Source organism: Kitasatospora sp. NPDC089797, assembly GCF_040684795.1.
Taxonomy (GTDB): domain Bacteria; phylum Actinomycetota; class Actinomycetes; order Streptomycetales; family Streptomycetaceae; genus Kitasatospora.
Genome location: NZ_JBFBGS010000012.1, coordinates 1 through 57,671, shown reverse-complemented (window position 1 = coordinate 57,671; position 57,671 = coordinate 1). Strand labels below are relative to the sequence as shown.

Annotated in this window: 29 protein-coding genes and 2 rRNA genes (1 of these 31 running past the window's edge); 7 read left to right on the top strand and 24 right to left on the bottom strand. The window is 75.3% G+C overall.

Annotation, left to right across the window (positions count from 1 at the left end; genetic code table 11):
- Positions 1 to 63, top strand: the 3' end of a protein-coding gene (locus tag AB0O91_RS11790) for a hypothetical protein (RefSeq protein ID WP_363430532.1). 1,005 nt of this gene lie to the left of the window's left edge; only the last 63 of its 1,068 coding nucleotides appear in the window; the start codon falls outside the window, past its left edge; it ends in the stop codon at positions 61 to 63.
- 92 nt (positions 64 to 155) lie between these two features.
- Here the strand turns inward: AB0O91_RS11790 and AB0O91_RS11785 are convergent, their stop codons facing one another.
- From AB0O91_RS11785 to AB0O91_RS11770, 4 genes are all read right to left on the bottom strand, one after another.
- Positions 156 to 1,241: a peptidoglycan-binding protein gene (locus tag AB0O91_RS11785; protein WP_363430530.1), complete on the bottom strand. Its 1,086-nt coding sequence runs from the start codon at positions 1,239 to 1,241 to the stop codon at positions 156 to 158.
- Positions 1,242 to 1,928: 687 nt separating this feature from the next.
- Positions 1,929 to 3,809, bottom strand: coding sequence for a hypothetical protein (locus tag AB0O91_RS11780; RefSeq protein ID WP_363430527.1), 1,881 nt, complete (start codon positions 3,807 to 3,809; stop codon positions 1,929 to 1,931).
- A 265-nt stretch (positions 3,810 to 4,074) separates the two neighbouring features.
- On the bottom strand, positions 4,075 to 4,905 hold the full coding sequence (locus AB0O91_RS11775; protein ID WP_363430524.1) for a class I SAM-dependent methyltransferase: 831 nt from the start codon (positions 4,903 to 4,905) through the stop codon (positions 4,075 to 4,077).
- A gap of 117 nt (positions 4,906 to 5,022) precedes the next feature.
- Positions 5,023 to 7,437, bottom strand: a complete 2,415-nt coding sequence (locus AB0O91_RS11770; protein ID WP_363430521.1) for a BTAD domain-containing putative transcriptional regulator — start codon at positions 7,435 to 7,437, stop codon at positions 5,023 to 5,025.
- 343 nt (positions 7,438 to 7,780) lie between these two features.
- Between AB0O91_RS11770 and AB0O91_RS11765 the strand changes: the two genes are divergently transcribed.
- The gene (locus AB0O91_RS11765; RefSeq protein ID WP_363430519.1) at positions 7,781 to 10,837 is read left to right on the top strand and encodes an AfsR/SARP family transcriptional regulator; all 3,057 of its coding nucleotides are present in this window, start codon (positions 7,781 to 7,783) and stop codon (positions 10,835 to 10,837) included.
- On the opposite strand, the gene AB0O91_RS11760 is transcribed toward AB0O91_RS11765, so the two are convergent.
- From AB0O91_RS11760 to AB0O91_RS11740, 5 genes are all read right to left on the bottom strand, one after another.
- On the bottom strand, positions 10,777 to 11,364 hold the full coding sequence (locus AB0O91_RS11760) for a sigma-70 family RNA polymerase sigma factor (RefSeq protein WP_363430516.1): 588 nt from the start codon (positions 11,362 to 11,364) through the stop codon (positions 10,777 to 10,779). The two genes, AB0O91_RS11765 and AB0O91_RS11760, sit on opposite strands and share 61 nt — an antisense overlap.
- 248 nt (positions 11,365 to 11,612) lie before the next feature.
- Positions 11,613 to 12,014: a hypothetical protein gene (locus tag AB0O91_RS11755; protein ID WP_363430513.1), complete on the bottom strand. Its 402-nt coding sequence runs from the start codon at positions 12,012 to 12,014 to the stop codon at positions 11,613 to 11,615.
- A gap of 89 nt (positions 12,015 to 12,103) precedes the next feature.
- Positions 12,104 to 13,411 carry a S8 family serine peptidase gene (locus AB0O91_RS11750; protein WP_363430510.1) on the bottom strand — a complete coding sequence of 436 codons (1,308 nt, stop codon included), beginning with the start codon at positions 13,409 to 13,411 and terminating at the stop codon, positions 12,104 to 12,106.
- Positions 13,408 to 16,785 carry a right-handed parallel beta-helix repeat-containing protein gene (locus tag AB0O91_RS11745; protein WP_363430507.1) on the bottom strand — a complete coding sequence of 1,126 codons (3,378 nt, stop codon included), beginning with the start codon at positions 16,783 to 16,785 and terminating at the stop codon, positions 13,408 to 13,410. The genes AB0O91_RS11750 and AB0O91_RS11745 overlap by 4 nt, the downstream gene beginning before the upstream one ends.
- Before the next feature lie 46 nt (positions 16,786 to 16,831).
- On the bottom strand, positions 16,832 to 18,364 hold the full coding sequence (locus AB0O91_RS11740) for a hypothetical protein (RefSeq protein WP_363430504.1): 1,533 nt from the start codon (positions 18,362 to 18,364) through the stop codon (positions 16,832 to 16,834).
- 229 nt (positions 18,365 to 18,593) lie between these two features.
- Between AB0O91_RS11740 and AB0O91_RS11735 the strand changes: the two genes are divergently transcribed.
- Complete coding sequence (locus AB0O91_RS11735; RefSeq protein WP_363430502.1) at positions 18,594 to 20,573, top strand: hypothetical protein; 1,980 nt, start codon at positions 18,594 to 18,596, stop codon at positions 20,571 to 20,573.
- A gap of 72 nt (positions 20,574 to 20,645) precedes the next feature.
- Here the strand turns inward: AB0O91_RS11735 and AB0O91_RS11730 are convergent, their stop codons facing one another.
- The 10 genes from AB0O91_RS11730 to eccD all read right to left on the bottom strand — a co-directional run bounded on the left by AB0O91_RS11730 (position 20,646) and on the right by eccD (position 44,284).
- Positions 20,646 to 21,083, bottom strand: a complete 438-nt coding sequence (locus tag AB0O91_RS11730; RefSeq protein ID WP_363430500.1) for a hypothetical protein — start codon at positions 21,081 to 21,083, stop codon at positions 20,646 to 20,648.
- Positions 21,080 to 36,769: a toxin glutamine deamidase domain-containing protein gene (locus AB0O91_RS11725; RefSeq protein ID WP_363430498.1), complete on the bottom strand. Its 15,690-nt coding sequence runs from the start codon at positions 36,767 to 36,769 to the stop codon at positions 21,080 to 21,082. Before AB0O91_RS11725 ends, AB0O91_RS11730 begins: the two co-directional genes overlap by 4 nt.
- Before the next feature lie 11 nt (positions 36,770 to 36,780).
- Positions 36,781 to 37,098, bottom strand: coding sequence for a hypothetical protein (locus AB0O91_RS11720; protein ID WP_363430496.1), 318 nt, complete (start codon positions 37,096 to 37,098; stop codon positions 36,781 to 36,783).
- Entirely contained in the window at positions 37,091 to 37,573 is a 483-nt protein-coding gene (locus AB0O91_RS11715; RefSeq protein ID WP_363430494.1) for a YbaB/EbfC family nucleoid-associated protein, read from the bottom strand. The genes AB0O91_RS11720 and AB0O91_RS11715 overlap by 8 nt, the downstream gene beginning before the upstream one ends.
- A 40-nt stretch (positions 37,574 to 37,613) precedes the next feature.
- Positions 37,614 to 39,797: a hypothetical protein gene (locus AB0O91_RS11710; RefSeq protein WP_363430492.1), complete on the bottom strand. Its 2,184-nt coding sequence runs from the start codon at positions 39,795 to 39,797 to the stop codon at positions 37,614 to 37,616.
- Positions 39,798 to 39,991: 194 nt separating this feature from the next.
- Positions 39,992 to 40,501, bottom strand: coding sequence for a hypothetical protein (locus tag AB0O91_RS11705; protein ID WP_363430490.1), 510 nt, complete (start codon positions 40,499 to 40,501; stop codon positions 39,992 to 39,994).
- 16 nt (positions 40,502 to 40,517) lie between these two features.
- Positions 40,518 to 40,817 (bottom strand): hypothetical protein, encoded by a 300-nt coding sequence (locus tag AB0O91_RS11700; RefSeq protein WP_363430488.1) that lies wholly within the window; start codon positions 40,815 to 40,817, stop codon positions 40,518 to 40,520.
- Positions 40,818 to 40,913: 96 nt separating this feature from the next.
- The gene (locus AB0O91_RS11695; protein WP_363430486.1) at positions 40,914 to 41,246 is read right to left on the bottom strand and encodes a WXG100 family type VII secretion target; all 333 of its coding nucleotides are present in this window, start codon (positions 41,244 to 41,246) and stop codon (positions 40,914 to 40,916) included.
- 106 nt (positions 41,247 to 41,352) lie between these two features.
- Entirely contained in the window at positions 41,353 to 42,825 is a 1,473-nt protein-coding gene (gene eccB, locus AB0O91_RS11690) for a type VII secretion protein EccB (protein ID WP_363430484.1), read from the bottom strand.
- Between the two features lie 91 nt (positions 42,826 to 42,916).
- On the bottom strand, positions 42,917 to 44,284 hold the full coding sequence (eccD, locus tag AB0O91_RS11685; protein WP_363430482.1) for a type VII secretion integral membrane protein EccD: 1,368 nt from the start codon (positions 44,282 to 44,284) through the stop codon (positions 42,917 to 42,919).
- 219 nt (positions 44,285 to 44,503) lie between these two features.
- Here eccD and eccCa point away from each other — a divergent pair, with 219 nt between their 5' ends.
- From eccCa to AB0O91_RS11670, 3 genes are all read left to right on the top strand, one after another.
- A complete protein-coding gene (gene eccCa, locus AB0O91_RS11680; protein WP_363430801.1) occupies positions 44,504 to 48,487 on the top strand; it encodes a type VII secretion protein EccCa in 3,984 nt (1,327 codons plus the stop codon).
- 210 nt (positions 48,488 to 48,697) lie between these two features.
- A complete protein-coding gene (locus AB0O91_RS11675) occupies positions 48,698 to 51,640 on the top strand; it encodes a hypothetical protein (protein ID WP_363430480.1) in 2,943 nt (980 codons plus the stop codon).
- An 85-nt stretch (positions 51,641 to 51,725) separates the two neighbouring features.
- Positions 51,726 to 52,622: a chitosanase gene (locus AB0O91_RS11670; protein WP_363430478.1), complete on the top strand. Its 897-nt coding sequence runs from the start codon at positions 51,726 to 51,728 to the stop codon at positions 52,620 to 52,622.
- 66 nt (positions 52,623 to 52,688) lie between these two features.
- On the opposite strand, the gene AB0O91_RS11665 is transcribed toward AB0O91_RS11670, so the two are convergent.
- A complete protein-coding gene (locus AB0O91_RS11665; protein ID WP_363430476.1) occupies positions 52,689 to 53,231 on the bottom strand; it encodes a hypothetical protein in 543 nt (180 codons plus the stop codon).
- 34 nt (positions 53,232 to 53,265) lie between these two features.
- Positions 53,266 to 53,958 (bottom strand): LPXTG cell wall anchor domain-containing protein, encoded by a 693-nt coding sequence (locus AB0O91_RS11660; protein ID WP_363430474.1) that lies wholly within the window; start codon positions 53,956 to 53,958, stop codon positions 53,266 to 53,268.
- Between the two features lie 291 nt (positions 53,959 to 54,249).
- Here AB0O91_RS11660 and AB0O91_RS11655 point away from each other — a divergent pair, with 291 nt between their 5' ends.
- Positions 54,250 to 54,906, top strand: coding sequence for a hypothetical protein (locus tag AB0O91_RS11655; RefSeq protein ID WP_363430472.1), 657 nt, complete (start codon positions 54,250 to 54,252; stop codon positions 54,904 to 54,906).
- 134 nt (positions 54,907 to 55,040) lie between these two features.
- Here the strand turns inward: AB0O91_RS11655 and AB0O91_RS11650 are convergent, their stop codons facing one another.
- The 3 genes from AB0O91_RS11650 to AB0O91_RS11640 form a co-directional block, all read right to left on the bottom strand.
- Complete coding sequence (locus AB0O91_RS11650; protein ID WP_363430470.1) at positions 55,041 to 57,155, bottom strand: phosphocholine-specific phospholipase C; 2,115 nt, start codon at positions 57,153 to 57,155, stop codon at positions 55,041 to 55,043.
- A 235-nt stretch (positions 57,156 to 57,390) separates the two neighbouring features.
- Positions 57,391 to 57,507, bottom strand: a 5S ribosomal RNA gene (gene rrf / locus AB0O91_RS11645).
- A gap of 71 nt (positions 57,508 to 57,578) precedes the next feature.
- Positions 57,579 to 57,671 (bottom strand): 23S ribosomal RNA (locus tag AB0O91_RS11640); the annotation flags it as partial.

The following is a 57,671-nucleotide window of genomic DNA, read 5'->3' as shown; positions in this document are numbered from 1 at the left end:
TCCGGTCAGCCCACCCACGCCCACCTCGCCGCGGCGGCGGTCCGGGTCACCTGCCAGGGTTGAACGGGGGCCGCGTTCCCGAGCCTCCCGGCCCCGGGGCGCGCCCGGACCGGAGGCGGTCCCGCCGTGCTGCGGGCGCCTCCGGTCGGGGCGGGTCAGGCGGTGACGTGGTACCAGTAGCCGCCGGTGCGCAGGGTGACGTAGTGCACGTCGGTGCCGGTCTCCTTGGCCTCGTACATCATGTCGGCGCCGGTGGCGGGGTCGGTGCCGGCGTAGAGGACGACGTGGGTGGTGTTGTGGGCGTCGGTGCCGAAGTACTCGACGTCGCCGGGGCGGCGCTGGGCCTCGGTGATCGGGGTGAGGTGCTTGTCCAGGGTCTGCTCGGTGGTGTCGCCGCCGTTGGCGAGGTCGAGGCCGGCGCCGAACCAGAAGGCCGCCCGGACCAGGCCGGAGCAGTCCAGGCCGGCGGTGGTGTCGGCCGGGCAGGGCTGGATGGAGCCGGTGTAGCCGTCGCAGGTGCCCAGCGACGGGCCGGGGCCCTCGCCGCGCAGCGAGTGGCCGCCGCCCCACACGTACGGCACGCCCAGGTAGGACTTGGCCGCGTTCAGCACCTTCGTCACGTCGACGGGGCCGCTGGGCAGCGGGGCGGGGGTGCTGCCGTAGAGGGCGGTCTTGACGTCCGTGCCGACGATCCCGTCGATGGTCAGGCCCTGCGCGGCCTGGAAGTTGCGCACGGCGGTGTCGGTGGCCGGCCCGAACCGGCCGTCCACGACGAGGCGGCCCGCGTTGAAGGTGTTCAGCATCGTCTGCAGGGTGGAGACGCACTGGCCACTGGCGCCGGTCTGCAGGGTGCCGCACTGGGTGCGCAGGTCCACGGTGCCGGAGGCGGCGGTGGCGGCCGCGTCGAGGGCCGTCTTGGTGGCCGGGCCGGCGATGCCGTCCGCGGTGAGCTGGTGCGCGCTCTGGAAGGCGCGCACGGCGCTGTCGGTGGCGGGGCCGAACTGCCCGTCCACGGTGAGGGCCGCGCCGGTCAGGTTCAGCTCCGCCTGGAGCTGGGTGACGCAGCCGTCGGCCTCACCCTGCTGGAGGTTGGCCGGGCAGGCGGCGGAGGTGAGCGGTATCGGGGCCGGGACGGTCGCGGCGGAGGCGGCCGTGGCGGTGTAGGCGCCGACGCCGGTCAGTGCGGCGGCCAGGGCCAGACCCAGCGACAGCCGGCGCCGGGCGGGGAGGAGGGTGGTCACAGGAGGCTCTCCAGATCCGTGAGGATGCGTCAGCAGCACTGTGCCCCACCGCGCCTCCCCGACGGGAGGGCCCGGCCGTCCCATCCGCCGCGGCCTCCCGTCTCAGGGCTCCTGCCTGCACGGTGAGACGGCCGGCCGCCCGGGTGTGAGACCCCGGCCGCCCGGCACACCCCCTGCCCCGGCCCCGGGTCCGCGCTCCGGCCCGGGGCGGAACTCCTCCGCAGCGACCGCAGGTTCCAGCTCTGGGCCTGCACCAAGAGCCACGACCGACTGCTGTTCCGCAGCACCCCGCACCCCGACGATCCGGGCGGCACCACGATCGACCTGCTGTTCACGCCTGCCGAGGTGCTGCGGATCCGGGACGGCTACGACGGCCTGGTCGTCCGCTGACCGGGCCCGGGGGCGGACTCGACCTGGCCTCGGTGCCGGACCTGACCTCCGCCCTGGGCGGCGATCCCGCCGGTCCGGTCCGTCGGGAACGCCACCGCCGGGTCCACGTCGTGCTGACCCGGGTGGAGCGGGACGGCCGGACGGCCGTGTCGGGCGCCGGAGTGTTCCTCACCGAGGCGGACGCGGAGTGTGCCCGGGCCGCGCTCGCCCCTCGGGTCGCGGACTGCTGGGTCGAAGCCCTCCCGATCGCCGTGTGGTCCCCGGCCGTCCCGGGGACGGCCGGGGACGGCGGCGGTGTCACCGGACCCGCTCGGCCTCCCGGCGCCGGCGGGTGCCGACCATGCCGAAGCCCCCGCCGAGCAGCAGCAGGGCGCCCGCGCCCTCCATGAGCACCCCGGTGGCGTCGCCGCCGCCGGTGTGCGCCAGGGCCTGGCCGGTCCGGGTGTCCGGGTCGGCGGTGGCCGCCGGGCCGGCGGCGACGGCGGCCCCGGTCCGGGCCGGCGGCTGGGTCACGGGCGCGGCCGGGGCGGGGATCACCGTGGTGGTCTCGTCGGTCGGCTCCGGGTCGTCGGCCGTGCCGGCGGCGTTGGGCTCGGGGGTCGGGCTCGCGGTCGGGACCTGGCTCGGGGACTGCGCCGGGGTCTGGCCCGGGTTCTGACTCGGGGTCTGGCTCGGGGTCTGACCCGGGACCTGGCTCGGGGTCTGGCTCGGCTGGGCGGTTCCGGAACCGGTGCCGGTCGGGCCGGGCGCCGGTGCCGCGGGCGAGGTGCAGTCCGCGGTGGGCGTCGCCCCGCTCTTCGGACCGCCCGGAGCGGAGGCGGTGCGCGTCGTGGTGGCGCCCTGCCCGGTGGGAGCCGCGGACGTCGTGGCGGGCCCGGGCGTGCCGTGCCCGGTCCGGCTCGGCGTCGGGCTCGCCGTCGGGCTCGCCGAGGGGCGGTCGGAGGCGTCGGCCGTCGGGGCGGCCGACCCGCCGGGCGTGGGCGACTCGCCGGGCGTGGCCGGGATCCTGGTCGCGGCGCGCCGGGCCTGGAGGCGGGTGGCCGCCGGGGAGGGCGAGGCGCCGGGCGCGGGCGACTCGCCGTCGTCGGCCGGCTGCGCGGTGGTGCTGACACCGGTCGAGGGCTTCGGGCCCGGGCAGGTGGAGCCGCCGACCGGCCCCGAGGGCGCGGAGTCGACGTGGTAGCCGGCCACGATCTTCGTGAACGCGTACGGGTCCTGCGGGATCCCGTCGCAGACCGAGGCGCTCTCCTTGGTGAACGCCCCGCTGCAGGAGCGGTCCCGGTTGACGGCCCAGTAGGTGAAGCGGGCGAGGTGGTGGGCGGCGGCGAAGTCCCGCATGGCGCTGAAGTCCGCCGGGCTCACCACCTCGTCCTTGCTGTCGGAGTGCCCGTTCATGGACGACAGTCCGGTGTGCCGCCACGCGGTGTCGGCGTCGTAGCCGTAGGCCCGGACGAGGGTCTGCTGGAGGCCGCCGAGGGCGGAGACCGTGGCGTCCACCATGGTGCCGGGGTGGCTGTCGAAGTCGAACGGCATCACCGTCCAACCGTCCACCTCCACCCGGGCCTTGGCCGCCCGGGCGATCAGGTCGGCACCGGACGCGTCCGGGCCGTCGAGCTCCGCGCTGAAGGTGACGTACACCCGCAGGCCCGGGTTCTTCGCCTTGACCACGCCGAGCGCCTCGGCCACCCGCTGCCGGGCGTCGGCGCTCGCCAGCTCGGTGGCTTCCATGTCGATGTCGATCGCCTTCAGCTGGTAGGCGTCGATCACCTTCTGGTAGGCGGCGGCGAGTTGGGTGGAGTCCGTGCACTTCTCCCCGAGCTTGGCGCCGTCCCAGCCGCCGAAAGAGGCGACCACCTCGCCACCGGCCGCGCGGATCGCGCGGATCTTCGCCTCGTCGTCCCCGCCGGTCAGCGGCCGTTGGCCGTCCCAGCGCGGGTCGCAGCCCTGCCCGGCGAGCAGGAAGGCCAGCGTGAACTGCTTGAGCCCGGTCGCCTTCATCACCGCGACCGGGTCCGGGGCGTCACCCCACCCCAGGTACTCGTACGCGGCGTTGAGGCCGACCGGGTCGGCGGAGGCGGCCGGGGCGTCGTTCTGCGCGACGATCAGGACGCCGCCGGCCGCGATCGCGGTGGCTGCGGCGGCGATCCGACGGCGGCGGCTGAGCCGGTGTTTGGGCATGACGGGGCTCTCCTGGGCTGGGGCGGGGACCGGGACCGGCTGCTCGGGGTCCGGTGCGGGACGCCCCCGCGACCGCCGGTCGGCGCCCGGCTCGTCCCGGGCCCGCCGCCGCCCACGGGGATTTCTCGCCGGGGGATACGGCGCACCACCCCCGCCCGGTTCACCGCCCCGGCGACGCGCCCGCCCGCCGGGCCCGACGGTCGCCCTTCCGGCCCGGCGGGGCGGCTGCCCCGCCTGCCGCTGACGAGCGGTACCGGGGCAGCCGCTATCGCTGGGACGGATCGTCTGCGGCCGAAGCACGGGCGGCGATGACGGCCTCGGTGCGGACACGCTCGTCGAACGGCCCGCCGTCGGGGGCGAAGGCGTTCAGGGCCCGGCGGAGGTCCTGTTCGAAGGCTGCCCGGCCGGGGCCGAGCGCGGCCGGGCTGGTGAAGCTGTAGGAGAGCTGAAGACCGATGACCTCGTCCACGCTGCGGCTGACGGTCCGGTCCCAGTGGACCTCCTCGATCCGGGAGAACGGCGAGCGGAGCAGGACCTCCCGGTGACGCACGTCGGGGTACCCGGCCGGCCCGGATCCCCGCAGGCGTTCCGGGTCCAGATGATGGCGGCGGACCCCCTCGACCACGCGCAGCCAGGGCGGCGGTTCGAGGTCGTCGTGCCGGGCGCCGCAGGTCGCCAGCACCACCGCGCCTCCGGGCTCGATCAGGGTGTCCAGGTCGCGTAGCAGCCGTTCCCGGTCCGTCCAGTGGAACGAGGCTCCCATCACCGTCAGCAGCACCGGTCCCACGTCCAGCGCGAGCAGGGTGTCGGAGCTTCCGCGTCGCCAGTCGACACCGGTCACCCCTGCCCGGGCGGCGAGCCGGCGGCCCTCGGCGAGCATCGCGGGCTCCGGATCGACGGCGATCACCTCGCGCAGGAGGGGAGCCAGCGGCAGCGTGAGAGCCCCGCTGCCCGCCCCCAGGTCCAGCACGCGCTGGGAGCCGTCCAGGGAGAAACGTCGGCCGAGCAGGGCGAACAGGCGGGAATCGTACGCGGGCCGGTACCTGGCGTAGTACGGCACCGTCGAGGCGAACAACCCACCGGGCGAAGGCTTCACGGCTCCATTGAAGACCACCCACCGGCGCGGGCCGGTCCGGCCGGTCACGTGAGCGGCGCTGTCCCGTGCCTGGGCAGGGGTGGGAGTTCCGACGAGCCTCATCGACGGTCCCGACGGTCAGCCGCCCGGCGAGGCCGCCTCCTCCGCCCGTGGGCCGGGCAGCCGGGGGCGCGGCACCCGGGCGTCCACCGCCCGGGCGCCACCGGGCGGGTCCGCCCACCGCACCACGGGGATGCCCCGCAGCAGGTCGGCGAGCAGCCGGTCCATCAGGTCGGCCTCTCCGCACTCCGGCCCGTCGTGCCCCGGCCCGCCGTGCTCCGAACCCTCGCGCGGCCCGGCGCCGTGGGGAGCGTCGTCGTGGGGAGCGTCGTCGTCGTGGGCGTGGCCACGGGCCGGTCCGGCCCCGCCGTCGCCGCCGTCCCCGCCGGCCGGGCCGCGGCAGGCTTCGGCGAGGGTGCGGCTCAGCCGGTCGAGCAGGCCCTCCGGCCCGCCGGCCGGGCCGGGCCGGCCGGGGTCGGCCCGCTCGGTCACCTGCCGGGCCAGGCCGGTGACCAGTCCGCGGGCCAGCTCCAGGGCCTGCTCGGCGGTCTCGAACGCCCGGGCCGAGACGCACCGGGCCGGGACGGCGGCGGTGAGGCGCTCCAGGGCCGCGGTGGCCGCGTCGACGGCGTGGTCGAGCAGCCGGCGGGTGGCCTCGGCGCGGTCCTGGTCGGGGAGTTCGGCGGCCAGCTCGGCGGCGTAGAGGCCGGCCAGCCGGTCACCGCGGAAGCGGCCGGGTGAGGACTCCTGGACGAGGTGGGCCGCGTCGAGCTCGGCGAGCAGCTCGCGGGCGCGGGCCCGGGGGACGTCGGCGAGGGCGGCGGCGGCCGCGCCGTCCAGGGTCCCGCCGGGGTGCAGCCCGGAGAGGGTGAAGAGCCGGCGGGCCTCCTCGGGCAGGGCGCTGACGGTCCGGCCGAGGGCGGCCGCGATGCCGAGGGTGCCGCCGGTGGCGAGCGCGGAGAGTCCGGTGCTCCGGTCGGACATCTCGTCCACCAGGTCGCCGAGGCTCCAGGCCGGCCGGGAGGCGAGCCGGGCGCCCGCGACCCGCAGCGCGAGCGGCAGCCGGTCGCAGAGGGCGGCGAGCCGGCGGGCGGCGGCGGGCTCGGCCGCGATCCGCCCGGGTCCGGCGATCCGGCCGAGCAGTTCGACGGCCTCGCCCTCGGAGAGGCCGCCGACCGGCAGCGGGATGGCGGCCTCGTGGACGACCAGGTCGGTCAGCCGGGAGCGGCTGGTGATCACGACGACCGGCTCGGGGGCGCCGGGCAGCAGCGGTTCGACCTGTTCGGCGGAGCGTGCGCCGTCCAGGACCAGCAGCAGCTGCCGACCTTCGGTCAGCCGGCGGAGCAGGGCGCCCGCCCGGACCTGGTCCTCGGGCACCTCGGCGGCCGGCACGCCCAGGCGGGTGAGCAGCAGGGCAAGGGCCGCGGTGGCGGTGAGGGGGTCCTCCTCGCCGAAGCCGCGCAGGTCGAGGTGGATCCGGCCGTCGGGGAAGCGTTCGCCCCGGGCGTGCGCCCAGTGCAGGACGAGGCTGCTCTTGCCGGCCCCGGCGACCCCGGTGACGAGCACGGGCCGGCCGTCGGCGCGGCAGGCGGCCTCGTCCAGGCGGCGCAGTTCGGCGGCGCGCCCGACCAGGGCGGTGCCCGGCCGGGGCAGGGCGTCGCCGGGACCGGCGGCCCGCTCGGCCCTGGCGCCGGGGCCGCTTCCGGCGCCGAACCCGAACCCGGCACCGGCACCGGCACCGACCCGGACGCCGTCGGCGGTGCCGTCCGCCGCCCCCGGCGGGTCGGCGGCCTGGCCGGCCCGGCGCAGCAGCTGGCCCGGCGTCAGGCCGTGGGCGGCCAGCCGGGCCTGGGCCCGCTCCTGGGCGGCGCGGGCGTCGGCCTCCCGCCCGGCCTGGCGCAGGCAGCGGACCAGCAGGGCGGCGGTGGGTTCGCGCAGCGGGTCGGCGCTGACGGCCGTCCGGAGGTCGTCGAGGGCCTCCGTGCCGCGGCCGAGGGTGAGCAGTCGTTCGGCGAGCCGCTCGACGGCGTGGGCACGGGCGGTGTCGAGCCGTCGGCCGGTTGTCGCGGTGAGGGTCGCGGAGCCGGAGTCGGTCAGGGCGGGCCCGTCCCACAGGTCGAGGGCCTCGCGCAGCAGGGCGGCGGCGCGGTCGGCGTCGGCGGTCTCCTCGGCGGCGGCGGCGAGCTGTTCGAAGCGCTTGGCATCGACCGTCTCCGGTGCGCCGACCAGGACGTAGCCCTGGGCCCGGGTGACCAGGGCCAGGCCCTCGCCGAGGCTGCGCCGGACGGCGGAGACGTGCCCCTGGAGGGCCGCCCGGGCGGTGGGCGGCGGGGCGCCCTCCCAGACCGTGTCGAGCAGCCGCTCGACCGGTACGTGGCCGTTGAGCTCGCTGGCGAGCAGGGCGAGCACGGCTCTGCGGCGCGCGCCCGCCAGGGCGACGGGGCGCCCCTGCTCGCAGCGGAGTTCGACTCGGCCCAGCAGCCGGACGCGCACACTCACTCCCGAGGGCCGGAGGACTTGACGGAACGCGCCGAGAATACGAAGCGTTCCGATCTTCGTCCAAGCCCCCGGATGGAATGGTAAGGAAACACAACTACCAAGTGCCACAAGGGATTCAAGGCCCCCGGACGCCCCGGTGGCAACACCCAAGGTTCGTACGGAGTTCACTTTCCGCTTACCATGTGCACGGCATCTCCGCCGCTTCGACCGGGTGCGTACGCGTTCGATCGACGCGCGTAGACCCACCGGTCGGACCAGGTGGTTGAATAACCCGGCCCGGCAGTTCCGCCGGAGGCCGCCGGCACGGTTCGCCGGGAGCCGCAGACAGGGGGAGCGCATGCGCATTCGGCTGCTCGGGCCCACCGAGCTGAAGGCCTCGGACGGCCGCACGGTGCCGATCACCGGGGCCAAGCGCCGCGCGGTGCTGGCCCTCCTGGCCCTGGAGCTCGGCCGCTGCGTGCGCATCGAGCGGTTCTACGACCTGATGTGGGCGGACGAACCCCCGGTCCAGGCCAAGGCCGCACTCCAGGGGCACATCGCCGCGCTGCGCAAGCTGCTGCCCGGCACCGGGCTCACCCTGCACACCCAGGCCCCCGGCTACCTCCTCGACGGCGACCGCGAAGCCGTCGACCTGCACCGGCTCACCGCCCTCACCACCCGCGCCGCCGCCGAGCCCGACGACACCACCGCGGCCGCCCTGCTCGGCGAGGCACTCGACCTCTGGGAGGGGCCCGCCCTCGCCGACCTGCCCGACACCGAGCAGCGCCGCACCCTCGCCAACCGGCTGGACAGCAGCCGCGAACAGGCCCTGCACGACCGGGCGGAACGGCTGCTGCGCACCGGCCGCGGCGCCGCCGCACTGCCCGCCCTCGAACAGCACCTCCACACCGGCTGGCTCCAGGAGCCGACCGTCGCCCTGCTGGTGCGCTGCCTGCACCAGGCCGGGCGCCCGGCCGAGGCGCTGCGGCTCTACCACGGCACCCGCGCCGCACTCGCGGCCGAACTGGGCCTGCACCCGGGCCCGGCGCTGCAGGCCGCCCTCACCACCGTGCTCGCCGACGAACGGGCCGCGGCGACCGACGGCACCCCGGCGGCCGCCGCACCCGGCCGGACCGCACCCCGACCGACCGCGCCCCACCCCAGCGCGTCCCACCCCGGCGCTGCCGACCCGACCGCACCCCGGCCGACCGCGTCCCGCCGGACCTCGCCCGCGGAACCGACCCGGCCGGACCCGCCGACGCCCGGGCCACTGCCGCTCCCCCGGCCCGCCGCCCCCGCGCAGTTCCCCACCCCCGCCGCCACCCCCAGCGCCGCCCCCGCGCCGCGCCCCGCCGCCGGGCCGCTGCCCCGCCGCACCGCCGGCTTCGTCGGCCGGGAAGCCGAACTGCACTGGCTCGACCACGCCTGCGGCCGCGAACGCCCCGACCACGCGCTGGCCGTCGTGGTCGGCGCGGCCGGCGCCGGCAAGACCGCCACCGTGGTCCGCTGGGCGCACACCGCCGCCCCCGGCTTCCGGGACGGCACCCTCCACTGCGACCTGCGCGGCTTCGACCCGGCCCGGCCCAGCGCCCCGGCCGAAGTGCTCGGCGGCTTCCTGCGCGCCCTCGGACTGGCCGAGGCCGAGATCCCCGAGGACCACGCCCGGCGCGGGGCGCTCTACCGCGCCCTCACCGCCGAGCGCGAGCTGCTGGTGCTGCTCGACAACGCCCGCAGCGCCGAGGACGTCGCCGAACTGCTGCCCGCCGGGCCGCGCTGCGCCACCGTGGTGACCAGCCGGCACACCCTGGAGGACCTGATCGTCACCGAGGGCGCCGCCCTGCTGCGCCTGGAGGCGCTGCCCGCGGCGGACGCCCTGGCGCTGCTCGCCCAGGTGCTCGGCGAGGACCGGCTGGCCGCCGAACCCGCCGCCGCCCGGCGGCTGGCCGGGCTCTGCGACCACCTCCCGCTCGCCCTGCGGATCGCCGCCGCCCGGCTGGCCGCCCAGCCCTCCTGGAGCGTCGCCGACCTGGTCGCCGAGGCGGAGGACGACCGCACCCGGCTGCCCGCGCTGGACGCCCAGGGCGGCGTGAGCGTGCGCTCCGCCCTCAACCTGACCCTGCGCCGGCTGCGGCCGACGGCCGCCCGGCTGGTCCCGCTGCTGGCGGTCCACCCCGGTCCGGAGATCGACGTACCGGCCGCGGCCGCGCTGCTCGGCGCGCCGCCCGCGGAGGTCCGCGCCGCGCTCGGCACCCTGGCCGCCCACCACCTGCTCACCGAGACCGCCCCGGGCCGCTACGGCCGGCACGACCTGATCCGGCTCTACAGCCGGGAGTTGCTCGACGGCGAGCCGCCCGCCCACCGGCACGCGGCGCTCACCCGCCTGCTGGACTACTACCTGACCGCCGCCACGGTGGGCGCCGGCCGGCTCCAGCCGCACCTGACCGAGTTCGAGCAGCCGGTGGCGTTCCGCCCGCCCGTACTGCCCGAACTCCCGGACGTCCGCGCCGCGTTGGACTGGTTCCGGACCGAGGAGCCGACCGTCCGGGCGCTGGTCGCGGCCGGCACCGAGGCCGGCGAGCACGACCGCGCCTGGCAGCTCGCCTTCCTCGCCAACTGCCTGTACTTCGGCGCCGGCCGGCTCACCGACCGGCTCGACTGCCTGCGGCACGGCCTGACCGCCGCCGTCCGCACCGGCGACCCGGTCCCGATCGCCCTGGTGGAGGCGGCCACCGCACGGGCGCTCAGCGGCAAGCGGCACCCGGTCGAGGCCCTCGCCCTGGCCCGCCGCGCCGCCGACCGGACCGCCGGGCACGACGGACCGGCCCAGGTCTACACCATGGCGGTCCTGGCGGTCGCCCTCGCCGACCACGGCGAACTCGCCGAGGGCCTGCGGCTCTCCGACGCCACCCTCCGACGGCTGGACGCCCTGGGGCTGCACGACCACGGCGCAGCCGTGCTGAGCAACGCCGCCACGCTGGCCGCCCAGGCCGGCGACGGCGCGACCGCGCTGCGGCACGCCCGGGAGGCCCGTCGGCTGCTCGCCGCGCACCCCCACGCCACCTTCCACCTGTTCGCGCTCGCCGACGAGGCGTACGCCCTCCAACTCCTCGGCCGGGCCGCCGAGTCCGAGCAGGGCTGGCTGGAGGCGGCGGAACGCTGCCGGGCCAGCGGGGCGCGGCACCTGGAGGCCGCGGTCGAGCAGCACTACGCGGACTTCCTGCTGGCCGTCGACCGCCCCCGGGAGGCGGCCGAACGCCTGGGCCGGGCACGGGAGTTGCACCAGCGCTCGGGCGACACCCGGAACGCGGCCGAACTCGGGGCGCGGATCGCGGTGATCGAGCGGGCGACCGGGGATCAGACCGCGACGCCGATTCCCCGCGCCTCCAGGATCGGCCGCAGCGCGCGCACCGCGTAGAAGCTGCGGGACTTCACCGTCCCCACCGCGACGCCCAGCACCTTCGCCGCCTCGGTCATCGAACGGCCGCGCAGGTGCAGTTCCACCAGCACCTCCCGGTGGTGCGGCTGGAGTTCGGCCATCGCGGTCTCCAGGTCCCGGGCGGCGAGCGCCTGGTCGTACGCGTCATGCGCGGCCGGGCGCTCGTCGGGGGCCTCGTCGGCCACCTCCTGGACCCGCGCGGTGGCCATCCGGTAGTGGTCGATCGCGATCCGGCGGGCCACCGTGAACAGCCAGGGCCGGCTCTGTTCGAGGCCCCGCTCGATGGCGGCCGGGTTCTGCCAGGCGCGCAGCAGGGTCTCCTGCACGATGTCCTCGGCCTTGCCGCGGTCACCGCTGGTGACTCTCAGCATGGCCCGCATCAGGTACGGGCCGTGCAGGCGGTACAGCTCCGCCAGGGTGTCCTGGTCCAGGGTCGCTCGGCCCCGCACGGGCTGGTCGGTGCCCTGTGGGGCCCCTTCGGGGGAAGCGGCGGCTTCCACGGCCACGGCTCTGTCCTTCGCTCCGGTACAACGGCGTCGGCGAGGAGCGGCGGGGTGCTGTTCGATGTCGGTCCCCGGGGCCTCGCCCTGACGGGACCACCGTTCCAGCCGCCGCCAAATTCCGCCCAACGATCGACCAACGACCTGCGCGGCCCCCGCGTTGGCGGGCTTTGGCGGGCCGGCGCGCCGCACCGACGGGCCTTCAGCCCGACCGGCGCGCCCCCACCCGCACCACCGGCGGAGCGTCGCCCCGGTCAGCGACCGGTCACCAGGGCGGCACCGAGCCGCTGGACGCCCGCCTCGCCGAAGCGCCGGATCAGCACCGCGACCCAGTCGCCGAGCTCGGCCCGCTCGCGCTCGCTCCAGCCCGCCGCGGACGGGTGCTCGTCGACCACCAGGACGCGGGCGAGCAGCAGGTCGACGGCGCCCGGCGTCGGCCGGGGCCGCCCGGCCAGGCCCTGGAGCGCCAGTCTTCGGGTCACCGCCAGCACCTCCCGCACGGGTGCCGGCGGCACGCTCCAGCCGCTCGGCAGGGCCTCGGCGGCGCCCTCCGGACCGTCCTCCCGGCCGGTGTCCCGGGCCAGCCACGAGCCGATCAGCCGCCGCGCCGTCTCCTCGTCGTCCAGCCCCGCCGCCGTGACCGTCGTCATCGCCATCGGATCCCGCCTCATCCGTCCGCCCGGCCCGTGGACCGGGCCCTTCCGTTCCTGTCATGGAGGTGAACGGCTGACGTGCTTCCGGATGTTCAGCGATTCACGGCCGACGGGGCGGACGGTGTCGGACGGCTCGCCGGACTCCCCCCGTCGGCGCGGCCGCGCCGACGGCCGAGCCGGGCCGCCAGGGCGCCGAGGCCGACCAGCAGCACCAGGCCCGCGCTGCCGCCCGCGACCGCCAGGGCGCGCCGGTCCCCCGAACGGTCCGGGCCCGGCGGGATCACCGGCGGCGCGGCGGCCGGGCCGGGCCCGGCCGTGGACCAGGAGGCGGTCACGGCCGCCACCGGGTCCACCTCGCCGTACCCCACCGCGGCGTCCGGCAGCCGGCCGCCGGGGTGGTAGGCGGTGGCCTCCAGCCGGCGGATCAGCTGCTCCGGGGTCAGGTCCGGGCGCAGCGCCAGCAGCAGTGCGGCGGCGCCGGCCACGTGGGCGGTGGCGCAGCCGGGGCCGGAGGCGGTGAACACCCCGCCGCCGAGGCCGGGGCCGGTCACCGCCAGCCCGGGCGCGGAGAGGTCCACCCGTCCGTCCGGAACGCCCGTCGCGCTGCCGCCCGAGCCGACCGCGGCGACCGCGAGCACCCCCGGGTAGGAGGCGGGGAACACCGGCGCGCTGCCGGTTCCCCGGGCGTCCGGGCCGACCGGCGCGACCACCAGCACGCCGTGCGCCGCCGCGTACGCGACCGCCGCGGAGAGCGCGTCGCTCGGCCCGGGGACGGGCACCACGACCGCGACGACCCGCGCGCCCCGGTCGACCGCGGCGCGGATCCCGGCGCCCAGCAGGTCGGGGGTGGTGGTGCCGGCGTCGTCGGTGACCGCCACGGCCAGCACCCGGGCGTCCGGGGCGAGCCCGGCCGGTGCGCCGTCGGCGCCGCGCCCGGCCACCAGCCCGGCCGCGAAGGTGCCGTACCCCACGCAGTCGCGGCCGGCGTCGCCGGAGCCGGTGAGCCGGGGCCCGAGTTGGAGCCGTCCGGCCAGTGCCGGTGCCCCGGCGTCCACGCCGGAGCCGACCACCGCGACCGTCACCCCGGCGCCCCGGCTCACCGGCCAGGCGTCCTCGGGGCGCAGCTCGGCCCGGGCCCAGCCGGCGCCGTCGGCGGTGCGGTCCGAGGGCTGGAGGCAGCCGGTGCGCTGGACGTCCGGCCGGGTCTGGGTGACGTCCGGCGGAGCCGCCGCGCCCCCGGACGGCGCCGGGGTGGGTGCGGCCGCCGCCGACGGGACGGTGCCCGCCCACAGCGCGCCGGCCAGCACGATCCCGGCCGCGCGCCGCCGCACCGCCCTCCGCCGCCGCACCGCGCACCGCCCGGGGAGGCCGCCGGACGCCGCCGGGCCGGTGCCGCTCACACCGCTCCGCCCGACCGCGCCGGCGCGACGTCCTGCGGCAGCAGCAGGCTGAGTTCGGCCAGGTCGGAGACGTCCAGTCGGCTGAGCCGGCCCGCCTGGCGGGTGATCATGCCCTCCAGGGTCTGCCGGGCGGTGCGGCCGTTGCCGAAGGTGCGGTCGCGCGCCATCGCGGCGAAGGCCCCGGTGAGGGTGTCGACGGTGTCCGGCGCCAGCACGTAGCCGGCCTTCTCGGCGTGCAGGCCGACGATGGTGACGAGCTCCTCGTCCGTGTAGTGCTCGAACTCGATCTGCCGGGAGAAGCGCGACGCGAGGCCCGGGTTCGAGGCCAGGAAGCCGCGCATCTCGTCCTCGTAGCCGGCCACGATGACCACCACCTCGTCGCGGTGGTCCTCCATCAGCTTCATCAGGGTGTCCACGGCCTCCTGGCCGAAGTCGTTGCCGGCGCCGCCGCGCGGGGTGAGGGTGTAGGCCTCGTCGACGAACAGCACGCCGCCGCGGGCCCGGTCGAAGGCCTCCTTGGTGAGCTGGGCGGTGTGGCCGACGTAGCGGCCGACCAGGTCGGCGCGGGCGGTCTCGACGAGTTGGCCGGTGGGCAGCACGCCGAGTTCGGCGAGCAGCCGCCCGTAGAGCCGGGCGACGGTGGTCTTGCCGGTGCCGGGCGGCCCGGCGAAGACCAGGTGGTGGCTGATCGCGGCGGTCGGCAGGCCGGCCTCCTCGCGGCGGCGGACCTGGGTGATCAGGTTGACCAGGTCCTCGACCTGCTCCTTGGCGGCCGGCAGGCCGACCATGGCGCGCAGTTCGGCGAGGATCCCGGTGCTGTCCAGGGCCCGGGCCGGGGCGGCGTCCGCCGCCCCGGTGTCGGCCGCGACCAGCAGCGCGAGGTCCTCGTCGGTGATCTCGGCCTGGGTGGCGAGCCGGGTGGCCTGGCGGTCGACCATCTCCTCGAAGACCTTGCGGGCGGCCCGGCCGTTGCCGAAGTCCGGCCCCTTGGGCATCCGTTCGAAGAGCGCGGTGAGCGCCTCCCGGGTGCCGTCGGCGAGTTCGTAGCCGTGTCCGGAGGCCGCCGTGGCGACGATGGTGACCAGCTCGTCCACCGCGTAGTTGGCGAACTCGACGGTGCGGCTGAAGCGGGAGGCCAGGCCGGGGTTGCTGGCCAGGAAGTCGGTCATCTCGGCGGAGTAGCCGGCCACGATCACCACGATGTCGTCGCGGTGGTCCTCCATCAGCTTGACCAGGGTGTCGATCGCCTCGCGCCCGAAGTCCGGCCCGGTGCCGCCGGATCCGGCGGACAGCGTGTAGGCCTCGTCGATGAACAGCACGCCGCCGAGCGCCTCGTTGAACACCTCGGTGGTCTTCAGCGCGGTGCCGCCGACGATCGCGGCGACCAGGTCGGCCCGGGCGACCTCGGTGAGGTGGCCGCTGCGCAGGACGCCGAGTTCGGCCAGGATGCTGCCGTAGAGGCGGGCGACGGTGGTCTTCCCGGTCCCGGGCGGCCCGGCGAAGATCAGGTGCCGGCTCATCGGCAGGGCGGGCATCCCGGCGAGTTCGCGCCGCCGGGCCAGCCGGTTGAGGTTGACCAGGGTGGCGACCTGCTCCTTCACCGCGGCCAGGCCGACCAGCGCCTCCAGCACCTCCAGCGGGCCGCGCGGCGCGGCGGGGGCCGGTGCGGCCCCGCCCGGCGGGAGCGGCTCGCCGGGCGCGCACGGTTCACCGGGCCCGCCCGGGCCCTCGGCGGTCGCCGCGCCGCGCGTCCCGGCGTCGGCGCTCGCCGAGCCGTGCGCGTCGGGGTGACCGTTCTCCCGGCTCTGCAGGTTCTCCACCGACAGCCGGCTGCTGGGGGCGGTCTGCCGCAGGCCGGAGCCGCGGTTGCCGGTGACGGTGCAGTCGGTCGCCCGGACGGCGTCGGTGGAGTCGACCCGGATGCCGTCCGCCGTGTTGTCCAGCGCCTCCAGCCGGCCCAGGACGGCGCGGGCGCCGGCCCCGATCCGCAGGCCGTGCCGGCCGTTGGCCCGGGCCCGGACCCGGGTGCAGGTCAGGTCGCCGCCGTCCTCGACGGCGAGGCCGTCCCCGGTGGACTCGGCCACCTCGCAGTCCCGCAGGGTGGCCACGCCGCCCGCGCCGACCTGCACGCCGACGCCCTCGGCGCCGCGCACGGTGGTGCCGCCGACGAAGGTGTTGGCGCCGTCCTCGACCAGCACGCCGACCCGACCGGCCGCCAGCACGGTGGAGTCCTCCAGCCGGCCGCGGCCGTCCCGGACGGCCTCCACGCCGTTGCCGCGCGCGGAGGTGACGGTGATCCGGCGCAGCAGCGGGTTGGCGCCGTCGCCGATCCGCACCCCGGCGCCGCCGGCGTCCACCACGTCGAGCCGGACGAGTTCGGCGGCGCTCTCGCCGCCGAGGTCGACGCCGGTGTCGCCGCAGTCGCGCACCACGAGGCCGGTCAGCACCGGTCCGGCGAAGTCGTCGACGTGCACGCCGACCGTCTCGGCGCCGCTGACCTCGCAGTCCTCGAAGGTGCCGCGCGAGCGCCCGGTGACGTGGATGCCGTGGCCGCGGGTCCGCACCGCGCGGCAGCGGCGCAGCAGCGGGTCGGTGCCGTTGCCCAGCACGAAGCCGTGGCCGCCGGTGGCGGTGACGGTGCAGTCCTCCAGCTCGACCCGGGCGGCGGAGCTGATGTAGACGCCGAGCACGGTGTCGCGGACGGCGGTGCGCAGGACGCGGGTGGTGCTGTGCTCCTCCAGGGCGATGGCGGGCTTGTCGGTGGTGGAGATCTCGCAGTCCTCGATGGTGCCCCGGGCCTCGCCGTTGGCGCACACGCCGTTGCCGCGGGCGTCGCGCAGCACGCAGTTGCGCACCACCGGGTTGGCGCTCTCGCCGATCACCAGCGCGGAGGTGCCGAGGTGTTCGATGACGGTGTCCTCGATGACGCTGGCGCCGGTGGAGGTCTCGACGATGCCGGCGCCGGCCGAGTTGACGATCCGGCAGCCGCGCATGGCCAGCGCGCCCTGCTGGCGGGTGAGCACGGCCGTCCAGGAGTTGCCGACCACCTCGCAGTCCTGGAGCGCGGCCTGGCCGCGCGGCACGTCGACGGCGGGCAGTTCGTCGTCCTGGCCGTGCAGCACCAGTCCGGTGAGCTGGACGGCCTCGGCGACGACCTGGACCACGCAGCCGCGGCGCGGGGTGATCCGGACCGTGCCGCGGACGTCCTCGGCGGCGATGGTGACCAGCTTGGTGATCACCAGGTTCTCCTCGTACCGCCCGGGGCGCACCGAGATCACCGCCCCGGGGCGGGCGGCCTCCAGGGCCTCGCCGATCGTGCGGTAGGTGCCGCCGGCCCCCTGCTCCTGGCACACCGTCAGCACATGGCGCGACATGGCTCGCCTTCCCTTTCGTCTGCTTGCTTCGTGCGCTGCGACCGGGTCACCCGGTGCAGTCGACCTTCACGGTGGAGGCGGCCAGGCGGGAGCCCGCGGTGCCGCCCCAGTCGATGCCGCGGGTGTGCAGCATGACGCCGATCCGGCCGCCGCTGAGCTGGTACGTCCCGACGCCGACCCACTGGCCCCGGTTCTGCGGCTGGTTGACCGTGAACGATCCGGCCGTTCCGCCGCCGCTGTTCTGGACGGTGTAGTAGGCGGGGGCGCCGCCGACCGCCTTGAGGTCGCCGTTGTTCGGGATGTACAGCGAGATCCGGCAGCTGCCGGAGCTGACCGGACCGGTGGAGAAGGTCCAGGTCACCGAGTTGCCGTCGTCCTTGCCGCGGTCGCCGGACATCGGTACGGAGGTGTACTCGCCGTCGCAGCCGGTGCCGCCGTCGTGGTTGGTGACCCAGTCGCGGGAGCCGCCCGAGCGGCCGTTCTCGCGGTAGCCGGTGCCGTCGGTGCCGCAGCCCGGCCCGGCCAGGGCGGTGTAGGACGGTGCGGCGGGCGGCTGCCTGGGCTGCGGTGGGGGCTGCTGGGGCGGCGGGCCGGCCGGCTGGGCCGGGGGCGGCGCGGGGGCCTGCACCGCGCCGCCGGGCTGGGCGCCGGCGGCGGCGGGGCGGGCGGGCGCGTCGGGTGCGGAGTGGCCGGCGGGGGCCGGGCCGGCCGCCTGGACCGGCGGCGCCGCGGCGGCCACCGCGACGCCGGGGGCGGCCGGCTGGTCGGGCGTTCCGGGGGCGGGCGGGCCGGGGGCCGGGGTCGCGGCCGGGTCGGTGGGCGTCCCGGTGGGGGTCGCCGGCCCTGGGGTGGCGGAGGCCGACGCCGTCCCGGTCCCGGTCGGGCCGACGGGGGCGGCGGGGGCCGGGGCGGGGGCGTCGGGGCGGCTGGTACCGGTCCCGCCGATCGGCTCGACGGCGTCGGTGCCGACCTCGCCGTGCCCCAGCACCAGCGGCAGGCCCATCAGCACGACGCCGACCGCGGCGGCCGCGACGGCCGGGCGGGGGATGCGGCGACGGCCGGAGCGCTCCTCGGCGGGCCGGGGCGCTCCGGGCTCGTCGGTCCCGCTGGTGCCGGACCCGGTGGCGGCCGGGCCGGCGGTCGAGGGGGCGACGGGGGCGAGGTGCCGCGCCGCCCGGGCGGGGGCCTGGCCGAGGGCGCGGGTGAGCGCGACCAGCCGGGCGGCCCCGGAGCCGCCGGGCCGCGCGGGGCCGGACGGGCCGGGCGCGGGCTGCGGCTGCGGCTCGGGTTCGGGCGCTGCGACAGGCGTGACAGCGGTTCCGGCTCCGGCTCCGGCTCCGGCTCCGGCGTCAGGTTCAACGGCCTTGGCAGGTACGGAAGTTACCACAGATCCGAGCGGGGCGACGGACGCGACGGCGGGCATCGGGGAGCCGGCGGGCGGGGCGGCCGCGACCGCCGGCCCGGCCGGGTCGGCGGCGCCGACCGGCTCCTGTGCCCCCTCCTCGTCCATCCCCCAGGCCAGCACCGGCAGCTGGTACCCGGTCGATCCGCCGCCGTTCTCGTCCTGGCTCGTGCCCACCACTGCTCCCTGGCTCCCGTCGTCGTCCCGCCGTCCCGGTGTCCCGGTTCCGGGAGACCCCGACACCCGTGCCGCCGACGTCTCCGCCACGGAGCACGGACGGACCGCCGGGTCCGGTTCACCGTCCCGGCGGAAATTTCCGCACGGACCGGCCCGACCGGTGAACCGCCCGGCCGGGGCGGGGCGTTCACCCTGTCGACCTGTTCCAGGCCCCGACCGAGGAGAGCCCATGTCCCCTGCCCGTGCCGGCCGGCGCACCGCCCTGCGCGCCGCCGTCGCCGTCTCCGCCCTGGCCGGACTGGCCGGACTCGGCGTCGGCTGGGCGGCCCCGGCCGCCCTCGCCGCCGGTCCGCACCCGGCCCCCGGCAGCTCCGCGCCCGACGCACCGGCCGGCGGCGGGACGGACTGGCTGCACGTCGCCGACGGCCGGCTGGTGTACGGCCACGACGCCCAGGGCAACCGGATCCCGGACTTCTCCTACGCCGGGTACCGCAACGGCGCCCAGCCGCTGCCGACCGCCAAGGCCGCCGTGACCCTGGACCCGGCCGCGAGCGGCGACGACGCCGACCGCATCCAGGCGGCGCTGGACAAGGTCGCGGCCCTGCCCCAGGGGCCGGACGGGCTGCGCGGCGCGGTGCAGCTGTCGGCCGGCACCTTCCGGGTCGGCAAGCCGCTGCGGATCAAGGCCTCCGGCGTGGTGCTGCGCGGCGCGGGGAGCGGGGGCGGCGGCACCAAGCTGGTCGCCTCGGGCGAGCCGCGGCCGCTGGTCGAGCTGGCCGGTGAGGGCGCGCCGCAGAAGACCGGCGCCGACCACGCCGTCACCGACGACTACGTTCCGGTGGGCGCGACCACGCTGACCCTGGACTCGACCGCGGGCCTCAAGGTCGGCCAGCAGATCGTGGTGCAGCGGCCGCAGGAGGACGCCTGGATCAAGGCGCTCGGCATGGACCACATCCCGCCCCGCCCGGACGGCACCCCCTCCAAGCCGTGGACCCCCAACGACGGCCAGGAGTTCCAGCGCACCGTCAGCGCGATCGACGGCAACAAGGTGACGATCGACATCCCGCTGACCAACGCCCTGGAGAAGCAGTACACCCACGCCAAGGTGTGGGCGTACGACTTCCCCGGCCGGATCTCCCAGGTCGGCGTGGAGGGCTTCAGCGCCGACGGCTCGGCCTTCACCTCGGCACCCGGCTACGACGAGCACGGCTACTTCGCCAGCCGCTTCGTGGACTTCGCCGCCGTCCAGGACGCCTGGGCCCGGGACATCGCCGCCGACCGGTTCGGCGCGGGCGTCGGCTCGATCGGCGCCACCGCCTCCCGGGTCACCGTCACCGACACCGCCGCCACCGGCATGGAGCACGCCGTCCCCCAGCGCTCGCCGTTCGCCCAGCCCGGCGCGTACAGCATCGACGGCCAGCAGAGCCTGGTCGTCAACTGCAAGGTCAGCGGCAGCAATGTGCACGCCTGGCTGACCGGCGCCCGGGTCGCCGGGCCCAATGTGTTCTCGCACTGCACCTCGGACAACACCGGGGGCTTCCGGCTGGACGCCGGCCCGCACCAGCGCTGGGCCACCGGCACCCTGTACGACGACATCACGATGCTGCACTCGCGCGGCCCGAGCGACGACCTGGCGCTCACCAACCGGGCCAACGCGGGCTCCGGACAGGGCTGGGCGGGCGCCAACCAGGTGATGTGGAACGCCAACGTCGGCTACTACGGCGTGGAGAACCCGCCCACCGCGCACAACTGGGCGTTCGGCACCCGGGGCACGCCGGTCGAGGGCCGCCAGACCGGGGAGCTGGTGTCCACCGGCACGCCCGTCCAGCCGGAGAGCCTGTACGCCCAGCAGCTCGCCGAGCGCGGCGGCACCGCCCCGGCCCCGAAGCCGACCCCGACCCCGACCGAGGGGCCGGGCACCGCCCCGACCGGCACCCCGGCACCGAAGCCCAGCACCGCGCCGGGCACTGCGACCGCCTCCCCGAGCGCCACCACGGTCGCGCCGACCGGCACCGCCACCGGCACGCCGTCGGCGGACCGCAGCAGCACCGGCGCGGCGGCCGCGGCCGGCTCCTCCGGCAGCAGCCTGGCCTCGACCGGCTCGGAGGGGGTGTCCACGATGCTGACCGTCGCGGGCGGCGCCCTGCTCGTGGGCGGAGTGGCCCTCGGCCTGGCCCGCGAGCGGCGCCGGGGCCGGCACACCGGCTGACCCGGGCCCACGCGCGACGGCCCTGGTGCCGGTGGATCCCCACCGGCACCAGGGCCGTCGCCGTACGAGGGCTCAGGCTCCCTCGGTGACCTCCCAGACCGTCTCCTGCCCGCCGGCCGGCGGCGCCAGCAGCCGGGCCACCGCCCGCTCCTGGACGTCCGGCGCGAGCGTGGCCGGCCCGTCCCCCGCCGCGACCCGCTCCCGGACGTGCGCGAGCAGCCCCGGGTCCGGCGCCAGCCCGTACCGGTCCAGGTAGTAGGTGACGGTGTCGGTCCAGATCCAGCGCCCGTCGCAGCGGTAGTCCATCGGCACGCCGCCCGCGCGCTCCGGGTCGAGCACGTCGTCGATCAGGCTGGGCGTCATCAGCACGACGGTGGCCGCGGCCAGGTACCCGACCAGGGCCTCCCGCTCGGCCGGGTCGCCGATCACCGGGTGGTCCTCGTGGAACTCCGGCCCGGTCAGCGGGTCGACGGCGTCGAAGACGGCGGCGAGGGTGAACTCCGCGGTCATGTGTTCAGCTCCTGGAAGATCTGGTCGGCCAGCCCGGGGTCCGGCCGGTCGTCGTCGAACGGGTTCTGCCGGTCGGGCGGGTCCTGCGGTCCGGACTCGTCCGGGTGGTCCTGCGGTCCGGGCGCACCCGGGTGGTCGGGCTGGTCCTCGTCGTCGAAGCGGACGGCGCCGAAGAGCCTGCGCTCGGGGTCGAAGTCGTCCGGCCCGGCCGGGAAGTAGTGCTCGGGCCGGTCCTTCGCGTCGCCGTCCGGCGGGAGGTAGGGGCCGAGCTTCTCGACCACGGGTTCGAGCGTACCGTCCGCCGGGCGGTCGAAGCGGTACCAGTGGGCGCCGCCGGAGATGCCCGGCCGGCCCAGCTTGGTGATGCCCACCTGCCGGGCCACCACCAGGTCACCGCGCAGCCTGTGGTTGGCCAGTCCCTCCTCGTTGAGCCGGGGGACGAACCAGACCGGGCCGTCGCCCGCGTAGGCCGCCGCCGTGATGGTGGGGTCGCGCCGCCACAGCTCGGTCATCACGTCCGCCACGTAGCTCGCCGTGACGCCGTAGCCGAGGTTGCAGGCGGCGAACTGGACCGGCTTGACGCCGTCCCAGTGCCCGTCCGTCTTCTGCTTGAGGAGCCCGTCGACCACGAAGCCGGGGTGGATCGGCTGGCCGTAGTGGGTCGGGATGCCGGAGTCGCAGTGCAGCGCCACGGTCAGGAAGCGGTCGTCGAGCGGGAACTTGTCCATCGCGAGGAGCTTGGTGTGCCACGCGTTCTGGTTCGGCGGCGCGCCGATGGTCAGCACGGGCTGGCGCCGGAGGTCCCCGGCCGGGTTGTGGCCGCCGGGCTGGGCGGCCTGGTGGCCGGTCGGCGTCAGCGGGGTGCCGGGGGTGGTCGGGGTGTTGGGCGCGAGCGGGGAGCCCGGCGTACCCGGAGTGCCCGGCGTACCCGGGGTGCCCGGCGTCCGGTGGCCCGGGGTGCCGGGGGCGCCCAGGCCGGCCGGGCCGGCCGCGGAGAGCGGCACCCAGTTCGCGGTGACCTCGGCGGCGGTGACCCGGGCACCCGGCTTCTTGAGCGCCCGGACCAGCTTGACCAGCCGCTGGCGGTCCAGCGGCGCGACCGGGGCGTTGTCCTCGGCCTTGTTCAGCTTCCGCAGGGCCTTGTCCAGCTCGCTCCTGGTCACATGGGCCTCCGGGCCGAGGCCGAGCTTCTCCCGGACCACGTCGGTCACCCGGCGGGTGTGCTGGAGCGCCTTGAGGTCGAGGTTGCCCGGGCCGTTGTGGAGCTCCGAGGCCAGCATGGCGACGTGCCAGGTCTTCTCGCCGACGGCCTGCTTGACCAGTTCGGTGGGGAAGGCGCTCGCCACCGACTTGACGCCGAAGCCCCGCGCGTTCGGGACGCCGATGTCGATGCCCAGGCCCCACAGGTCGCCCTTGTCCCGGATGCCGCGCAGGCCGGACAGCTTGGCCAGGTGGGACTGGAGGATCTCGGTGTCCACCCGGGCGGTGGCCGAACCGGGAGTGCCCGGTGAGGGGAACGAGGTGGCCGAGTTGGCCTCCTTGATGTCGATCTGGAGCTTGCCGCCGACCCGCCGGCGCTCCTTCACGGTGAACGTGCTCATCGGGGTGCCGAGCACCTCCTGCTCCTGCATCTCCACCGAGAAGGCGGAGATGTCCTTGGCCGCGCCGCCGCCGGTGAGCTCCATGTCGACCAGCAGCGGTTCGGTGACCGCCGTCTTCCGGCGGCCGTCCCGGAACTTGATCGCGGTGGCCGAACTGCGGCTGGTGCTGGTGAAGTCGCGGTGGGTCACGTGCTTGCGGCCGTACACCGGGGAGAGCGCGGTCACGCCCTTGATGGAGATGGCGGCGCTGCCGCGGTAGACCTTGCCCTCGGCGGCCGGCAGCAGGTCCAGCGCCGAGCGGAGCATCCGCTCGTGTTCGCGCATCTCCCGCTTGAGGTCCGGCAGGACCTCCTTCTCCACGACCTTCATCACGTGGGCCTGGTGCCGGTTCGCCTCGGCCTTGTCGGCGAAGACGGTCCGCTTCAGCAGCTCCTTGATCGCCGGGTGCTGGGACAGCGAGTTGGGCGTGGTCTCCGAGCCGAAGAGCATGTGCTTGACCTGGACGTGCATCGCCTTGTCGAAGGACCCGCCGAACCGCATCATCACGTTGATCAGCGGGAACGCCGGGCCGGTGTAGACGGCCAGGGCGTAGAAGTGCGCCGGGGTGAGCCTGGCCATCACCTCCTCCGGCGTCATCCGGTTGTCCGCCAGCCACTTCCGGACGCCCTCGACGACCTCGTCGTCACCGACGATGCGGTCCGCCGGGACGTGCTCGGCGAGCTGCTTGAAGATGCCGTAGCGCTCGTCGATCAGTGTCCGGTGGCGGGCGGCCGGCTCGCCGAACCCGCCCTCCTCCGCCCTGATCTTGGCGGTGTAGACCTGCTCGTGCGGCAGCATGTGGTCCTTGCCGACGAGTTCGCGCACCTGGGCGAGCGGGATCCCCGGCAGGTTCCGGTACATCTCCTCGGCGGACTTGAGGGTGGACTCGTGCAGCGGGGTGATCGTGCCGGTCAGCTCGACGCCCTTGAGGATCTCGTAGACCGAGTGGTCGCTGGTGGGCAGCATCCAGCCGAGCAGCGCCTTGACCATGTGGTCGGGCTCCACGTCGGTGACGCCGAGCAGCTTGAAGGCCGTCATCATCTTGGCGGCGGTCGCCGAGATGCCCGCGACCAGCCGCATGCCCTTCTCGCCGTTGGCCTCCTGGTGCCAGGCGGAGCCCTCGTCCAGCTTGTGCACCATCGCGCCGGTGCGCAGGCTGAGCGGCTGGTCGGGGCCGATCTCGCCCGCCCCGAGCCGGCCCCCGGGGCTCTCCACCACCGTGAACACCGCGTTCTGCCGGGTGTCCGGGTCCCGCTCCACGAACACGTCCTGGACGCCGGGCTCGTTGCGGAGGGCCTCCAGGTCGGGTGCCCCGTTCTCCAGGTGCGGGACGTCCTCCCAGCGCAGCTTGCGCACCTCGATCCCGGTCATGCCCCAGGCCAGCGGATTGACCTTGAGGAACTCCAGCTCGCGCTTGCTCAGTTCGACGCCGGTGAGCTTGAACTCGCGGGCCGACGGCGCCGGGATCTCGCTCTCCGGCCGCGGGGTGCGGGAGCGGATGCTGCTCAGGTAGCCCATGCCGTCGGAGAGCGCGGTCCTCGACTGGGACAGCACGTTGCCGGTGCCGAAGACGTCGTTCTCGAACATCGTCGCCGTCTTGGGGTTGATCCGGGTCAGCAGCTCGTGCATGCCCTTGCGGAAGGCGCCCTCCAGGAACGCGTGGGACTCCTTGAGCGCCGGGACGTTCAGCCCGAGGTCCTCCGCCCGCTTCCAGTCCTTCCCCGCGATGATCTCGTTGCACAGCTTCTTGAGGCTCATCTCCGAGTCGCCGAAGTAGGCCCCGTTGAAGAAGGCCGTCATCAGCTCACGGGTGTTGCCCTCCTTGAGCAGGGCGGCCATCTCGGGACCGGACAGCTGGGTGCCGACCTGCCCGGAGGAGGTCGGGTCGTCCTTGAGCAGGGCCCTGACCAGCTCCGGCAACTGCTTGCCGGGGTAGGCCTTCTGGAACACCGAGAGCAGCTTGCCCAGGGTCCTGCGGGTCGCCGCCTCCGCGTCCTTCGACTGGAAGCAGTACTCGCCGAGTCTCAGCTCGAAGTCGCGGGCCGCGGCCGCGTACTCGGGCGCGTCGTAGAGCGCGCGCCGGCCGAACGGCGTCGCGCCCGGCATCTCGTGCGGCAGGTCCGGACCGGGGGCCCAGTGCAGGCCCTCGGGCAGGCCGGTGCCCGGGTCGTGCGCGGCGGAGAGGTCGGCGGGCAGGTGGGCGCCCAACTCCTCGACCTGCGGCTCGTGCTGCGGGTGCCCGCCCGGGGCCTCCCCCGCGGTGTGCTCCGAGGTGTGCTCCGAGGTCTCCCCCGCGGTCTCCTCCGGCAGCGAGACCTTGAGCCACTTTCCGCCCGGGACGACGACCGGCAGCCCGTCGGCGTCGAAGCCGACCGTCCTGGCCACCACCAGGTGCCCCGGGCCCGCCTCCTCCACGGTGAACGGGCCGGTGGGCTTGGGCACGAACCACAGCCTGCCCTCGGGGACGTACGCCTCCAGCGGGCCGTTCACCCGGCCGCGCAGCGCCCGCAGCACGTCGGCCGCGTACGAGCCGGCGCCGCCGGTGCCGAAGTCGCAGGCGGGGAAGCGCAGCGGCTTGCCCTCCGGCCAGACCCCGCGTGCGCGCAACTCGACCAGGACGGCCGCCAGTTCCTCCGGGCCGACCCGCTCGCCGTGCCAGGTCGGGGCGCCGTCGGTGTGCTCCGAGTGGAAGGCGACGGAGAGGAAGCGCGGGTCCTCGGGGAAGCGGGAGAGCGCCTTGCCGGTCTCCTGCAGCTGCCCGGCCGGGCTGTCCGGGTCCGCCAACCAGCGGGTGTCCGTGCCCTGGTGGGCGGTGCCGAGGGCGTCCGCCATCTCGTGCACCCGGTCGGGCCCGGGCGGGCGGTCGGGTTCGGGCAGGCGGTCAGGGGCGGTGTCGTGGCCGTGGTGGTGCTGCTCCAGGAGCTGCGGGTCGCCGTGGCGCCCGGCGTCGTCGAAGCTCACCAGGTGCACGTCGCCGTGCCGGTCGGCCAGCAGCAGGTCGACCGGGGTCATCAGCATGTCCGCGGTGTGCCGGACGGTCGCGAGCGGGTCGGCCCCGAGCGAGCCGTCCTCGGCCCGCAGCACCAGCCGGAACGACCCCATGTCCAGCGAGGACAGCTTCGGCATCAGCTTCTCCGCCAGGCCGTCCGCGTCCAACGGCCCGCCGTCGGACAGCTCGTGGACGTCCAGCGGCACCGGGGTCCGCCCGTCCTCGGGGGCGCGGTAGGCCACCGACTCCCAGGAGGGCTTCCCGGCCGGGCGGTCGGAGTCCGGCAGCGGGGCGGACGGCGTCTCGTCGTGCACGACGCCCCGGAAGTTCGCCAGGTCGGTGTCGCTGAGCAGCGTGGACGTGGTCACCGGGCGCAGCTCGGCCCGGAGGTTGTCCTCGGTGAGCGGCTTCCCCGCGGCGAGCACCTCGCCGACGGCGTCGGCGGCCGTCCGCAGGTGCTCCGTCGTGACGGGCTCGGGGCCGCCACCGTGCAGCCGGTGGGCGTAGCTCGCGGCGGCCTCCGCGGTGGACCGGCCGGGGAAGCTCCCGTGGGCGAGGCCGGACAGCTCGTGGACGTTGCGCAGCAGCCGGATGCCGTGCTCGTCCAGCGCGGGCACGCCGTCGCCGTACACCGAGCGGCCGAACCGGACCAGGTCGAGCACCTGACGGTGCCGCACGGCCGCATCGCCCGGGGCGGTGCCGGCGGGCAGGCCGACCGCGTCGGCGACCTGGGTGACCACGTGGTCGGCCGGGCCGGCCTCGGTGTTGAAGAGGTCCCCGGCGGCGCCGGCGGCCAGCCGGTCGAACCGGTCCATGCCCTCGACCAGGTGGTCGGCGATCTCGTGCGCGGTGTAGCCGCCGAGGAACAGCTCGAAGGAGTTGGTCAGCACCGCGGGCCGGAAGCCGTTCTCCAGCAGGAACTTCTGCATCAGCACGCTGACGTTCACCCGGCTGTTGGCGTCGGTGAACGGCTGGATCATCTGCAGCGACCTGGTCACCCGGGCGATCGCGACCAGCTTGCCGTGGTCGTCGGTGGCCGCGCCGAGTTCGGCGTAGTAGTGGTCCAGCGCGGCCTGGACGTGGTCCGGCGCGGTGCCGTGCGGGTAGTTGATCGAGATCATGCCCTCGCGGCTCTGGCCGCGGGTGAACAGCACCAGCGGGGCCTTGTCCTCGCGCGCGACCGGGCCGGCGGTGAAGTCGGCGACCAGCTTGTGGCCGCCGATCCGCTCGTCGGCCAGGTCGGCGGCCATGGACGTCCGGCCGGTGCCGCGCATCGTGGTGAAGGTCCCGTCCTTGGTCCCGGACCAGACCGTGGCGACGTTCGCGCCGGAGCCCTCGACCAGGTGACGGGTCGCCAGCCCGTGCAGCTCCTCGTAGGCGCGGGCGTCGATCCGCGAACGCTCCCGGCCGCCGGGCGGGCCGTCCAGCACCTCGCGGAACAGCTCCGTCATGCCCTGGCGGAAGCCCGGGTACTTGGTGCGGTCGAGGTGGTTCGCGGCGTCGCCCGGGGAGAGCGAGAGCGCCTCGGCGTGGACGTTCGGGTCGATGAACAGGCGCCACCAGGAGGACTCGGGGATCAGCTCCGAGAGCCTGGGGGCGCGATGCTCCGGTGCCGGTTCGGGCTCCGGCGCGGGCTCCGGCGCGGGCATGGTCTCGATCACGGCGGACTGCGGCTCGGGGAGCGGGTCGCCGTCGACGAGGGTCGGCCGGCCGGTCCTCACGTGGCCGACGGTCGGGGTGGGCTCCGGCTCCGGAGACGGAGACGGGGACGGGGACGGGGACGGCATCCGGGGCTCGTCCGTGAGGGAGCGGAAGACGTCCTCCTCGGCGGAGGCGGGCCTCGGCGCGGTCTCCGGCTCCGGCCCGCTCCCGGGCGCCGGCTTCGGCGCGGCCTCGGGCGCCGGTTCCGGCATCGGCGTCGGCGTCGGCGTCGGCGCGGCCTCCGGCACCGGGTGCTTCGGCGTGGCGAGCCCGTTCGGCTCGTCCGCGCTGAACGCCAGGTAGTGGTCGCTCATCACCGTGGCGTCGGTGGTCTCCCGCTCCGGGATGTCCACCGTGATCGGGATGACGCCCTTCTCCACCACCCGCTCGTCGCCCTTGGAGAAGACGACCTCGACCTCGGCGAAGCCGTCGTACCGCGCCATCGGCGTGTTGAACTTCGCGTGCGAGACCACCTGCCCGGTGTCGCCGAGCGACAGCCCCTCCCGGTTGCGGTGCGAACCGCCCACGACGCCCTGGAAGGTGCCCTCGACCGGGCCGAGTTCGGTCTTGACCCCGCCCTGCACCTGGCCGCCCCAGAGCGACCAGTCGAGCCGGGTCCTGGTGGAGCTGGTCGAGGTCGCGTTGGCCGGGCTGAACTCGACCTTGCCGTCGCTGCGGTCGTACTCCAGCTGCAGGACCTTGAGGTTGACCTGCACGTCGCCGTCCGTGACCAGCCGCCGACGGCCGGGCGAGGGGGTGCCGAGCGGTTCGCCCCGGGTCGCCGAGCCGAAGTGGCTGGCGAGCTGGGTGTGGTCGGCGGTGTTGCGGGCGACGCCCTCCATCCGCTCCCAGGTACGGGCGCCGAAGAACTCGGGCCCGCGCAGCCGCAGGATGTCCTGGACGCCGCCGGCGTCGCCGAGCCAGCGCATCACGTCGACGTCGCGCAGGCCCTCGCTCCAGACCCGGGCGGGCGGCGCCTTGACCACGGTCTCCACCGGCGGTCCGGTGGGCGCGGGCGGCGGGGCCGGGGCGGTGCGGTGCTCGGGCGCCTCGAAGGGGGTGGGCCGGGGCCCCTTCGACGGGCGGCCGTCGCCCGCCTCGACGGCCGCCTCGAAGCCGATCTTCGCGGTGCCGACGGCATGGACGGTGGTGCCGAGCCTGCGGAGCTCCCGCCAGGCCTGCCCGGCGGCCGACGTGACCTGCTCGAAGGCGGTGCCGGGGGCGTGGTCGCGGCCCCCGGGGACCAGCCGGTTCGGGTCGCCGAGCGGCAGCAGCGGGCGGCGTTCCATCCGGAAGTACAGGGTGGCCTCGCCGGTGTAGCTGCTGCCGGCGACCTTGGTCTTGGTCGACGCGCCCGCGGTGCTGCGCTGGGCCTGGACGTCGAGCTGGTCGTGGCCCCAGGAGTGGGTGACCGAGCCGCCGGCGGTGACGGCCGGACCGACCGGCAGCGGGTTGCTGGTGCCCTGGACGGAGACGGTGACGGTGTTGCCGCGCCCGGCGCCGTAGCTGGTGACGCCGTCCGAGCCGGCGACCGTCTTCTGCACCTGGGTGCCGGTGGTGAACTCGGTCTGGGAGGTCTCGCCGGTGTGCTCCAGCCGGGAGACCGCCGCGGTGATCCGCACGGTGCTGCGGCCGTGCTTCACCACGATCTCGTGGCCGGACATCATCGACTTGAGCTGCGGCTGGAGTTTGGTGACGTCGAGCGCCTCGAGGATCTTGCCCTTCATCCCGCCCCAGTCGGAGCCGAGCACCTCGGCGCCGCGCCGGTCGAGGCCGGCCACCGCGCTCTCCCCGATCGAGTGGTGCTCCGCCGTGGGGTCCGGGCGCAGCGGGTGGACGTCGGTGACGACGTCGGAGGCGCCGAGCCGGTGGGTCCGCTCGATCCGGGCGGGCGGGTCCAGCGGCTTCTTCAGGGGTGCGGGCCCGGTCGCGCCGGGTGCCGGGGCGTCGCGCAGCGGGACGGCGACGGTGGTGCGGACGGGCACGGTGAGGTCGGGCGCGGTGACCGTCTGGCCGAGCCTCCTGGACTCGATGTGGACGGTGAACTCGGCGGTGCCGCTGAACAGTCCGGCCGGTTCGACGGTCTTGCCCTTGCTCACGGTGGCACCGGTGCTGTCGACGGTGGAGCCGTGCACGAAGTCGTTGCGGCGGGCGAGGTTGAGGCCGAGGTCGACGTAGGGCAGCTTGAACCGCAGCGGCGCCGAGAAGACGTCGCGGACCCGCCGGTCCTTGCTGACACCGGTGGACACCCTGGTCTGGGTGCCGAGTTCGAACTCGAACTTCTCGACCGTGTCGGTGTGCCGGAAGTCCTTGCCCAGACCGGCCTTGACGGTGACGGTGGTCTCCCAGCCGTGGATCTTCAGGTGCTCGGTGAGCTGACCGCCGCGGCTCAGCTTGGACAGCTGCGGCTTGAGGGCGATCGGGTCGAAGCGGCTCCTGATCCGGCTCAGCACGTCGTCCGGGACGTGGCCGAACTCCTGCCGCAGGGTCTTCTCGATGCCCTTCAGCACGGCGGTGTCGCCGTTGCCCAGGCTGTGCACCACGTCGGAGGCGCTCATCGCGCCGCGGTCGGTGATCCGGCGGGGCGGGTCGTGCGGTTCGGCGGGGCCCCGGTGGGTGACGGGGGTGCCGGTGCCGGGGCCGGTGAACCGCGCCCGGCCGTCGGGGCCGACGGTGTGCCGGCCGGTCTCGGTGGCGTCGAGGCTGACCTCGGCCCGGATCGGGACGGTGACGGTGTGCTCCTTGCCGTCCACGGTGAGCCTGACCTCGACACCGATGCCCGCGTCGTAGATCTCCTGCGGGCGGGCGTACTTGCCGTTGGCGTACACCTTGTGGGAGCTGCCGTCGCGCCAGCCGTCGCGGTCGCGGACCTGGCGGGAGTAGCCGCCGCTGACGTCCAGGGTGGTCTTGCCGGAGAGCGTGGCGGTGCCGCCGGCCGCGCCCTGGCCGGACTTGGTGTCCGAGAGCAGTCTGCGGCCGGAGTCGAAGGAGCTGGTCTCGTCGACCGGGTTGAGCTCGGCCTTGGCGTTGGGCCGCTTGTACTCCAGTTCGGTGACGTGGGCGGTGGCGGAGACCTTGACGCCGTGTCGGAGCAGGGTGCCGGCGATCTGCTCGGGCAGCTCCAGCGCGGTGCCGCGGGTCATCGCGGTCAGGTGGGAGGCCACCATCGGGTGGCTGAACAGCTGCTGGACGTCGCGCTCGACCTCCTTCCAGGCGCCGCCGAGCACCTCCCGGCCCAGCCGGTCGACCTCCTGGTGGAGCGGGCCGACGGTGGGCAGGTCGCGGACGGTCGCGGTGTCGCCGAGGCCGCCGCCGGTGCCGTCGGGGCGGCGCCAGACGCCGTCGGGCGGGCTGGGGACGGTCGTGCCGGGCTCGAAGGTCTTCGGCCCGTGCGGCGGCTGGGACTCGGTCGCGACGAAGAGGGTCGGGTCCCCCGTGCCGGTGTCCTTGACGGTGCGGGCCTCGGCCTGCTCGATCAGGGTCCGGAAGTCGACGGAGGTCGTCGCGGTGCCGCCGGCCCTCCCCAGCGGGGAGTCCTTCGCGAACGTCAGGGTGAGTTCGGCCCGGCCGTCGTAGACCACGCCGGGGCCCTTGGTCTTGGTGGTGAGCAGGACCTCCTGGCTGCTGCCGGAGATCCGCACCCTGTCCTTGATCAGCTGGAGGCCACCGCCGCCGGTGCCGGTCGACTTGTCGACCGCGCTGCCGGAGAGCACACCGGGCAGCGGGAGTTGCAGGCCGTCGGCGCTGCTCGCCAGCTCGGTGCGGACCCGCTGGACTCCGGTGCCGACGTTGAACTCGGTCTGCGGGGTGGTCCCGTGCTGCCACATCGCCTTGACCGAGGCGGTGATCTCCACCGAACCGGTGACGAAGCCGGTCTTGTCGACCACCTCGATCCGGGTGGGCTCACCGGACATCATGCTCTTGAGGTCCTGCTGCAGCCGGGTGGTGTCCAGTTCGGCGGTGAGCTTCTCGCGCAGCGCCGGCCACAGGTCGCCGAGCGTCTCCTCGGCCGTCCTCTCGACGCCGTCGAGCACCTCCTGCATCGGGTGGTCGGCGTCCGGGCGGCCGTGCCGGTGGGTGGAGACGTCGAGCACGATGTCCGAGCCGCCGAGCCGCTGGCCGTCGACGACCCGCTGGGGCGGGGCGAACAGCTTGTCCCGGTCCGGCGGCACCGGGGCGCCGTGGGCGTCCAGGGTGTCCCGGACGGGGATGCCGACGGTGGCCCCGATGTCCAGCCGGTGCACCTGCTCACCTGGCCCGGTGGGCACCGGCTTGCCGTGGTGGGTGAGTTCGGAGAAGTCGACGGCGAGGTGCAGCTTCCCGGCGAACAGCGCGCCCGGCTCGACCGTCTTGCCGCGGGCGATGGACCGGCCGAACTCGACCGAGGTGCCGCCCTTCAGCGCGTCGTGCTGGTAGCCGAGGGTCTCGGTGAGGTCCGCCTTCCCGGCCTTCAGTTTGGCCTGCACGGAGGCGTTGAAGCGGTGCAGGGTGTCGGTCTGCAGGCCGACCGAGGCGTGCCGGTCGGAGCCGTTCTCGAACTCGACGCTCTTCGCGGTGTCCTGGTGCACCAGTCCGTCGACGTCGACCCGGACGGAGATCTTCCCGGCCCAGCCGTTGGCGTCGAACGGCGCCTCCCAGACGTCGCCCCGGGACAGCGCGGTCAGCCGTGGGCGCAGCGCGTCCGGGTCGAAGTAGTCCCGGGCGAGCGTGCGGGCGGCGGGCAGGTCGTTCGTGAAGGCCGACTCGAAGAGCTTGACGATCTGCTCGTGGACGGCGGTGTCGCCGTGGTGCAGGCCGACCACCAGGTCGGAGGCGGACAGCCGGCGGTGGTGGGTGATCCGGGCCGGGGGCAGGCGCAGCTCGTCCGGGCCGAGCGGCGTCCTGGGCGTGAACGCCGGGTCCTCGTAGGGGTTGTGGTGGCTGCCGCCGGACTCGGTGGAGAACACGGACACGGCCAGCACCGAGGCCGGCGGGGAGGCCGGGGCGGCCGGGTGGAGCAGGGGGTCGTGCTCCGCCTCGGTGATGACGATGCTCGGCACCTCGGGGCGGTGCGGCCCGGCCGCGGGCTCGGACGTGGACTCGGACGTGGACTCCGGCGTGGACTCCGGCGTGGACTCCGTCCCGCGCGCGGACTCGACCTTGGGCGCGGGGGCGCTCTCCGTCTTCACCGCCGGCTCGGGGCCCTCGGTCGTCGGCCCCGGCCGGTCCATGGCACCGCCTCCGCCTCCGCTGACGGTGGCCACGCTGTGCGGCACCGGCGGCGGCACCGGTCCGTCGTGCCCGGCCGTCCGCTCCGGCGTCGGGGTGTCAGTGACCGGCGTCGGAAGCGGCGTACGGCTGCCGTCGTAGTGGTTGGTGCCGTTGTAGTACACCGTCACCTGGTGGCCGTCGGTGGGCCCGTACCGCAGGTACTCGGTGTGGCCGCCGCTGCCGTTCGGGCCGAGGATCCGCAGCCGCAGGCCGAGGGCGTCGGCGAGCAGCGGCGGGAAGGTCTCGCCGAAGCCGCGCCACCAGGACCGCTCCCAGTTCCGGACGGCGTCCTGGAGGCCGGCGAACTCCGCGGGTGAGAGCGGGGCGTCCGACATGGTGCGGTGCCAGACCTGGAGGTCGGCGAGGCCGGCGTCGGAGAGGTCGTGCAGCCCGATCTGCTCCGGGCGGCCGACGAGGTACTCGAACTGCTCCCGGGAGCCGACGGCGCCGTCGGCGAGGTTCCAGCCGACCTCCTGCTCGACCGTGCCGCGGTCCTCGCCCCGGGCCACCCGCTCGTCGACGTACTGGCGGCGCAGGTCGTGCGGGTCGGCGGCCGGCTCCCGGCCGTGGTCGCGCAGGTACTGCTCGGCCGCCCGCTGCTCGTCCGGGTTCTTGAACTTCCACGTGACGCGCTGCTCGGCCTGTGCCCGGGCGGCGGCCGTGTCTCCGCCCGGACCGGCGAGTTCCTCGGCGAGCGCGGTGACGTAGCGGTCGCGCAGCAGCGGCGCGGGGACCACCTCATGGGTGTCGACGCCGCCGACGCCGAGGTCCAGCAGGCCGTTGAGCAGTTCGGGGCGGGTCCGCTTCGCCAGCTGCTCGCCCAGGTCGGCGGTGGCGATCTTGCGGTAGCCGCGGGCGACCTCGGGCGGGAGCTTTCCGGGGCCCTGCCGGGTGAGGTGGTCGGAGACCGCCCGCTTCATCGCGTCGACCGTCATGGCGGTGTCAGGGCGGCCGACGGCCACCGAGTGGAGCAGGCAGAGGCCGTCGGGGGCGACCGGGACGCGCTCGCCCGGCGGCGCGAACGCCGGTTCCGGACGGGCGGGTTCGACGTGCGGGGGTTCGACGTGAGCGGGCTCGACAGGCACCGGCTCGACGTGCGCGGGCCCGGGGCGGGCGTCGTCGGTGACCGGGGGCGCGGGCCCGTCCGTACCGGTGAAGGCGTCCGCCGGCCTGGGGCGGGCCGACCGCTCGTCCGGGTGGTCGGCGGCGCTGTTGAACGAACCGTCGCCGCGCAGCGGCCAGTTGTCGGCGTCGTGCGCGATCGCCCAGACCCGGGTGACGTCCTGCGGGAGCGGCCGGTCGCCCGGGGAGTGCAGGCCCTGCTGGGCATCGACCCAGACCAGGCCGTCGCCGGGGACGTTGACCAGGTTCCAGGCGTGGCCCCGGCCGTCCTCGGTCCAGGCCAGGACGACGGCGGCCGAGCCGGGCCCGCCGGCGGCGACCCGCAGGGCGACCTCGTCGAGCGCCGCGCCGCCGAGGCCCAGGTACTCGGCCGCCTGCCCGGCCCAGTGCTGGAGGTCGCCGGCCGCGCCCGGGTGGGGCGCGGAGAGGGTGGGCGCGACCTGCGGCTCACCGCGGAAGGTGGAGTGGAAGGCCATCGCGGCCGCCACGCAGTTGACGTCGCCCAGCAGGCTGTGGTCGCCGTCCGGGTTGATCAGCTTGACGAACTCCTCGGGGTGGGCGAACTTCTTCGGTCCGTCCGGGCCCGCCAGCGCCTGCTCCAGGGCGTGCCGGGCCGCCGGGCCGGGCTCGCGGTAGCCGCCGCCGGAGAACTCGTGCAGGAAGGAGTCCAGCGGGCGCGGGGCCGCGTCCTGCCCGGCCCTGGGGCGCTTGGCGGGCTCCGGCGGGAGCGGGAGGTCGGTGCCGCCGGAGCCGCTCTCGTAGGTGTCCCGGCCGCGCTTGCGCGCGGGCGGCTGCGGCGGGTCGGCGGGGCCGTGCTCGGGGTGGTGCTCGGGGCCGCCGCCGGTGGTCCGTCCGGGCCGGGGCCGCTCGGGGGCCGGCTGGGGCGAGGCGGTGGCGGTGGCGTGCGTCGTCTCGTCGAGGCCGCCGACGGTCCTGCCCGGACGGGCCTGGCCCACCGGCTCGTCGACCAGCGTGGTGTCGCTCCAACTGCTGCCCGTCCGGACCGGCTTGGGGCGGTCCGGGCCGGCCTTGGCGCCGCCCTCGGTCGCCACCGGGGCCGGCCGGCCGACCTTCCCGCCGCCGGTGCCGGGCGCGTCCGCCGTGCCCTTGGCCGTGGTGGTCGCGCCCCCGCCCGAGGTGGTCGGCACGGGCTTCGGCGCCGGGTCGGAGAACAGCGCCGCCAGGTCGGCCTGGCCGAAGGCCTTGGCGAACAGCGCGGCGTACTCGACGTCCGGCGCCTCGCCCGTCCCCCGGGAGTAGGCGAGGACGTGACCGGCGTTCACCTTCTCCTCGCCCGGCCCGTACCGGGGCACCGGGAACGGCGCGGCGTGCCCGACCAGGTTGCTGGCCAGCGAGAGCAGGGTCAGCGGGTGGTGGGCCGGGTAGTAGGCGCCCTTGCCGTCGTCCAGCGCCTTGGTCCGGAGGTGCTCGATGTAGGACGCCCACGTGTGGCCGACCCCGCTCAGGTGGACGAGGTGGTGCACGCCCTTGCCGACCAGGCCCATCGCCATGCCGGCGCCGAAGGTGTTGAAGCTGGTCGTGAACTGGTGGTTGTCGCCGAAGACCAGGTTGTAGAGGCCCTCGGAGAGGTTGCCCTGCGCCCCCTCCACCAGCTGCTCGCCGAACATGACGCCCAGCCGGTACAGCCGGTTGCCCTCCCCCATGTGGGCGGCCAGGTTGGGCAGGTGGTCGGCCAGCGCGGAGATCCCGTGCTCCCCGAGGTCCGACCCGCCGTGCTCCAGGACGCTCCGCAGCACGGTGCTCAGCGAGTCGTTCGCGGCGCCGTGCTTCGTCCAGCCCGCGACGAACGCCTCGGCGTACTCCTTGCCCAGGCTCCTGGCCGCGTCCTTGCCCAGCACGCCGCCGAGGTGCTGCTCGAAGCTGTTCGCGAGGGTGTCACCGAACCTCCGGACGAGCGAGCCGGTGCCCGTTCCGAACCCCTGCTCGAGGAAGGGGGCGAGGTGGAACATCTCCTGGCCGATCGACTTGGCGAAGGCCTTCGCCTCCGCGTCGCTCAGCACCTTCCCGGCCGCACCGGAGACGCCCTCGCCGACGCCCTTCCCGACTCCCTTGCCCACGCCCTTGCCCAGGCCCTCGCCGAGACCGTCCCCCAGGCCCTTGCCGATCGACTTGGCGCCGGCCTTCTCCAGGTCCGCCAGCGCCGTGTCGCCCACGTGCTTGGTCGCCGTGTCCAGGAGGTGCTTGAGCGCCTCCTGGTCGCCGTTCTTGAGGACGGTCTCCAGCTCCTTGGCCAGGACCGATCCGCCGCTCTTGCCGACCAGGCTGCCGATCAGCTTGCCGAGGCCCATCCCGAACACGCTGACCGGGCCGGAGATGAGCCCGCCGATGACGCCGTTCAGCACGCTCTGCTTGAACGCGTCGATGTCGTAGGAGTGCCGGTTGCCCTGGTCCATCTGGATGCCCTGGATGATCGAGTCCATCAGGACGCCCTTCAGGAGACCCGAGAAGGTGTGCATCAGGATCGTCTTCAGCAGGTACTTCAGCAGCATCCACAGCGCTTCGCGGGTGAAGAAGTACTTGAGCGACAGCCCGGCGAAGTCCGCGCCGAAGGTGAAGGGCGCCCAGAAGGTCGCCAGGGCGATCTCGAAGAGCAGGTCGACCAGTTGGGCGATCGCCATCCACTTGGTGTACTCGACCTGGTTGGCGACGTCCCCCGCGCAGTCGGCGAGCGCCTTGGCGGTGTCGGCCGCCGCCGAGACGTAGTCACGGCCGCCGCCGATGCCGATGAACTGGTTCATCGCCACGCTGAACTGCTGGGCGGCCTCGCCCTCGAACTCCTGCCGGGCCTTGACCGCCACGGTCGCGATCAGCCGGCGCAGGTCCGGCAGGTCCTTCGCCAGCTGCTCGTACGCGTCGCGGATCTCCCGCAGATCGCCCTCGTGGACCTCCGGCCAGGGCGAGCCCGAGACCACGCCGAAGAAACTGGCGAGCTTCGGGCCGGGATCGATCGACGAGTACGACAAGGGTGCTTCTCCTACAGGCTGTTGATGATGTCGTTCGCGGTGTCCTCCGCCTGGTCGAGTTCCGCGACCAGGTTGATGCCGCTGTCGCCGGCCTTCGCGACCAGCTCGCTGATCTTCTTGATCAGGTCTTCGAGGTCCTTGGTGGCCTGGTCCACCTGGGAGTGGTACTGCTTGCCGATGTCGTCGTCGCCGCCGACCTTCTTGTTGGCGTCGTTGATGCCCTTGACCTCGTCCGAGATCTTGTCGATCAGCGTCGTGAGGTCGCCGAACTCCGCGAACCGGCGCTTGAGGTCCTGGGTCTTGGCGAAGACGTTGTCGGAGCTACTCACGGAACTCCTCCTGCCGGCCGGCCCGGCGGCGCTCGGCCTCCGCGTCCTCGCCGTAGCCGGGGCGCATCGAGCGCAGCGGCTCCAGCAGCCGGTCCAGGTCGGTGCCGCCGGTCATCGACATCCGCAGCATGTCGCCGACGCCCTCGAAGCCCTTGATCGCCTGGATCACCTGGTCGCCCATCTTCGCCCGGGCCTCGTTGAGCAGGTCGGTGAGCAGGCCGCCGAGCTGGGCGGGGGCCATCTCCTGGTAGCCGGTGGTGTGGAAGGTCAGCGCGAGGACCTGGCCCTGCGGGCCGACCTTGGCGGTGACCATCCGGTCCTTGGAGGTGACCGTGGCCGAGGACTTGGCCAGGTCGGCCTGGACGGCCTCGGCCTTCGCGGTCTGGACCCGGAGGGCCTCCATGGCCTCCTCGAGTTCCGCGCTCATCGAGCCGAACAGGCCGTCGGGGCCGAAGGGGTCGGCGGTGGCGGGCATGCGGGGGTTCCTTCCGGTGCGTGCGTACGGGGGTCGGGTCTCAGCGGCCGATGACGCCGCTGACGGCGGCGGTCTCGGTCCCCCAGACCTCTTCGTCCTCCGCCAGCCAGGTGGTGCGCTGGCGGTCCTTGTCCTTCTGGCCGGGCGCGCCGGCCCCGGCGCCCGCGCCGCCGGGCGGCATCATCGGCGGCATGCCGCCGGTGGTGGACATGCCCTTGCCGGTCAGCGCGGCCTGTTCGGCCTCGGCGGCGGCCCTGGCGGCGGCGGCCTTCTCGGCCTCGGCGGCCGCCTCCGCCGCGGTGCGGGCCTGGAGGGTGTTCGGATCGCCGCCGGCCGCCAGCGACTTGGCGCTCATCCCGCTGCGGCCGCCGGGCAGCAGGCCGCTGCCGGGGAACCCGCCGCCACCGACGCCGCCGAGCCCGCCGGAGTCGCCGAAGGACAGCGTCGACGGGTGGTAACCGCCCGCGCCGAAGTCACTGCCGGGGAGCAGTCCGTCGCCGCCCCCACCGCCGCCGAAGCCGTTGTCGAAGGCGTGCCGCTGGTCGGCCAGCAGTTGGGAGACCTCGGAGACCGGGGTGCCGTCCGGGCCGAGCAGGGTGCCGTCGGAGTCGATCCGGGAGCCGGGTCGGACGACCACCGGGTTGCCGTTGCCGTCCAGCACCGGCCGGCCGTCCGGGCCGATCACCCGGCCCTGGTCGTCGATGCGGGAGCCCGGCGGCACCTTCATGTGCGCGCCCGCACCGGTGCCGATGCTCGCGCCGTCGGGCGCGGTGATCGGCTTGCCGTCGGGGCCGAGGACGGGGCGTCCGTCCGGGCCGATCACCTGGTGGGTGGTCGGGTCGATGCGGCTGCCCGGCGGGACGTTCACCGGGTTGCCGTCGGCGTCGTAGACCTGCTTGCCGTTCCCGTCCAGCAGCGGGACGCCGGAGCCGCCGCCGTCCAGCGAGGGCAGGCCGTTCGGGCCGCCGTGGTCGCCGAGGCCGCCGATCCCGCCCGGCCCGGTGGTGAGGCTGGGGCCCGGGCCGAGGTCCGGGGAGCCGGGGCCGTCGCCGAGCCCCTTCAGTGCGTCCGGGCCGTTCGGGCCGCCGCTGGTGAGGCTCTTGAAGTTGTCGTTCATCCCCTTGCTCATGTCGTTCAGCGACTTGTTCATGTTGTCGTTCATGTCGCTGAGGTTCTTGCTGATGTCGGAGAACGGGTCGTTCTTCGACGTGTCGTCCGTCGGCGGCGGGTTGTACGGGGTGTGCATCGTGGGGGTCTTCACGCCCGCGCCCAGTGCCTTGACCGCGGGGACGTACGCCTTGTCGAGCGTGGTCGTCGCGTCCTTGGCGGCCTTGTCCAGGTAGTCGGCGACGTTCTTCAGCCAGACCTCCTTGGCCCGCTGCTCGGCCTTCTTCCAGAAGTCGTCGCCGCCCGGGTCGCCCCAGGCGGTGGTGACGGTGAACTGCGGCGTGCCGTAGGCGGTGGTGGTCGGCCCGTCGGAGAAGGAGTTGGTGATGGTGGTCTCGTTGACGGTGACCTTCGCCGTCGACATGCCCTCCATCAGCGCGTCGAACAGCGGGTTGACCGGCCAGGCGTCGCGGCTGTTGCGGTAGTTGTCCTGGCCGTACCACATGCTCAGGACGGCGTTGCCGACGGCGTCCCGGGCGTCCTTGAGGTAGCTGTACACGTGCTTGTCCTGGAGGTCCTTGGCGAGGTCCTCGATCTCGCCGCCGAACATGCCCAGCAGGGTCTTGAACTCCCCGGCCGCGCTGCCCTGCCAGTCGGAGCCCGGCGCCGCGATGTCACCGGCCCAGCCGTTGACGGTCGGTGCCCAGGTCGACAGCAGCTGTTCGGCGCCCTGGAGCGTGGAGACGGCGGTGTCGAAGCTCCAGACGCTCATGGTGTCGTTCTCGGCGGGCGAGTGCGCCAGCGGCATCAGGACGTCGTAGCCCTGCCGGATCCACTTCCCGAGGTCGGTGGTGTCCGCCTCGAACAGCGGCCAGTTGAGGTTGCAGCCGATGACGTGGCTCCACTGCCCGCCGTCGCTGCCGGTGAAGTTGTACGACCACCAGCAGTCGTAGCCCTCGTTGCCGCCGGTCTGCTTGAAGTAGTTCAGCGTCTCGACGTTGTGGTTGGCGATCCACTGCACCTTGTCGTCACCGGTGACGGCGGAGCGCTGGGTGAAGGTGGTCTGGGTGGAGTTCGCGAAGACCGTCAGCACGTCTTCCCAGCTCTTGTCGGCCATGCGGGGTCACAGCTCCAGGGCGTCGGTCGCGGAGGTCGCGGCGGGCAGGGGGTCGCGGGGGCAGGGGATCGCGGCGGGCAGGGGGTCGCGGGGCGGGCCGGGGGGAGAGGGCCGGTCCGCCCCGCGGGTCGGGGTGACGGCGCGGGGCCGTCGGACGGGGCCCGGTGCGGGAGTCGGTGCGGAGGCGGGCGGGGTCAGACCTTGAGCCCGCCGCCGCCACCGCCGAGGACGTCCTGCACCAGGTACATCATCTGGGCGGCCGAGAGGGCGTCGTCGGCGCCGTTCTTCAGGTCCCGCTCGGCCCTCGACAGGTCGTCGACCATCTTCTGGACCTGGTCCTCCAGCGACTTGAACTGGTTCTCCAGGGACTGGCAGTACTTGGCGAACTGCGACTCGATCTGCTTGACGCTCGGCAGCACCGTCCCGCCGCCGGCCAGCAGCGTGGCGTAGTCACCGGGGAACTGCCCGCCGCCGATGCCGAGGACGAACTGCTGGAGCGCCACCCGGGTGGGGTGGGTCCGCAGGTCCTGGAGCATCGTGCTCAGCTTGGTCTGGGCGAAGTCGAGCAGGTACGAGTCGGTGACCTTGAAGGTGTTGCCGTCGTCCTCCCCGCCGGTCTTCTTCGGGTCGTCGCCCGGCTTCTTCTGGGGACCGTCGCCCGGCTTCTTCGTCGGGTCGTCGTCGGCCGGCTTGTCGTCGGACACCGCGGCTCACCCGGTCCTAGCGGCCGAAGTTGGAGCCGGCGCGCCGGTCCGAGTCCCGGATCAGCCCGTGGACCTCGTCCAGGGCGGCGGCGGCCTTGGCGACGTCGTCGGTCATGGCGGTGTCCGCCTTCGCCAGCACGTCGGCGTAGGCCTGGCCGCCGTCGGCGTAGTCGCCGTGCAGCTCGTGGCCGAGGCCCTGGGTGAGGAAGGTCTGGGTCTGCTGCATCATCTCGTGCATCATCTGGCTCTGCTGACGCAGCATCGCGGCAGCCTCGTCGATCTGCTGGTGGTGGAGTTCGATCCTGCCGTCGGACATCGTTCGTCCCCTTCGATCAGCGGTGGTCCCGGCCGGCGGCCGGGTGGTGGTGCCGGCGGTGTCGCCCGCCGGCCGGCGTCGGGGTGCGGGCCCCGGTCAGCTCAGGCCCTTGACGATGTCGTCGCCGACACCGAGTCCGGACACGATCTGGACGGCGTCCTGGCCCGAGCCCTGGATCAGGCCGGAACCGCTGGTCAGCAGGTCGTGGAAGGTCTTGTACTGCTGGCGCACCTGGTCGTACTTGGCCTGCCAGTCCTGCATCTTCTCGACGAAGACGGTGCTGGCGGCGGCCTGGAAGTGCGCGTTGATCTCCTCGGTGATGGCGTTGATCTGGCGCTGGGTCTCCTGCATGTGCTGGTCCTGCGCCTCGACGGTGGTCAGCACCTGCTGGACCACCGCAGGATCGTTGAGCATGTTGTTGCCGGCCATGCGGGTTCCCTTCTCGGAATGCGGGTGTCGGCCGTTTCGCCGACGCCTCCTGGTGGGGCGGGCGGGCGCGGCCGGCATGGTGAACGGGCGCGCCCCGTGCTGCGGTTCAGCTCCCGCAGGGGTTTCCGGCGGCGGTTCCGCCGGTGGTGCCGCCGGGCACGCCGGGGCCCGAAACTCCACCGCCGGCCAGCGCGGCCGGGTCCAGGCTGGGCCCGGTCGGCAGCAGGTCCAGCAGCCGGTGCGGGACGGCGGTCGGCACGCTCTTGGCGTAGCCGAGCTGTTTGACGGCACCGGACGAGGGCAGCGGGTACTTCACCCCGGCGTCGGTGACCAGGTAGAGGGTCGAGCCGGCCCCGGAGCCGGTGGCGGAGACGGCCAGGGCGCCGCCGCCCGGACGGACGGCGATCAGGTCGGCGCCGCCGCAGGCCGGGGCCACACCCGGTTCGACGGCCGGGGGCGCCCCGCCGACACCGTCCGCCAGCGTGAGCGCCACGGTGTCCGGCCCGCTCGCCGGGTGGACCTCGGCACACGGCGCCTGCCGGTCCCCGACCGGCACCGACTGCGGTGGCCGGGGCGGGAGTCCGGCGCCCGCCCAGGCGGCCGCGGTGGCGGCGGGCGCCGCGTGCGCGGCGAGGTCGGCCGGGCCGACCGGGCCGGGGGCGACCACCGCGCCGCCGTAGGCGTCCTGCTGGGTCCGCGGATCGCCCTGGACGAGCCGGAACACCGTGTCGTCCAGCGGCACCAGGCCGTCCCGGGCCAGCAGGTAGTGCTCCCCGCCGGGGCCGGCGAACAGCTGGCCGACCCTGCTGGGCAGGCCCGCCAGCGCCGGCCCGGGCGTGCCCCGGCCGGGCAGCTCGGGGGCCTTGAGGTCCGGCCCGGCCGGCAGGGCGGCCAGGAAGCCGGCCGGCACCGGGCGCGGGGCGGCGGTGGCGTAACCGAGCGCCTGGAGGCCCCCGTCGGCCGCGTCGATCCGCAACCGGTGGCCGCGCCACAGCAGTTGGGGGGCGCCGTCGGGGCCGGCCGCCAGCACCGCCTGGTCGTCGGCGAGCGGTCGGCCGCCGGGCCGCCGACCGACCGACAGCGCCAGCTGCGGTACCGTCCGGCCGCCCTGCTGCGCGGTGACGGCGCAGGCCGACCAGTCGGCCGGGCCCAGGTCGCGTTCGGCCGGCAGCCCGTCCGGGGCGCCGACGATCCCGACCACGGGTCCGCGCGGGGCCCCGGCCAGCGAGGCGGCACTGACCTCGGCGGACCGGAACCGGTCCCCCGCGAGCAGCCGGGCGCTGGCCTGGTTGAGCACCGGGTGCAGCTGCCCCCCGGCGAACAGGTAGCGGGCGCCGCTCTCCTTGACCACCACCAGGGTGCCGGGCTTCTGCCAGCCGGTCGCGCCACCGGGTTTGACCAGCCCGTAGACCCCCACGCCGACACCGACCAGCAACCCGACCGCGAGCCCGACCACGGCGCCGCGGGTGGTCCGGGTGACGGGTGTGTCGGGCGCGTCCGGTTCGCCGCGCAGCATCCCGGAGGAGACCCGGCTCATCACGAACAGGTGGGCCTGCACCTGGTCGCGTCTGGACTGCATACGAGGTCTCCCGGGGTCGGTGGGTCGGTGCGTCGGTGTGTCGGTACGTCAGTACGTCGGCGGCGGCGGTCCGGCGCCGCGGCGGCCCGGGTCAGCCGGAGACGCCCCGCAGCGCGTGGTAGAAGCCGAGCGCCTGGAGGGCGAGCGGCAGCAGCGCGACGGCCGCGAGCGAGTGCAGCAGGTCGGCCGCGCGCCCCCAGTAGGGCAGCAGCCGGCGGCCGGGAACGGTCCAGGCGACCACCAGCAGCGCCGCCGCCACCACCAGCAGCCCCGCCAGCAGCGTCAGCCGGCTCTCCGGCCCGCTCCGCAGCGCGAGCCGCCCGGCCAGCAGCACCAGCCCGTACAGGCCGGGCAGGATCATCCCGAGCCGCTGCCAACGGCTGCCGATCTCCCGGGCGTGCAGCAGGAGCAGCACCGACAGGTCGGCGGCGGTCGCTACCGGCCCCCAGCCGTCGGCGCCGGCCAGCAGGCTCAGACAGCCCGTGCAGGCCAGGCCGATGCTGGTCAGGAGGCCGGTCAGATAGCCGTCGGCGACGTCGCCGCGGGCGAGCACCTCCTCGGCCGGGAACGGCTCGATGTCCTCCTGGAGCTCCTCGGCGTTGCGCGGCAGCGCGGGCAGCCGCAGCCCGGCGAGCTTGAAGGCCAGCCCGGGCGCGAAGCCGCCGAACAGCACGACGGCGCAGGCCAGCACGGCGGCGGAGTGCTCCGGCGGCACGTCCCGGACGGCCATCGCACCGGCGCCCAGCCCGACCACCGCGACCAGCAGGGCGGAGAGGAAGAAGGGGGCCGAGGCGCCGACCGCGGCGAGGGCCAGCACCGCGGCGCCGGCCCCGGCGGAGCCCCCGGCCAGCAGCCGGTCCGCCCCGTCCAGCCCGGGCACCAGCGCCGCCGCGGTGACGGCGTACCCGATCCCGGCGGCCCCCAGCGCGGTGCCCGCACCGGCGTCGCCGACGGTGCGGGCGGCGCCTCCGGCGCCGAACAGCAGCAGCGCGGCGGCGGTCGCGGCGGCGGCGCAGCGGACCCGGTCGGGCCCGGGCAGGAGCAGCAGCGCGATCCCGCCCGCCAGGGCGACCAGGGCGACGGCCACCGCCAGGTGGTGGGTGAGTTCCGGGCGCCAGGAGTCGCGGCGCTCCAGCATGCCGCTGCGCACGCCGTCGACCAGGTCGTCGAAGTGGACCGGGGGCAGCTCGGCGGTGCGCGGGCGCAGGTGGAGCTCCTCGCCGTCGTGCAGCCCGAGCGCCTCCAGGGTGCGCTCCTCGTCGAGGGGTTCGCCGCCGAGCCGCTGGAGCACCCAGCCGGAGTGCTCGCCGCCGGCCTCCGCGGTCTCGGCGCCGGCGTGCGCGAGCACGGCCGGCATCAGGTCGGCGAGGACCACGTCGGACGGTACGGCCAGCTCGAAGGCCGTCCCGGGCGCGCGGAACCTCAGCCTGCACAGGCCGGCCACGACTGCACCACTCATGCTCTGCCACTCCCCGGCCCGCTCGTGCTCCGGCGGTCCGCCGGATTTCCGACCGGCTGTACGTGCGTCCCGGCCGCCGCGGTTCACCCGGGCCGCAGGTCGGTGAACCGCGGCGGGGGCGCGGTCCGTGCGACGGGTCGACAGAGCCGCACGTGTGTGAGGAGAACCCCGTTGAGCCAGGTCGTGGTCGAGCGTCCGCCCCGGCGTTCCGGGCCGGAGATGCCGGACGGGGACATCCAGCTGCAGGAGCCGCCCGGTCTGCCCGAGCCGCAGGGCGGGCTGGCCACGATGCTCACCATGGCGCCGATGGCGCTGAGTTCGCTGTCGATGGTGTTCATCTTCCTCAACCCGAACACCGCCGGCGGCCCGATGACCTACGTCGCGATCGGGATGATGGGCCTGTCCGCCGTCGGCATGCTGGTCACCCAGCTGATCCGGGGCGAGAGCGACCGCAAGCGGCAGCTGCGCGGCGAGCGCCGGGACTACCTGCGCTACCTCTCGCAGATCCGCCGCCAGGTCCGAAGGCACACCGTCAGGCAGCAGCAGGCGCTGGCCTGGCGCCACCCCGAGCCGGCCGCGCTGGCCACCATGGTCGGCAGTTCGCGGCTGTGGGAGCGCCGGGCCGGCCACCCCGACTTCGGCGACGTGCGGATCGCGGTCGGCGCCCAGCGCCTCGCGGTGCGGCTGGCGCCGCTGGCCACCAAGCCGGTCGAGGACCTGGAGCCGCTCTGCGCCCACGCGCTGCGCCGGTTCATCCACGCCTACGGCACGCTCGAGGAGCAGCCGATCGCGGTGCACGTGCGCGGCTACGCCCACGTCCTGCTGCGCGGGCCGGCCGGGCCGGAGCCCGACGGCGGGGCCGCCCCGGACGACACCGGGCCGCAGCGCGCCCTGGCCCGTGCGGTGGTGGCGCAGCTGGCGTTCTTCCACGCCCCGGACGAGCTGCGGATCGCCGTGGTCGCGGGCCCGGAGCGGCGGGCCGACTGGGACTGGCTGAAGTGGCTGCCGCACGCCCTGCACCCGGGCGAGAGCGACGGGGCCGGCCCGGTGCGCCTGGTGGCCGGCTCGTTGGTGGAGCTGGAGCAGCTGCTCGGCAGCGAGTTCGCCGCCCGCGGGCCATGGGAGCCGGACGTCCAGCCCGGCCGCGAGGAGCCGTACACCCTGATCGTGGTCGACGGTGCGGCGCTGCCCCCGACGGGTCGGGCCGCGCTGGCCGGCTACCGCAACGCGACCGTGCTGGACGTGGCCGGCGCCCTGGAGTGGAAGCAAGCCAAGCACCGGCTGCGGCTGCGGATCACCGCGGCCGACGGCCTGGAGCTGGTCGGCTCGGACCGCAACCGCAAGGACAGCGTGACCGCGCTCGGCCGCCCCGACGCCCTCGGCCCGGCCGCCGCCCGGCGCTACGCGGCGACGATGGCCCCCTACCGGCTGGGCAACACCGCCGACGGCGCCGAGCCGCTCGCCACCGACTTCGACCTCACCTCGCTGCTGGGCATCAAGGACCTGCACCGCCACGACGTCCGCCTGGCCTGGTCCGAGCGGCCCGCCGAGCAGCGGCTGCGGGTCCCGCTCGGGCTCGGCTCCGACGGCACCCCGGTGGACCTGGACATCAAGGAGTCCGCCCAGGGCGGCATGGGCCCGCACGGCCTGCTGATCGGCGCGACCGGCTCCGGCAAGTCCGAGCTGCTGCGCACCCTGGTACTGGCCCTGGCGCTGACCCACTCCTCCGAGACGCTGAACTTCGTGCTGGTCGACTTCAAGGGCGGCGCGACCTTCCTCGGCCTGGACCGCCTCCCGCACACCTCCGCCGTGATCACCAACCTGGCCGACGAGGCGGCGCTGGTGGACCGGATGCGCGACGCCCTGCACGGCGAGATGATGCGCCGCCAGGAGCTGCTGCGCTCGGCGGGCAACTACACCTCACTGCTGGACTACGAGGCCGCCCGGGCCTCCGGGGTGCAGCTGGACCCGCTGCCGACGCTGTTCGTGGTGGTCGACGAGTTCTCCGAACTGCTCGCCGCGCACCGCGACTTCATGGAGCTGTTCATCATGATCGGCCGGCTCGGCCGCTCGCTCGGGGTGCACCTGCTGCTCGCCTCCCAGCGCCTGGACGAGGGCCGGATGCACGCCCTGGAGTCCCACCTGTCGTACCGGATCGGCCTGCGGACCTTCTCCGCGATGGAGAGCCGCGGCGTGCTCGGCGTGCCCGACGCGTACCACCTGCCGACCCAGCCCGGCAACGGCATCCTGCGCAGCGACATCTCCACCCTGGACCGCTTCAAGGCCGCGTACGTGTCCGGCCCGTACCGCCGGCAGCGGCCGAGCCCGGCCCGGCAGGCGGCGGTGGCCGGGCAGGTCGTCGCGTACGGCACCGAGTACGTCGCGCCCCGGCAGCAGCCGGTGGCGGCCGGACCCGAGCCGGTCGAGGAGGAGCCGACCCACTCCCTGCTGGAGCTCGCCGCCGAGCGGCTCACCGACGCCGGCCCGCCCGCCTACCGGGTCTGGCTGCCGCCGCTGGACGTGCCGCCCACCCTGGACGAGTTGCTGCCCCCGCTGGCCCCGCACCCCGAGCACGGCCTGACCACCGAGGGCTGGCCGCAGCGCGGCGCCCTGTCGGTGCCGGTCGGCGTGGTGGACCGGCCGTTCCAGCAGATGCGCGACCTGCTCACCGCCGACCTGTCCGGCGCGGGCGGCCACGTCGGCATCGCCGGCGGCCCGCAGAGCGGCAAGAGCAACCTGCTGCGGGCCCTGGTCACCGGGCTGGCGCTCACCCACTCCCCCCGCGAGGTCCAGTTCTACTGCCTGGACTTCGGCGGCGGCGGGCTCTCCGCACTGCGCGGCCTGCCGCACGTCGGCGGGGTCACCGGGCGGCACGACCCCGAGCGGGTCGGCCGGACGATCGCCGAGATCAACGGCATCATCGCGCGCCGCGAGCAGAGCTTCGCCCGCCTCGGCATCGACTCCGCGGCCTCCTTCCGACGGCGCCGCGCGGCCGGCGACCCGGAACTCGCCGACGACCCGCACGGCGACGTGTTCCTGGTCGTGGACGGCTGGAACACCCTGCGCCAGGAGTTCGGCGAACTCGTCCAGGTGCTCGGCCTGATCGCCGGCCGCGGCCTCAACTACGGCGTCCACCTGGTCGTCACCGCGACCCGCTGGGCCGAGGTGACCAGCGCGCTGCGCGACCAGCTCGGCACCAAGTTCGAGCTCCGGCTGGGCGATTCCGTCGACTCGATGATCAACATGCGGGCCGCCGCCACCGTCCCCAAGGTGCCCGGCCGCGGCCTGACCGACGAACAGCTGCACTTCCTCACCGCCCTGCCCCGGATCGACGGCACCGGCGACCCGGACGACCTCGCGGACGGCGTCGCCGACCTGGTCGAGGCCGTCAACGACCACTGGACCGGCCCGCGCGCCCCGCAGGTCCGGATGCTGCCGCTGCTGCTCGACCCCGCCGACCTGCCCGCCCCCGAGGGCCGGCTGCGGATCGCCCTCGGCCTGGAGGACCGCCGGATCTCCCCGCTCTGGCACGACTTCGAGGAGACCCCGCACCTGATGGTGTTCGGCGACAGCGAGACCGGCAAGACCAACCTGCTGCGCCACCTGGTCAACGGCATCACCTCGGCCTACACCCCCGCCGAGGCCAGGATCATGCTGATCGACTTCCGCCGCGGCCTGTTCGACCTCGTCCCGGAGGAGTACCGGCTCGGCTACGCGGTCGCCGTGGACGTGCTCAAGCAGATCGTCCAGGGCGCGGCCCGGGCCATGGAGGGCCGGGTGCCCGGCGAGTCCATCAGCCCCGCCCGGCTGAAGCTGCGCGACTGGTGGACCGGCGCCGAACTGTTCATCCTGGTCGACGACTACGACCTGATCGCGGCCCCGCTCACCGGCCATCCCTTCGCCCCGCTGCTCGACCACCTCGCCCAGGGCACCGAGCTCGGACTGCACCTGATCGTCGCCCGCAGCGCCAACGGCATCGGCCGGAGCATGAGCGACCCGCTGCTGCGCCGCCTCCAGGAGGTCAACACCCCGGCGGTGCTGCTCTCCTGCCCGCCCAGCGAGGGCGTGCTGTTCGGCAACGTCAAGCCCCGCCAGCTCCCGCCCGGCCGGGCCCTGCACATCACCCGCCGGCGCACCGTGCAGCTCCAGACGGCGCTGGTGCCGGAGCCCGCGCCGGAACCGGAGGAGGCCGGGGCGTCCTGAGCCCCGGCCCGGGCGGCGGACGGGCCCCGGGGCGGGGAACGCCCGGTGCCGACGGGCCGGTGAACCGCGGGCCGGGCCCGCGCCGTATAGCTGCCCGGGACCGGCTCGTACGGGTCCCGACGAACGATCAGGGAGGCGTACGCCGATGGCCGAGGTGGAGCCCCGCCCGTCAACCGCCGGGCCCGGGCCGGCCGCCGCCGGGCAGCCGCGATGAGCGCGGCACCGTCCGGGGCGGCCACCGGACCGGCGGCCGGTTCGGCGACCGGACCAGCGGCCGGATCGGCGCTGCGCCGCCGGTTCGGCCGGCGCGGCACCGCACCCGCGGAACCGGACCCGACGGCCGCGCGCCGGACGCCGTCCCGCTCCGTGCTGCGGCCCTTCGGCCCGCACTACGTGATCGCCCCGCGCGAGGTGAGCGACGCCGAACTCTCGACCGCCATGGGCAGCCTGCGCCCGGTCCCGAACGCCCTCGTCGTGGTGGCCGCGGCCGCCGACGCCGCCCCCGTCCTGCGCGAGCAGATGGCCGAACTCGGCCTGATCGCCCGCACCCGCGGCGCGTCCAGCCTCATCCTGGCGGCCTCCGGCCTCGCCGCGCTCGGCCCCGGCGGCCGGCGGCCCGCCGAGGTGGTCGCCGACCGGGCCGGGATCCCGGTGGTCGCCCCCGACGGCCTGGTCTCCGTCCAGCCCGACGGCACCCTCAAGGTGACCGCGCCCGAGGGCTCCCCCGAACCCGCGACCTGGTGGAACTGCCCTCCCGGCGGCCGCCCCCGCCGGCTGCGCGAGACGGTGGAGGCGACCGACCCGGCCCGGGCCCACCCCGACCGGAACACCGCCGAGCACGCCGCCCGGCCGGCGCCCGCCGCGCCCGGCCCGACCGCGCCGCCCGCCTCCGTCGCCGTCCACCGGCTGACCACCGGCTACTGGCTCAGCCACGTCACCGCCTCGCCCGAACCCGCCATGCCCTTCCTGCGGCAGCTCGCCACGCCCCCCGGCACCACCCCGCTGGTGGTCGGCACACCCGCCCACCCCGCGCTCGCCCCGGAGGAGTTCGCCGACGCCGCGCTCTCCCTGCCGACCGGCACCGACCAGCTGGTGGTCAGCGCACCCTGGGCGGACCCGGGCGCCCTCGCCGTCCTGTCCGGCACCCTGGCGGAGCGGCTCGGCCGGCCCGTGCACGCCTCGGTCGGCCTCCCGGTCGTGCACGACGGCGTCCACACCGCCCGGATGCTCGACCACCGCGGCGCCACCACCTGGGAGCCGTACCTGCTCCGGCTCACCTCGACCGGTCGCCAGGACACCGTCAGCGCGGCCTGGCGCAACGGCGGCGCCGCCTGGCGGACGGTCGGCCCGGCGGTGTTCCACGCCTTCCCGTTCTGGTGCCTGGAGGCCGTCCCGGCCGGACTCTGGCTGCGCCCCGAACCGCCGTACGCCTGGGCGCCGCGGCTGCTGCGCCCCGATCCGGCCCGGCCCCTGCTCGTGGTCGGCGAACGGGACCGGCTGATCACCCACGACACCTGGGAGCAACTCTCCGCGCTGCTCGACCAGTTGCCGGCCCCGGGGGTCCGCGGCTTCGGGCTGCTGCTGCACGGCCTGGTCGACGCCGCCTCCGAGAGCAGCGCCCGGTTCTTCGCCCGGATGCACGGGCTGGTGTGGCTCAACCCGCCCGCCCGCGCGCTCGGCGGCCGGCCCGGCGCTCCCGCCGGTCCGGCGCCCGCCCTGCCCACGTCCTACGCGGTGGGCGGCGCCGGCGCGCCGTCGGTGCCGGCCGCGCCGCAGCGGACGCCGCTGCCGGCGGGCGCGGGCACCGGCGGGGGTACGGGCTTCGTGACCGGGCCGGTCGCACCGGCCGCCCCGGCGATCCCCGTCTCCGCGTCCGTCCCCACCTCCGTTCCCGCGCCCGTCCCCACCTCCGCCGACCCGGACCTGCTCCCGCCCCCGGCTCCCCCCGCCGGGCTCGCCACCAGCAGCGGCGCGACCCCGCTGGGCGGTCCGGCCGGGCCCGCACCGGCCACCGCCCCGGGCCGGTCGGCCGCCGGGGCCGCGACGACGGCCGCCGCCCCGGCCGGGACTCCCGCCGCCCCGGCGGTGGCCGCCGAACCGGCCGTCCCCGCGCCGGAGTCGGCCGAGGAGCCGGAGCCGCCGGTCACAACGCCCGTCGCAGCGCCCGTCACAGCGCCCGTGGAAGCGCCCGTACCGGAGCCCGACGAAGCCGCGACCCGCCCGGCATCCGAGGCGATCGAGGCGGCCGAGCCGCCCGCGGTGGTGCCCGAGGTGCCGGAGGCGTCCGAGGCGCCCACCGTCCCGGCCGCTCCCCCGCCCCTCGCCCTCGCCGCCCGCTACTTCGGCGCGGCCGACGCCCTGCCGCTCCCCGCGGTCAGCGGCGCCGCCGACCGGGACGCCTTCCGCGCCCTGCTCGGCGACCAGTACCAGCGCGGCGCCGGACGGGTCGAACCCGCCGTGACCCGGCTGCCGGGCCTGCGCTCGACCGGTCGGGACGACTTCAAGCCCGACCTGGTCGCCGTCCTGCTGCACCACGAGGGCGCGGACGTGCCCGCCGGGCGGGACGCGGTGGTCGCCGAGGCCCGCAGCGGCACCCCCGGTCCGCTCGCCCCGTACTTCGCCTGCCTGGCCTCCGGCCTGCGGCGGCTGCCGAGCCACCACGGCGCGGTGCTGCTCGGCGCCGACCTCCCGCCGGAGGTGCTGGAGGCGTACCCGCCCGGGCTGGTCCTGGTGGAGCCGGCCCCGGTCACCGGCCTGTCCTCGCCCGCGGCCGAACTCGGCACCGCGGTCGAGTTCGTGGTCTGGTCGACGACCGGGCGCCGGACGACCGTCTTCGGGGCCGACGGCGAGGTCCCGCAGGTCGCCTTCGCCCCGGGCACCGGCTTCACCGTGGTCGACACCGTCCCCGGCGACGGCGCGGCCCGGCCCGCCCGGGTGCTGCTGCGCGAGACCGGTACCCCCGCCCCGACCGGGCCGGACCCCGAACGGGACCGCAGCGCCGGGGACCGGCTGCGGGCCTGGCTGGAGCGCCGGGACCAGGTGGCCCCGGCCGACCGCCGGGCGGTCGCCCGCCCGGAGCGCTTCCGGCTGACCCCGGGCGCGGCCCTGCCCGCCCCGGGGCCCGAACTCCCCTCCGTCCCCGCCGGGGCCTGACCGGCCGAGAACCGGCCGACGAGCGCCTCCTCCCGCACCGACCGCCGTATCCGCCCCACTCGCCGCACTCGACCCCGGAGCCCGCATGCCGCCCGCCCACTCCCGCCCCTCCCGGCCGAAGGCCCTGCACATCGCCACGGCCGCCGTGCTGATCACCGCCGTCACCGCGAGCGTGGCCAGCGCCCGCCCGCACCGCACCACCCAACCCCTGCCGTCCGCCGCCGGGTCCCCGAGCGCCACCGCCGACCCGGGCGCGTCCTCCGGCGCGTCCGCCGGCCTGAACGACCCCCGGATGAAGGACATCGCCCAGCAACTGGTGTCCAGCGCCGAGAACTCCTCGCTGAAGTGGCAGGCCCAGTTCGCGTACATCGAGGACATCAAGGACGGCCGCGGCTACACCGGCGGCATCATCGGCTTCTGCTCGGGCACCGGCGACATGCTCGACCTGGTGAAGCACTACGAGCAGCTCAAGCCGGGCAACCCGCTCAGCAGGTACCTTCCGGCGCTGCAGAAGGTGAACGGCTCCGCCTCGCACGCCGGGCTGGACCCGGACTTCGTCTCCGACTGGAAGAAGGCCGCCGAGGACCCGGCCTTCCAGCAGGCCCAGACCGACGAGCGGGACCGCGTCTACTTCAACCCGGCCGTCATGCAGGCCCAGACCGACGGCCTGCACGCCCTCGGGCAGTTCGCCTACTACGACGCGATCGTCATGCACGGCCCCGGCGACGAGCCGGTGAGCTTCGGCGGCATCCGCGCGGCGGCGATGAAGAAGGCCAGGACCCCTGCCCAGGGCGGCGACGAGAAGACCTACCTCGCGGCCTTCCTCGACGCCCGCCGGGCCGCGATGAAGACCGAGGCCGCCCACGAGGAGACCGACCGGGTGGACACCGAGCAGGAGGTGTTCCTGCGCGCGGGCAACCTCGACCTCCACACCCCGCTGGTCTGGAAGGTCTACGGCGAGTCGTTCCACATCGACAACTGACGGCCCGGCCACGCACAGCGGGGCGGTTGCTCGCGCAACCGCCCCGCTCCGTCCGCTCCCGGCGGATCACCGGCCGGGCGTCACCGGACCTGACCTGACCACCGCCGGGGCCGGCGCCGCCGCCGGTGCGGAACCCCGGCCGGAGCCCGAACCGGCGCCCCGACCGGTGCCCGGGCCGGAGAGCGGCCCGGACGCCGGACCGGAACTGGTGCGCACCAGCGGCGTGGCGGCCGGACCGATCGCCTCCGCCCCGGCCGCGGCCCGGCGCGGTGCCTCGGCACCGAGCGCCGCCAACCGCAGCACGAGGTTGCGCGGGGCGTCCGATCGCGGGTGCTCCGCCCAGTAGCAGTCCCGCGCCCGGACCTCCCGGGTGCGGCGGCCGCCCACGACGGTCACCGGCCCGGGCACCACCTCGACGTCCGGCCGCCAGCCGCGCCCGGGCCACAGGTGCTCCGGCCGCAGCTCCCAGGTGTCCGCGTCGACGACCAGGGACTCCCCCGCCACGCCGGCCAGCACCTGCACCCCGTACGGGGTGCGGACCACCACCCGCTGGTCGAAGTCGGCGTCCTTGCCGACCACCGTGATCCGCCACGCCCCGTCCACGAACATCCCGGTCTCCCCTCCCGCGTCCGCCGACCGGCCGTCAGGCCTTGCGGCGGGCCGAGACCCGGCGGGCGGCCAGGACGAGCCCGGCGCCGGCGGCCAGGGTGGCCGCGCCGGCCACCGCGAGGGTGGTGTTGCCGCCGCCACCGGTCTGGGCGAGGACGGGCCCGGCGCTCGGGCTCGCCGAGGCCTCCGCCGTGACGGAGGGCGAGCCGGAGGGCTGCGCGGCGGGCGAGGACGGCGTGCCCGACGGGGTCGCCGAGGGGCTGCCGCTCGGCGACGGCGTCACCGACCGGCTGGCCGTCGGGGTCGCCGGCACGGACGGCGTCGCCGGCTGGGACGGGGTGACCGGCGGGGTCGGGGTGGCCGGCTGGGACGGCGTCGCGGACGGGCAGAGCGGCACATCGGCGATGTGCTTGTCGACGTGGGTGTCCGCCAGGGTGTACCGCCAGTCGTCCCCGTGGCCGGAGTAGCCGACGGTCACCTTGACCGTCTTGTGCGCACCGATCTTCCCTCGGTGCACCTCGGTGCCGCCGATCTGGCTGAGGGTGTAGTCGCCCTCGTCCTTGTAGTTGTTGCCGAGGACCAGCTCGACGTGACCGGCGTCCGGCCGACAGCCGACCGTCAGCGAGGCGTCGCTCGGGTTCCAGGCGAAGGCCTGCCCGGTCCCGGCCAGGGCCAGGGCGGCGACCGCGCCACCGGTGACCGCGGCAGCGCGCCGTACGTGCTTCATCTGTGCATCTCCTCGGAGGGTTCAGGGAGTTCATGGGCCTCGAAGGCCGCCCGGGCGCCCCGTCCGTGGGAAGCGGAGGACGCCCGAGGCGGCGGCGGACGGCCGCAGCGGGCCGTCGTCGTCAAGTACGGCCCGCGCCCTCCCCCGGGTTCATTTCCGGTCCCCGGCCGGGCCCCGGGCAGCCGGCTCCGCACACCGGCACCGATTTGTGACGTGGCCCTGCCTAGTTCGTTCCCGCCCCACTGTGATGGGATGGGGCCAAGGAGTGACGATCGCAGGTGGGGGTGTGTGATGCGGAGCGGACGACTGCTCGGACTGGACGGGGACGCGGCGCGACTGGCTGCGGTGGGGCTGGTCCGGCTGGCGGCCCGGGAGTGGCTGGGCGAGACGGGCGGGACGCCCGCCTGGGTGGGCGGTCTACGGGCGGCCTCGTTCGCGGACGCCTGGCTGTCGTTCGGCGACGCCCCCGCGCCCGGGCTGCGGGTGCCGGCCTCCACGGTGCTGCCCGCCCTGGCCGAGCAGGCCGCCGAACTGCTGCTGCGCTCCCGCGCGGAGGACGGGCCGGCGGCACTGCAATGGCTCGGGCAGCGCTCGGCCGAGGCTCGCGAGCAGGCCGCCCGGGAGGGCGTGAGCCACCCGGCCGAGCCGTGCGCGCTGACCCTGGTGTGGCACGGGGTGCAGGCACTGGTCGCCGGGGACGGGCCGTCCCACCGGGCCCGGATCGAGGACCGGGTCGAGGCCTACGTCCGGGAGCGGCACCGCCGCCAGGACACCCTCGCCCTGGTCCTCGACTGCGCCCGGATCGCCGCCGCCGCGCTGGTGGAGCTCAGCGAGGGCGACCCGGGCCAGGTGGACGGCCGGCTGGAGGGCGACGCGGCGCGCGCCATGCCGCGCGGCGGCCCCGTCCCGCTCTGGGTGCCGGGCCGGCCCTGGCAGCCCGCGGGCTAGCCGAAGCCGCCGAACGCCCGTGGCCCCCGGCGGAGTTGCCGGGGCCCACGGGCCGGGTCGACCTCGGGACGAACCTCAGGACGAGCCTCGGGACGACGGAACGGACCTCAGGACGGACGGTCCGCCGGGCGTGGTCAGCGCGGGCCGGGGTCGCTGGTGCCCGGGCGGCCGTTCTCGACGTGTCCGGCCCAGCGGCGGCGGAACGCCGGTCCGTCGGTCGCGGTGACGCTGACGTCGTACCAGCGGCTGTCGCTGCTGCCCAGGTCGAAGGTGAACCGGACGTCGTCGCCGGGGCGGAGGGTGCGGCCCTGCTTGGCCGCGCCCTTGGTGTAGGCGTTCGCGGCGGTGACCGTGCGGGTGGTGTCCCCGTGGTTGGAGACGGTCACCCGCACCTTGTTCTTCGCGGGCTCAAAGCGGGCGACCAGGCCGCCCACCGTCTTGCCCTCGAACTCCTGCACCGAGCCGTTCGGCCCGTGGGCGACGAGGTGGTAGCCGCCGTCGACCAGCGGCCAGTGGTCCTCGAAGCTGTCACCGGCCGAGATGGCGTACCGGCGCGGGGCTCCCGTCGGCGCCTTCCGGTCGTAGACGTAGAGCCAGCCACCGGCCGAGCCCTGGTTGTCCAGGTTGAGCTGGAAAATCGTCGCGTCGTCGGTCTCGTCCTCGTTGACCCGCAGGTCGTACGGGAGCGCGCGGGCCGGGCGGGTGCCCGGCTCCTGGGTGGGCATCTGCTGCGGCAGCGGCACCTGGTAGGGCTTGCCCTGCGAGACGATCGGCGCGGGCACCGGTATCGAGACCCGCTTCGGGTCGGCACCGGAGAAGTCGAGGGCCGAGGTGAGGTCACCGCACACCGCGCGGCGCCAGGCGCTGATGTTGGGCTCCTCGATGCCGAACCGGGCCTCCAGGAACCGCAGCACCGAGGTGTGGTCGAAGGTCTCCGAGCAGACCCAACCACCGCGCGACCACGGGGAGATGACCAGCATCGGTACCCGCGGGCCGAGACCGATCGGCTGCATCCCGCCCCGGTCCGCGCCGGGCACCAGCGGGCTCATCTCCCCCGGGTGCTTGGCCAGGTCCAGCAGTTCGTCGGCGAGGCTGGCCTCCAGGTCCGTGGAGACCATGCCCTGGCCGCCCGGACGGCTGACCACCGGCGGCATCGGCGGGACGACGTGGTCGAACAGGCCGTCGTTCTCGTCGTAGTTGATGAGGAAGACGGTCCGGCCCCAGACCTCGGGGTTGGAGGTGAGCGCGTCCAGCACCAGGTTGATGTAGTACGCACCGTCGGTGGGCGTGGCGGACGGGTGCTCGCTGTACTTGTACGGCGGGACGATCCAGGAGACCTGCGGCAGCCGGCCCTGCTGGACGTCCGCCCGGAACTCCTTGAGCGTGTGGTCCGTCGCGCCCTTCTCCACCAGCGGGCCGGACGCGCCCTCCGCGACCTGGTACCGCTCGAAGAACATCAGCGAGTTGTCGGTGTAGTTGTCCGTCGGGGTGCCCGGCTCGCCGGAACCGCCCTGGTACAGCTTCCAGCTGACCCCGGCGTCCTCCAGCCGCTCCGGGTAGGTGGTCCAGGTGTAGCCGTTCTTGTTGTTGCGCTCCTCCAGGCCGGGCCCGTTGGGCTTGCGGCCGTAGACGTTGCGCGGGTCGCTGGTGCCGGTCCAGAGGTAGATCCGGTTGGGCGCGGTGTCGGCGTGGACGGAACAGAAGTACGAGTCGCAGAGGGTGAAGGCGTCGGCCAGGGCGAAGTGGTACTGGAGGTCCTGGCGCTTGAGGTGACCCATCGTCATGACGTCCTGCTTCTGGTTCACCCACTGGTCGTGGCGCCCCTCGTTCCAGGCGAGGTGGCCGCTGCTCCAGCCGTGGTCCGTGCCGGCCTGGTACTCGGTGGTGTTCTTCGGGTCGATGTACCAGGGCAGCACCTCCTTCTCGGAGGCGGGCAGACCGCGGTCGTGGTAGCGCCCGGTCTTCACCGCGGCGGCGGGCTGGTGCCAGTTCGGCCGACCGTCCGGCAGCGCCGTGGGGCGCGGGTCGCCGAACCCGCGAACACCGCGGAGGGTGCCGAAGTAGTGGTCGAAGGAACGGTTCTCCTGCATCAGGATGACGACGTGTTCGACGTCCTTGAGGGAACGCGTCCTGCTGATCGCGGGCAGGGCCAGCGCCTTGCTGACCGCGGGCGGAAACGCCCCGAGGCCGGCGGCGGCCGCGGACGCGCCGCCCAGCTGGAGGAACCGACGCCTGTCGATGGAGGCCACGGTGATGTCCTTCCCAGTCGTGCACTGCTTGGGGGTAGCGGGGAAGGCTCGAACATAGGCATCGCAGACGGGGCGTACACAGTCCTCCAGCGAACGCCGCGTGAGTTTTCGGCCAACTGTTGTCCAGCCAACTTCCGCTCCGGGCAGCGGAGTCCGGCCGGCGCGGCGCCCCGGCCGTCCGGGAACGCGAAAAGCCCCCGCCCGGTTCACCCGGCGGGGGCTTTTCTGAATGATTGTTCGGCGGCGTCCTACTCTCCCACAGGGTCCCCCCTGCAGTACCATCGGCGCTGTGAGGCTTAGCTTCCGGGTTCGGAATGTAACCGGGCGTTTCCCTCACGCTATGACCACCGAAACACTATGAAACTGTCGACCCGCCGGCAGGGCGGTCGTTGTTTCAGAACAACACAGTGGACGCGAGCAACTGAGGACAAGCCCTCGGCCTATTAGTACCGGTCAACTCCACCCCTCACAGGGCTTCCATATCCGGCCTATCAACCCAGTCGTCTACTGGGAGCC

What these genes read in the sequence shown, in the direction of transcription:
- AB0O91_RS11780 (WP_363430527.1), bottom strand. Translation starts at nt 3,809, where the DNA reads ATGCCCAAACACCGGCTCAGCCGCCGCCGTCGGATCGCCGCCGCAGCC.
- AB0O91_RS11765 (WP_363430519.1), top strand. Translation starts at nt 7,781, where the DNA reads ATGCGCATTCGGCTGCTCGGGCCCACCGAGCTGAAGGCCTCGGACGGC.
- AB0O91_RS11755 (WP_363430513.1), bottom strand. Translation starts at nt 12,014, where the DNA reads ATGGCGATGACGACGGTCACGGCGGCGGGGCTGGACGACGAGGAGACG.
- AB0O91_RS11745 (WP_363430507.1), bottom strand. Translation starts at nt 16,785, where the DNA reads ATGTCGCGCCATGTGCTGACGGTGTGCCAGGAGCAGGGGGCCGGCGGC.
- AB0O91_RS11735 (WP_363430502.1), top strand. Translation starts at nt 18,594, where the DNA reads ATGTCCCCTGCCCGTGCCGGCCGGCGCACCGCCCTGCGCGCCGCCGTC.
- AB0O91_RS11730 (WP_363430500.1), bottom strand. Translation starts at nt 21,083, where the DNA reads ATGACCGCGGAGTTCACCCTCGCCGCCGTCTTCGACGCCGTCGACCCG.
- AB0O91_RS11715 (WP_363430494.1), bottom strand. Translation starts at nt 37,573, where the DNA reads ATGCCCGCCACCGCCGACCCCTTCGGCCCCGACGGCCTGTTCGGCTCG.
- AB0O91_RS11710 (WP_363430492.1), bottom strand. Translation starts at nt 39,797, where the DNA reads ATGGCCGACAAGAGCTGGGAAGACGTGCTGACGGTCTTCGCGAACTCC.
- AB0O91_RS11700 (WP_363430488.1), bottom strand. Translation starts at nt 40,817, where the DNA reads ATGTCCGACGGCAGGATCGAACTCCACCACCAGCAGATCGACGAGGCT.
- AB0O91_RS11695 (WP_363430486.1), bottom strand. Translation starts at nt 41,246, where the DNA reads ATGGCCGGCAACAACATGCTCAACGATCCTGCGGTGGTCCAGCAGGTG.
- eccB (WP_363430484.1), bottom strand. Translation starts at nt 42,825, where the DNA reads ATGCAGTCCAGACGCGACCAGGTGCAGGCCCACCTGTTCGTGATGAGC.
- eccD (WP_363430482.1), bottom strand. Translation starts at nt 44,284, where the DNA reads ATGAGTGGTGCAGTCGTGGCCGGCCTGTGCAGGCTGAGGTTCCGCGCG.
- eccCa (WP_363430801.1), top strand. Translation starts at nt 44,504, where the DNA reads ATGCCGGACGGGGACATCCAGCTGCAGGAGCCGCCCGGTCTGCCCGAG.
- AB0O91_RS11675 (WP_363430480.1), top strand. Translation starts at nt 48,698, where the DNA reads ATGAGCGCGGCACCGTCCGGGGCGGCCACCGGACCGGCGGCCGGTTCG.
- AB0O91_RS11670 (WP_363430478.1), top strand. Translation starts at nt 51,726, where the DNA reads ATGCCGCCCGCCCACTCCCGCCCCTCCCGGCCGAAGGCCCTGCACATC.
- AB0O91_RS11665 (WP_363430476.1), bottom strand. Translation starts at nt 53,231, where the DNA reads ATGTTCGTGGACGGGGCGTGGCGGATCACGGTGGTCGGCAAGGACGCC.
- AB0O91_RS11660 (WP_363430474.1), bottom strand. Translation starts at nt 53,958, where the DNA reads ATGAAGCACGTACGGCGCGCTGCCGCGGTCACCGGTGGCGCGGTCGCC.
- AB0O91_RS11655 (WP_363430472.1), top strand. Translation starts at nt 54,250, where the DNA reads ATGCGGAGCGGACGACTGCTCGGACTGGACGGGGACGCGGCGCGACTG.